The 56,774-nt window shown below is 65.5% G+C and carries 55 protein-coding genes and 1 tRNA gene (2 of these 56 running past the window's edge); 31 read left to right on the forward strand and 25 right to left on the reverse strand.

From position 1 onward, the window contains the following. The 5 genes from QX041_RS09925 to QX041_RS09945 form a co-directional block, all read right to left on the reverse strand. Window positions 1-403 carry the 5' portion of a glucose 1-dehydrogenase gene (locus QX041_RS09925; protein ID WP_315711418.1) on the reverse strand. The gene continues 359 nt to the left of window position 1, outside the view, so only the first 403 of its 762 coding nucleotides appear in the window; its start codon is at window positions 401-403; its stop codon lies beyond the left edge, outside the window. Next, the gene (locus QX041_RS09930; RefSeq protein WP_316165161.1) at window positions 400-2,133 is read right to left on the reverse strand and encodes an FAD-dependent oxidoreductase; all 1,734 of its coding nucleotides are present in this window, start codon (window positions 2,131-2,133) and stop codon (window positions 400-402) included. The genes QX041_RS09925 and QX041_RS09930 overlap by 4 nt, the downstream gene beginning before the upstream one ends. 10 nt (window positions 2,134-2,143) lie before the next feature. After that, a complete protein-coding gene (locus QX041_RS09935) occupies window positions 2,144-3,355 on the reverse strand; it encodes an ABC transporter substrate-binding protein (RefSeq protein ID WP_316165162.1) in 1,212 nt (403 codons plus the stop codon). Between the two features lie 254 nt (window positions 3,356-3,609). Then, entirely contained in the window at window positions 3,610-4,065 is a 456-nt protein-coding gene (locus tag QX041_RS34375; protein WP_409999253.1) for a hypothetical protein, read from the reverse strand. A gap of 612 nt (window positions 4,066-4,677) precedes the next feature. After that, complete coding sequence (locus tag QX041_RS09945; RefSeq protein WP_316165164.1) at window positions 4,678-5,508, reverse strand: alpha/beta hydrolase; 831 nt, start codon at window positions 5,506-5,508, stop codon at window positions 4,678-4,680. A 397-nt stretch (window positions 5,509-5,905) separates the two neighbouring features. Between QX041_RS09945 and parC the strand changes: the two genes are divergently transcribed. From parC to QX041_RS09970, 5 genes are all read left to right on the forward strand, one after another. Beyond that, complete coding sequence (gene parC / locus QX041_RS09950; protein ID WP_315752929.1) at window positions 5,906-8,158, forward strand: DNA topoisomerase IV subunit A; 2,253 nt, start codon at window positions 5,906-5,908, stop codon at window positions 8,156-8,158. An 83-nt stretch (window positions 8,159-8,241) separates the two neighbouring features. Further along, window positions 8,242-9,204 carry a cation diffusion facilitator family transporter gene (locus QX041_RS09955; RefSeq protein ID WP_315752928.1) on the forward strand — a complete coding sequence of 321 codons (963 nt, stop codon included), beginning with the start codon at window positions 8,242-8,244 and terminating at the stop codon, window positions 9,202-9,204. A 206-nt stretch (window positions 9,205-9,410) separates the two neighbouring features. Then, window positions 9,411-9,815 carry an arsenate reductase (glutaredoxin) gene (gene arsC, locus QX041_RS09960; RefSeq protein WP_315752927.1) on the forward strand — a complete coding sequence of 135 codons (405 nt, stop codon included), beginning with the start codon at window positions 9,411-9,413 and terminating at the stop codon, window positions 9,813-9,815. Window positions 9,816-9,852: 37 nt separating this feature from the next. Beyond that, complete coding sequence (locus QX041_RS09965; protein WP_315827212.1) at window positions 9,853-11,127, forward strand: adenylate/guanylate cyclase domain-containing protein; 1,275 nt, start codon at window positions 9,853-9,855, stop codon at window positions 11,125-11,127. A gap of 63 nt (window positions 11,128-11,190) precedes the next feature. Continuing rightward, window positions 11,191-11,625, forward strand: coding sequence for a universal stress protein (locus QX041_RS09970; RefSeq protein ID WP_315711427.1), 435 nt, complete (start codon window positions 11,191-11,193; stop codon window positions 11,623-11,625). Here the strand turns inward: QX041_RS09970 and QX041_RS09975 are convergent. Both QX041_RS09975 and QX041_RS09980 read right to left on the reverse strand, forming a co-directional pair. After that, on the reverse strand, window positions 11,622-12,848 hold the full coding sequence (locus QX041_RS09975; RefSeq protein ID WP_315711428.1) for an MFS transporter: 1,227 nt from the start codon (window positions 12,846-12,848) through the stop codon (window positions 11,622-11,624). The genes QX041_RS09970 and QX041_RS09975 overlap by 4 nt on opposite strands. 102 nt (window positions 12,849-12,950) lie before the next feature. Continuing rightward, window positions 12,951-13,742: a class I SAM-dependent methyltransferase gene (locus QX041_RS09980; protein WP_316165165.1), complete on the reverse strand. Its 792-nt coding sequence runs from the start codon at window positions 13,740-13,742 to the stop codon at window positions 12,951-12,953. A gap of 202 nt (window positions 13,743-13,944) precedes the next feature. Between QX041_RS09980 and QX041_RS09985 the strand changes: the two genes are divergently transcribed. Continuing rightward, the gene (locus QX041_RS09985) at window positions 13,945-15,324 is read left to right on the forward strand and encodes an Nramp family divalent metal transporter (RefSeq protein ID WP_316165166.1); all 1,380 of its coding nucleotides are present in this window, start codon (window positions 13,945-13,947) and stop codon (window positions 15,322-15,324) included. Between the two features lie 71 nt (window positions 15,325-15,395). Here QX041_RS09985 and QX041_RS09990 read toward each other — a convergent pair whose 3' ends face one another. The 3 genes from QX041_RS09990 to hemB all read right to left on the reverse strand — a co-directional run bounded on the left by QX041_RS09990 (window position 15,396) and on the right by hemB (window position 18,053). Beyond that, entirely contained in the window at window positions 15,396-16,172 is a 777-nt protein-coding gene (locus tag QX041_RS09990; RefSeq protein ID WP_316165167.1) for an arginyltransferase, read from the reverse strand. A gap of 91 nt (window positions 16,173-16,263) precedes the next feature. Next, window positions 16,264-16,797, reverse strand: a complete 534-nt coding sequence (locus QX041_RS09995) for an RDD family protein (RefSeq protein WP_315711433.1) — start codon at window positions 16,795-16,797, stop codon at window positions 16,264-16,266. Window positions 16,798-16,991: 194 nt separating this feature from the next. Further along, entirely contained in the window at window positions 16,992-18,053 is a 1,062-nt protein-coding gene (hemB, locus tag QX041_RS10000; protein WP_315752921.1) for a porphobilinogen synthase, read from the reverse strand. A 218-nt stretch (window positions 18,054-18,271) separates the two neighbouring features. Between hemB and QX041_RS10005 the strand changes: the two genes are divergently transcribed. The 13 genes from QX041_RS10005 (at window position 18,272) to QX041_RS10065 (ending at window position 29,276) form a co-directional block, all read left to right on the forward strand. Further along, window positions 18,272-18,739 (forward strand): DUF6163 family protein, encoded by a 468-nt coding sequence (locus tag QX041_RS10005; protein ID WP_315711435.1) that lies wholly within the window; start codon window positions 18,272-18,274, stop codon window positions 18,737-18,739. Window positions 18,740-19,099: 360 nt separating this feature from the next. Next, entirely contained in the window at window positions 19,100-19,612 is a 513-nt protein-coding gene (gene ldtR, locus QX041_RS10010) for a transcriptional regulator LdtR (RefSeq protein WP_008962376.1), read from the forward strand. A gap of 194 nt (window positions 19,613-19,806) precedes the next feature. Continuing rightward, entirely contained in the window at window positions 19,807-20,022 is a 216-nt protein-coding gene (locus QX041_RS10015) for a hypothetical protein (RefSeq protein ID WP_315711436.1), read from the forward strand. Window positions 20,023-20,048: 26 nt separating this feature from the next. Then, complete coding sequence (locus tag QX041_RS10020; RefSeq protein WP_315711437.1) at window positions 20,049-20,270, forward strand: hypothetical protein; 222 nt, start codon at window positions 20,049-20,051, stop codon at window positions 20,268-20,270. 110 nt (window positions 20,271-20,380) lie between these two features. After that, window positions 20,381-20,836 (forward strand): hypothetical protein, encoded by a 456-nt coding sequence (locus tag QX041_RS10025; protein WP_316165169.1) that lies wholly within the window; start codon window positions 20,381-20,383, stop codon window positions 20,834-20,836. A 192-nt stretch (window positions 20,837-21,028) separates the two neighbouring features. After that, window positions 21,029-22,333: a serine hydroxymethyltransferase gene (gene glyA / locus QX041_RS10030; RefSeq protein WP_316165170.1), complete on the forward strand. Its 1,305-nt coding sequence runs from the start codon at window positions 21,029-21,031 to the stop codon at window positions 22,331-22,333. Between the two features lie 14 nt (window positions 22,334-22,347). Next, the gene (gene nrdR / locus QX041_RS10035; protein WP_006612773.1) at window positions 22,348-22,833 is read left to right on the forward strand and encodes a transcriptional regulator NrdR; all 486 of its coding nucleotides are present in this window, start codon (window positions 22,348-22,350) and stop codon (window positions 22,831-22,833) included. Beyond that, window positions 22,830-23,981: a bifunctional diaminohydroxyphosphoribosylaminopyrimidine deaminase/5-amino-6-(5-phosphoribosylamino)uracil reductase RibD gene (gene ribD / locus QX041_RS10040; RefSeq protein WP_316165171.1), complete on the forward strand. Its 1,152-nt coding sequence runs from the start codon at window positions 22,830-22,832 to the stop codon at window positions 23,979-23,981. The genes nrdR and ribD overlap by 4 nt, the downstream gene beginning before the upstream one ends. After that, window positions 23,981-24,589 (forward strand): riboflavin synthase, encoded by a 609-nt coding sequence (locus QX041_RS10045; protein ID WP_316165172.1) that lies wholly within the window; start codon window positions 23,981-23,983, stop codon window positions 24,587-24,589. The genes ribD and QX041_RS10045 overlap by 1 nt, the downstream gene beginning before the upstream one ends. Window positions 24,590-24,771: 182 nt before the next feature. Beyond that, window positions 24,772-25,263, forward strand: a complete 492-nt coding sequence (gene ribH / locus QX041_RS10050) for a 6,7-dimethyl-8-ribityllumazine synthase (RefSeq protein WP_315752917.1) — start codon at window positions 24,772-24,774, stop codon at window positions 25,261-25,263. A 1-nt stretch (window position 25,264) separates the two neighbouring features. After that, on the forward strand, window positions 25,265-25,774 hold the full coding sequence (gene nusB / locus QX041_RS10055) for a transcription antitermination factor NusB (RefSeq protein WP_315752916.1): 510 nt from the start codon (window positions 25,265-25,267) through the stop codon (window positions 25,772-25,774). Window positions 25,775-25,961: 187 nt separating this feature from the next. Then, entirely contained in the window at window positions 25,962-26,954 is a 993-nt protein-coding gene (gene thiL / locus QX041_RS10060) for a thiamine-phosphate kinase (protein ID WP_316165173.1), read from the forward strand. Window positions 26,955-27,155: 201 nt separating this feature from the next. Further along, window positions 27,156-29,276: a sodium-translocating pyrophosphatase gene (locus QX041_RS10065; RefSeq protein WP_315711448.1), complete on the forward strand. Its 2,121-nt coding sequence runs from the start codon at window positions 27,156-27,158 to the stop codon at window positions 29,274-29,276. An 85-nt stretch (window positions 29,277-29,361) separates the two neighbouring features. On the opposite strand, the gene QX041_RS10070 is transcribed toward QX041_RS10065, so the two are convergent. The 3 genes from QX041_RS10070 to QX041_RS10080 all read right to left on the reverse strand — a co-directional run bounded on the left by QX041_RS10070 (window position 29,362) and on the right by QX041_RS10080 (window position 32,289). Further along, entirely contained in the window at window positions 29,362-30,444 is a 1,083-nt protein-coding gene (locus tag QX041_RS10070; RefSeq protein ID WP_316165175.1) for a DUF2336 domain-containing protein, read from the reverse strand. Between the two features lie 219 nt (window positions 30,445-30,663). After that, window positions 30,664-31,671, reverse strand: a complete 1,008-nt coding sequence (locus QX041_RS10075) for a tripartite tricarboxylate transporter substrate binding protein (RefSeq protein ID WP_315752914.1) — start codon at window positions 31,669-31,671, stop codon at window positions 30,664-30,666. Between the two features lie 156 nt (window positions 31,672-31,827). After that, a complete protein-coding gene (locus QX041_RS10080; RefSeq protein ID WP_315711452.1) occupies window positions 31,828-32,289 on the reverse strand; it encodes an outer membrane protein assembly factor BamE in 462 nt (153 codons plus the stop codon). Between the two features lie 129 nt (window positions 32,290-32,418). Between QX041_RS10080 and QX041_RS10085 the strand changes: the two genes are divergently transcribed. From QX041_RS10085 to QX041_RS10130, 10 genes are all read left to right on the forward strand, one after another. Then, the gene (locus tag QX041_RS10085; RefSeq protein WP_316165176.1) at window positions 32,419-32,955 is read left to right on the forward strand and encodes a ubiquinol-cytochrome C chaperone family protein; all 537 of its coding nucleotides are present in this window, start codon (window positions 32,419-32,421) and stop codon (window positions 32,953-32,955) included. Between the two features lie 4 nt (window positions 32,956-32,959). Next, window positions 32,960-33,586, forward strand: coding sequence for a DUF177 domain-containing protein (locus QX041_RS10090; protein WP_315827201.1), 627 nt, complete (start codon window positions 32,960-32,962; stop codon window positions 33,584-33,586). 319 nt (window positions 33,587-33,905) lie between these two features. Next, on the forward strand, window positions 33,906-34,967 hold the full coding sequence (gene plsX / locus QX041_RS10095; RefSeq protein WP_315752912.1) for a phosphate acyltransferase PlsX: 1,062 nt from the start codon (window positions 33,906-33,908) through the stop codon (window positions 34,965-34,967). Then, window positions 34,964-35,938 carry a beta-ketoacyl-ACP synthase III gene (locus QX041_RS10100; protein WP_315711459.1) on the forward strand — a complete coding sequence of 325 codons (975 nt, stop codon included), beginning with the start codon at window positions 34,964-34,966 and terminating at the stop codon, window positions 35,936-35,938. Before plsX ends, QX041_RS10100 begins: the two co-directional genes overlap by 4 nt. 132 nt (window positions 35,939-36,070) lie before the next feature. Then, the gene (locus QX041_RS10105) at window positions 36,071-36,427 is read left to right on the forward strand and encodes an integration host factor subunit alpha (RefSeq protein WP_315711462.1); all 357 of its coding nucleotides are present in this window, start codon (window positions 36,071-36,073) and stop codon (window positions 36,425-36,427) included. 136 nt (window positions 36,428-36,563) lie between these two features. Beyond that, window positions 36,564-37,127, forward strand: a complete 564-nt coding sequence (locus QX041_RS10110; RefSeq protein ID WP_315752911.1) for a MerR family transcriptional regulator — start codon at window positions 36,564-36,566, stop codon at window positions 37,125-37,127. A gap of 205 nt (window positions 37,128-37,332) precedes the next feature. Continuing rightward, window positions 37,333-37,410 (forward strand) — tRNA-Pro (locus QX041_RS10115). Between the two features lie 113 nt (window positions 37,411-37,523). Then, the gene (locus QX041_RS10120) at window positions 37,524-38,549 is read left to right on the forward strand and encodes a DUF2806 domain-containing protein (RefSeq protein ID WP_316165177.1); all 1,026 of its coding nucleotides are present in this window, start codon (window positions 37,524-37,526) and stop codon (window positions 38,547-38,549) included. A gap of 224 nt (window positions 38,550-38,773) precedes the next feature. Further along, window positions 38,774-39,649, forward strand: a complete 876-nt coding sequence (locus QX041_RS10125; RefSeq protein ID WP_315827200.1) for a class I SAM-dependent methyltransferase — start codon at window positions 38,774-38,776, stop codon at window positions 39,647-39,649. Window positions 39,650-39,750: 101 nt separating this feature from the next. Next, window positions 39,751-40,632 (forward strand): AraC family transcriptional regulator, encoded by an 882-nt coding sequence (locus tag QX041_RS10130; protein ID WP_315752910.1) that lies wholly within the window; start codon window positions 39,751-39,753, stop codon window positions 40,630-40,632. A gap of 528 nt (window positions 40,633-41,160) precedes the next feature. Here the strand turns inward: QX041_RS10130 and QX041_RS10135 are convergent. The 8 genes from QX041_RS10135 to QX041_RS10170 all read right to left on the reverse strand — a co-directional run bounded on the left by QX041_RS10135 (window position 41,161) and on the right by QX041_RS10170 (window position 50,474). Beyond that, on the reverse strand, window positions 41,161-42,720 hold the full coding sequence (locus tag QX041_RS10135) for an oleate hydratase (protein WP_316165179.1): 1,560 nt from the start codon (window positions 42,718-42,720) through the stop codon (window positions 41,161-41,163). A 129-nt stretch (window positions 42,721-42,849) separates the two neighbouring features. Then, on the reverse strand, window positions 42,850-44,394 hold the full coding sequence (locus QX041_RS10140; protein ID WP_316165180.1) for an oleate hydratase: 1,545 nt from the start codon (window positions 44,392-44,394) through the stop codon (window positions 42,850-42,852). A 153-nt stretch (window positions 44,395-44,547) separates the two neighbouring features. Next, on the reverse strand, window positions 44,548-46,023 hold the full coding sequence (locus QX041_RS10145) for an ABC transporter ATP-binding protein (protein WP_316165444.1): 1,476 nt from the start codon (window positions 46,021-46,023) through the stop codon (window positions 44,548-44,550). A gap of 50 nt (window positions 46,024-46,073) precedes the next feature. After that, window positions 46,074-46,757: an isochorismatase family cysteine hydrolase gene (locus tag QX041_RS10150; protein WP_315827197.1), complete on the reverse strand. Its 684-nt coding sequence runs from the start codon at window positions 46,755-46,757 to the stop codon at window positions 46,074-46,076. A 15-nt stretch (window positions 46,758-46,772) separates the two neighbouring features. After that, window positions 46,773-47,699, reverse strand: a complete 927-nt coding sequence (locus QX041_RS10155; protein WP_315827196.1) for an ABC transporter permease — start codon at window positions 47,697-47,699, stop codon at window positions 46,773-46,775. Between the two features lie 3 nt (window positions 47,700-47,702). Beyond that, window positions 47,703-48,812: an ABC transporter permease gene (locus tag QX041_RS10160; RefSeq protein WP_316165181.1), complete on the reverse strand. Its 1,110-nt coding sequence runs from the start codon at window positions 48,810-48,812 to the stop codon at window positions 47,703-47,705. After that, a complete protein-coding gene (locus tag QX041_RS10165) occupies window positions 48,809-49,918 on the reverse strand; it encodes a BMP family ABC transporter substrate-binding protein (protein WP_316165183.1) in 1,110 nt (369 codons plus the stop codon). The genes QX041_RS10160 and QX041_RS10165 overlap by 4 nt, the downstream gene beginning before the upstream one ends. A 400-nt stretch (window positions 49,919-50,318) precedes the next feature. After that, on the reverse strand, window positions 50,319-50,474 hold the full coding sequence (locus QX041_RS10170) for a hypothetical protein (RefSeq protein WP_315711478.1): 156 nt from the start codon (window positions 50,472-50,474) through the stop codon (window positions 50,319-50,321). 224 nt (window positions 50,475-50,698) lie between these two features. Here QX041_RS10170 and QX041_RS10175 point away from each other — a divergent pair, with 224 nt between their 5' ends. Continuing rightward, the gene (locus QX041_RS10175; RefSeq protein WP_316165184.1) at window positions 50,699-51,667 is read left to right on the forward strand and encodes an SDR family NAD(P)-dependent oxidoreductase; all 969 of its coding nucleotides are present in this window, start codon (window positions 50,699-50,701) and stop codon (window positions 51,665-51,667) included. A 170-nt stretch (window positions 51,668-51,837) separates the two neighbouring features. On the opposite strand, the gene QX041_RS10180 is transcribed toward QX041_RS10175, so the two are convergent. The 3 genes from QX041_RS10180 to QX041_RS10190 form a co-directional block, all read right to left on the reverse strand. Next, entirely contained in the window at window positions 51,838-52,314 is a 477-nt protein-coding gene (locus tag QX041_RS10180) for a GcrA family cell cycle regulator (protein WP_316165185.1), read from the reverse strand. An 86-nt stretch (window positions 52,315-52,400) separates the two neighbouring features. Then, window positions 52,401-52,598, reverse strand: coding sequence for a hypothetical protein (locus QX041_RS10185; RefSeq protein WP_006614936.1), 198 nt, complete (start codon window positions 52,596-52,598; stop codon window positions 52,401-52,403). Window positions 52,599-53,614: 1,016 nt separating this feature from the next. After that, on the reverse strand, window positions 53,615-54,556 hold the full coding sequence (locus QX041_RS10190; protein ID WP_315711483.1) for an acetamidase/formamidase family protein: 942 nt from the start codon (window positions 54,554-54,556) through the stop codon (window positions 53,615-53,617). A 130-nt stretch (window positions 54,557-54,686) separates the two neighbouring features. Here QX041_RS10190 and QX041_RS10195 point away from each other — a divergent pair, with 130 nt between their 5' ends. Further along, window positions 54,687-55,475, forward strand: a complete 789-nt coding sequence (locus QX041_RS10195) for a YdcF family protein (protein ID WP_315755032.1) — start codon at window positions 54,687-54,689, stop codon at window positions 55,473-55,475. Here the strand turns inward: QX041_RS10195 and QX041_RS10200 are convergent. After that, a protein-coding gene (locus QX041_RS10200; RefSeq protein WP_316165187.1) for a tetratricopeptide repeat protein crosses the window boundary here: on the reverse strand, window positions 55,472-56,774 show its 3' portion. 545 nt of this gene lie beyond the right edge of the window; only the last 1,303 of its 1,848 coding nucleotides appear in the window; its start codon lies off the right edge, out of view — the gene reads right to left on this strand; its stop codon occupies window positions 55,472-55,474. The genes QX041_RS10195 and QX041_RS10200 overlap by 4 nt on opposite strands.

Below are 56,774 nucleotides of genomic sequence, written 5' to 3' on the forward strand. Positions count from 1 at the left end.
CGCGCAAGGCGGCAAGGAAGGCGTAGGTGACGTTGAACACGCCGTTGAGATTGACGTCGAGCACGCGCTGCCAGTTCTGTGGCGCACGCGGCGAGTCGATGTTCTCGCGGATGATGATGCCGGCATTGTTGACGAGGATCGAGATGGCGCCGACCTCGGCGCGCAATTGCGCCGCCAATGCGGTGCATCCGGCGGCGTCGGTGACATCCAGCCGATGCGCCCACGCCTGGCGGCCGTGCTCGCGGATCTCGGCGGCGCAACGTTCGGCACCCTCCAAGTCGATGTCGGTGATGACGACATCGGCGCCGCGGCCGGCGAGGCCGAGCGCAATCGCGCGGCCATTGCCGTGCGCCGCCCCCGTGACCAGCGCAAGCTTGCCGGCCAACATCTGACTGTCGCTCATGCGGCGCTCCTTTGGCCAGCGCGTTCGGCGAGATGCCGGCCGGCAATGTAGCCGAAGGTCAGCGCCGGTCCCAGCGTGATCCCGGCGCCCGGATAGTTGCCGCCCATGATGCTCGCCATGTCGTTGCCGGCGGCATAGAGCCCCTCGATCGGCTGGCCCTGGGCGTCGAGCGCGCGGGCGTGCGCATCGGTGCGGATGCCGGCATAGGTGCCGAGATCGCCGATCACCATCTTGATGGCGTAGAACGGCCCGTCCTTGATCGGCGCCACACACGGGTTCGGCCCGTGCAGCGCATCGCCCTGGTAGCGATTGTAGGCGCGCGAGCCCTTGCCGAACGTGGGATCCTGGCCCAGCGCGGCATCGGCGTTGAACGCGGCGACGGTTGCTTCGAGCCCCCGCGGATCGATGCCCGTCGTGCTCGCGAGCTCGGCGAGCGTCGCGCCGCGCTTGAGATAGCCGGTGCTCAGATGATGCCCGAGCGGCATCGGGAACGGCGGCACGCAGCCGAGGCCGTAGCGGCGCAACGAGCGGTGATCGGTGATCAGCCAGGCCGCGATCTCGCGGCCGGGCTTGGCCGCCTTGACCATCGCCTGCACGAAGTCGTGGTAGGAATTGCCTTCATTGGCGAAGCGCACGCCGTCCGCGGTGACCGCGATCACGCCGGGCTTGGCGCGGTCGATGAAGTGCGGCATCACGCCCTTGCTGCCGTCCTTGCGCGTGGTGACGGAGACCGGCACCCAGGCCGCCGCGTGCGGCAGGCCGTCTTCGACCCGGCCGCCGACGGCCTCCGCGAGCCGCAGGCCGTCGCCGGTGTTGCCGACCGGTCCGGGCGACACATGCTCCTGTCCGGTCGGCGCATGCGGAAACATTGCCTTGCGCCTGTCGACATCATGCGGGAAGCCGCCGCAGGCCAGCACCACGCCGAGCCGCGCATTGACCCTGATGCGCTTGCCCTGCCGCGTCACCACGGCGCCGCGCACGGCCTCGCCGTCGCGGATCAGCTCGGCCACCGGCGACGACAGCCACAGGGGAATGCCGAGATCGAACGCCGATTTCGCCAGCCGCCCCGCCAGCGCATTGCCGTTGGTCAGCGTCATGCCGCGGCCATGGCGCAGCACGTCCAGCGCATGCTTCGACAGCCGCTTCGCGACATAGAACGCCGACGTCAGCGACTTGGTCGCGCGCATGAAGTGGATGATCTCCTTGCCGGAGCCGAGCATCATGCCGAACACGGTGAGCTCGGGCAGGGGCTGGCCGAGATCCTCGATGTGACGCCCAAGCTCGCGGCCGTCGAATGGCCGGGTCACCATCGAGCGGCCGCCCTGCGTGCCGCCCGGCGCCTCCGCGTGATAGTCAGGGAAGGTCAGCGGCATGTCGAACTTCAGCGCCGTCTTGCTGGTGAAGAAGTCGACGGCCTCCGGGCCCTTGGTCAGGAACGCGTCGACGCGCGCCGCATCGAAACTGTTGCCGGCCTCATGGCGCAGATAGGTGCGTGCCAGCTCGGGTGGCTCGTCGATGCCCCAGGCCTTCGCCAGCGATGTGCCGGGAATCCACAGCCAGCCGCCCGAGCGCGCCGTGGTGCCGCCGAAGCGCGGCTCCTTCTCGGTCACGATGACTTTCAGCCCGGCATGGGCGGCGGTGACCGCCGCCGACAGCCCGGCGCAGCCGGAGCCGACCACCAGCACGTCGCAATCATGGGTGTCGCCGGCCGGGTGATCTGCTCCGCTCATGCGCGCGCTCCTACTTCTTCAGCAGCGGGCACTTGGATTCGGAGACCGGCCTGAACGCATCCTCGCCCTTCACGGTCTTGACGATCTCCAGATAGTCCCACGGCTCCTTCGATTCCGACGGCTTCTTCACGCGGGCCAGATACATGTCGCGGATGACGCGGCCGTCCTCGCGCAGCTTGCCGCCGTGAACAAACGTATCCTCGATCGGCAGCTCGCGCATCTTCGCCATCACCGCCTTCGGATCGTCGGTACCGGCCGCCTTGATGGCCTTGAGATAGTGCAGCACGGAGCCATAAACGCCGGTCTGGATCATCGTCGGCATCACCTTGGCGCGGGCGAAGAACTTCTTCGACCAGGCGCGGGTGTTGTCGTCCATGTTCCAGTACGACGCCGTGGTCATGTAGGTGCCTTGCGCGGCCTCGAGCCCGATCGCATGCACGTCGGTGTCGAACATCAACAGGCCGACCAGCTTCTGGCCGCCCTTGACCAGGCCGAACTCGCCGGACTGCTTGATGGCGTTGTCGGTGTCCTGCCCGGCATTGGCGAAGGCGACGACGTCGGCCTTCGAGCTCTGCGCCTGCAAGGCGAAGGAGGAGAAGTCGGCGGTGTTGGTCGGATGCTTGACGCCGCCGAGGATGGTGCCGCCGAGCTCCTTGATGAAGCGCGTGGCGTCCTTCTCCAATTGCTGGCCGAAGGCGTAATCCGCGGTGATGAAGTACCAGGATTTGCCGCCCTGGCTGATCACGGCCGAGGTCGTCACTTTGGACAGCGCATAGGTGTCGTAGGTGAAGTGCACGGTGTTCGGGCTGCACAGCTCGTCGGTCAGCGAACTCGCGCCGGGCCCTGACAGCAGCGCGATCTTGTTGCGCTCGCGCACCATGTTGTGCACGGCAATCGCGATACCGGAGTTGGGGATGTCGACGACCGCGTCGACCTTGCCGTTGTCGAACCAGTCGCGCACGACCGTCGTTCCGACGTCGGTCTTCATCTGGTGATCGGCGCTGATGATCTCGATCGGCTTGCCGAGCACGGTGGGGCCGAACTCTTCGACCGCCATTTTCGCCGCCTCGACCGAGCCCGGGCCGCTGTTGTCGCGGCCCCAGCTCGAGAGATCGGTGAGCACGCCGATCCGCACGACGTCGTCAGAAACCTGGGCTGAAGCGCCTGTCGCGATGAATGACGTCGTTGCCAGGAACGCGCAGGCGAGCAGCTGCCGTCGCATGAAGATCCTCCCCGTTTTGCTCCGCTCTGTCGGCGGCGATGGGAGTTAGACATTGACGAATGGATTTGTCAATTGCGAACGGGTGGGACGTGGCGCAGGGGCCGGGGGATGGACGCGGAAGGCCGGCGGCGCGTCAGGCGCGACCCCACATCCTCATGGTGAGGAGCACCGCATGCGGCGCATCTCGAGCCAGGAGGTCCGGAAGTGAGCGCGTTGGGAATGCTCTACGACTGTAGGAAAGCCTGTGATCCGCTCTACATGCGCGGCATGATCTGCAGTTCGAGCAGCGCGAGCCGCTGCATCGCGGTGACGTCGCGCTCGCCGGCCTTGGCGGCCCGCAGCACGGCTTCCGCAAGCAGGTTCACGTTCGTCGAACTCACCGGCTCAGGCAGCGCGGCGACCGACGCGTTGAGGGCTTCGGTCATCAGCGCGATGACGTCAGGCGAAAAGGATGCATCGGAAAAATTCTTCATGCAAAGATGCCCGCCAGCAGGTCGTGCTTCGGTGGATATCGCGTACGCATTACGTTGATGGTGAGAGAACGCGCCTCGGGCGCCATCGGTTCCCGCGGTCGCGCCGAGCCTCAGCCGGTCCGGTTTCTGATATGCAGAATGGCGCGATCTCCCATGCGCCAATTGCCCGTCGAGCCAATCTGCCGCAGGGGGCTCGCCTTGTGTCGTCGGGCAAATCAGGACGATGTTTCCCGGCATCCCGCCTCCACAGGAGGGGCGCATCGCGATCGTCACGAGACGTAGGAAGCGGGGAGCGGTGGCCTGTCGGATCGCAGCGCGCATGTGCGCGCGGACGAACGAGTCCAGCAGGACGACGAAATCGCAGCGTCCCGGCGCCCCGATGCTGGCGCCAAGTCCGTGGGTGATGATCCCAGGGGCGCCGGTGGCTCACAAGCCGGACACCGGGGAGACTGCGTATAACTCGTAAGCCCATCGCACAGGGGGGGCCGGGTCGTCCGGCTGAACCTGTGGTACCTGCCGCCTGCATTTTTTGAGCAGGCGGGCCACGGGCCTCAGTCGAGGTCCGGCCTTCCCTGTGCCCTCTGTCCGAAGAGGGTAATCGATCTTGATAGCTCGGGCGCGGAGCGCGTCGCGAGAAGGCAGGACGACGTCTCCAACGCGGAAATTGAGATAGTGGATCAATGGTAGCCCCGAACTCGTCGTGCCCGGGCTTGTCCCGGGCATCCACGTCGTTCGGCGTGTGCGGTGCGGCGTGGATGGCCGGGACAAGCCCGGCCATGACGAGCAGGATTTGAGATCTATCGCTTCATCGGCATCGGAATGCTCATTCGGCGAATTGCAACGATCGAGCTACCCCTTGATGAAGGCCAGCAGGTCGGCATTGATCACGTCGGCATGTGTGGTCGCCATGCCGTGCGGAAAGCCCGGATAGGTCTTCAAGGTCCCATGCTTCAACAGCTTGATGCCGATGCGCGCGGAATCGTCGATCGGAACGATCTGGTCGTCCTCGCCATGCATCAGCAGCACCGGCACGTCGATCGCCTTGAGGTCCTCGGTGAAGTCGGTTTCGGAGAACGCCTTGATGCAATCGTAATGCGCCTTGGCGCCGCCCATCATGCCCTGGCGCCACCAGTTGCGGATCACGCCTTCGGAAACCTTGGCGCCATTGCGATTGAAGCCGTAGAACGGGCCGGTCGGAATATCGAGGAAGAATTGCGCGCGGTTGGCGGCGAGCGCCGCGCGGAAGCCGTCAAACACCTCGATCGGCAGCCCGCCGGGATTGCTCTCCGTCTTCAGCATGATCGGCGGCACCGCGCCGAGCAGGGCAGCCTTGGCGACGCGGCCCTTGCCCTGCTTCGCCACGTAGCGCGCGACCTCGCCGCCACCGGTCGAGTGGCCCACATGGACCGCGTCTCGCAGGTCGAGCTTGGCGGCGAGCGCGGCGACATCGGCCGCATAGGTGTCCATCTCATTGCCGGTCTCCGTCTGGCTGGAGCGACCGTGACCGCGCCGGTCATGCGCGATGACGCGAAAGCCCTTGTCGAGGAAGAACAGCATCTGCGCGTCCCAGTCGTCGGACGACAGCGGCCAGCCGTGGTGGAAGACGATCGGCTGGCCCGAGCCCCAATCCTTGTAGAAGATCTGCGTGCCGTCCGATGTCGTCACGAATCCTGAGCTCATGGAGTGTCTGCCTTTCTCACTGGATGGAATCTGCCGCGTTCAAGGCGCGGCGTGATGGCGCGCCTCGTCGCGTCGGTACGCAACGAAGGATGCCCGCTGCCACCTTAGCGACGGAGCGTGACGATCTCAGCAACACAGACTCGTGTGCGACAGCGTTGCACCTCAACGGGACCCGCGTTGGCTGCTCAATCCGTGAGCGGAGCCACATGCATCTGCGGCGCGTGATCTGCATGATTTGCGGGCTCCTTTGCGGTTCCGCGGCCGGACACCCGGCTTTTTCCTTCTGGAACCGGGCAGGGCCGTCATTGCGCCCCGGCGCGTCATCGCATAAAGCCTGTTCCCAAATCGTTCACGCCAGCTCAAGCTCCTGGGCTAACCCACTGAAAGCTAAACGCTAATGGGAAAATCACTGATTCCGCCGGAGCCGGCGGAGATTCACGAGGTCGCGCTGCGCGAGGCGCTGGAGGAGCGCTATCTCGCCTACGCGCTCTCGACCATCATGCACCGCGCGCTGCCGGACGCGCGCGACGGCCTCAAGCCGGTCCACCGGCGCATCCTTTACGGCATGCGGCTGCTGCGGCTCGATCCCGGTACCGCGTTCAAGAAGTCCGCCAAGATCGTCGGCGACGTGATGGGCTCGTTCCATCCGCATGGCGACCAGGCGATCTACGACGCGATGGTTCGCCTCGCGCAGGACTTTTCCTCGCGCTATCCGCTGGTCGACGGCCAGGGCAATTTCGGCAACATCGACGGCGACAATCCGGCGGCCTATCGCTACACCGAAGCGCGCATGACCGACGTCGCGCGTCTGCTGTTGGACGGCATCGACGAGGACGGCGTCGAGTTCCGGCCGAACTATGACGGCCAGTCGAAGGAGCCGGTGGTGCTGCCCGGCGGCTTCCCGAACCTGCTTGCTAACGGCGCGCAGGGCATCGCGGTGGGCATGGCCACCTCGATCCCGCCGCACAACGCCGCCGAGCTGTGCGACGCCGCGTTGCATCTGATCGAGAAGCCCGACGCCAAGTCGCGCGCGCTGTTGCGCTGGGTGAAGGGCCCGGACTTCCCGACCGGTGGCACCGTGATCGACTCCAAGGAATCGATCATCGAGGCCTACACCACCGGCCGCGGCTCGTTCCGTGTCCGCGCCAAGTGGAAGCAGGAGGAGGGCAACCGCGGCACCTGGATCGTCGTCATCACCGAGATTCCCTATCTCGTGCAGAAGTCGCGCCTGGTCGAGAAGATCGCAGAGCTGCTCAACGAGAAGAAGCTGCCGCTGGTCGGCGACGTCCGCGACGAATCCGCCGAGGACGTGCGGCTCGTGATCGAGCCGAAGTCGAAGAACGTCGATCCGGCGCTGATGATGGAATCGCTGTTCCGGCTCACCGATCTCGAGAGCAAGATTCCGCTGAACCTCAACGTGCTGATCAAGGGCAAGATCCCGAAGGTGGTGGGTCTCGCCGAGTGCCTGCGCGAATGGCTCGACCATCTGCGCGACGTGCTGCTGCGACGCTCGAACTACCGCAAGAAGCAGATCGAGAACCGGCTGGAGATTCTCGGCGGCTACCTGATCGCCTACCTCAACATCGACGAGGTGATCCGGATCATCCGCACCGAGGACGAGCCCAAGCCGGTCCTGATGAAGACGTTCAAGCTCACCGAGGTCCAGGCCGAGGCCATCCTCAACATGCGCCTGCGCTCTCTGCGCAAGCTCGAGGAGATGGAGATCCGCACCGAGGACAAGAACCTGCGCGGCGAGCTGAAGGGCATCAATGCGCTGCTCGGATCCGAGCAGCTGCAATGGGCCAAGGTCGGCGAGCAGGTCAAGACGGTGCGCGACATGTTCGGGCCGAAGACGCCGCTCGGCAAGCGCCGCACCAATTTCGCCGACGCGCCCGAGCACGATCTCGCCGCCATCGAGGAGGCCTTCATCGAGCGCGAGCCGGTTACGGTCGTCGTCTCCGACAAGGGCTGGGTGCGCACCTTGAAGGGCCACGTCGCCGACCTGTCGAACCTGCAGTTCAAGACCGACGATCAGCTCGGCCAGGCGTTCTTCGCCGAGAACACCTCGAAGGTGCTGTTGTTCGCCAGCAATGGCAAGTTCTACTCGCTCGACGTCGGCAAGCTGCCCGGTGGCCGCGGCCATGGCGAGCCGATCCGCATGTTCATCGACCTCGACCAGGACGCCTCGATCGTGTCGATGTTCGTCGCCAAGGGCGAGCGCAAGTTCCTCGTGGCGGCCTCCGACGGCCAGGGCTTCGTGGTCAAGGAAGAGGACTGCGTCAGCAACACCCGCAAGGGCAAGCAGGTGCTCAACGTGACCGCGCCAGCGGAAGCGCGCGCGATCACCACCGTCGCGGGCGATCAGGTCGCAGTCATCGGCACCAACCACAAGATGGTGGTGTTCGGGCTCGACCAGGTGCCGGAGATGGCGCGTGGCCGCGGCGTCCGGCTGCAGAAATACACCAGCGCGCAGCTGTCCGACGTCACCACGTTCGAGCAGAAGCAGGGGCTGGCCTGGAAGGATTCCGCCGGCCGCGATCAGGGCCTGAGCTGGAAGGAATTGGCCGACTACCGGGGCAACCGCGCCGACGCCGGCCGCATCGCGCAGGGCCTGCCGAAGTCGAACAAGTTCAACCGGCCGATCGAGTAGCGACGTAATAGTATCCGTCCGGCGGCCGTCTATATCAGACAGCGGGCGATCGCGAGGTGCGCGATCGCCCGGGGACACGTTGGATGGCGCACTCGCATTCTCATCATCACGTCCATGGCCATTCTCATGATCATGGTCCCCCACATGCCCACGGCCACGCCGGCCACAGCCATGCGCCGGCGAGCTTCGGCGCGGCCTTCGCGATCGGTGTGTCGCTCAACACCGGCTTCGTCATCGCCGAGCTCGTTTTCGGCTACGCCGCGCATTCGCTGGCCCTGATCTCGGACGCGGTCCACAATCTGTCCGACGTGATGTCGCTGCTCCTGGCCTGGGGCGCGCTGTGGTTGTCGGGCCGGCGGCCGACCGATCGCCATACCTACGGCTATCGCCGCGCCTCGATCCTGGCGGCGCTGATCAATGCCGGTCTGCTGCTGCTGGTCGTCGGCGGCATCGCCGTCGAGGCGTTCGACCGCCTGCGCAATCCGGGGGAGGTGGTCGGCACCACTGTGCTGTGGGTCGCCGCGCTCGGCATCGCCATCAACGGCGCCACCGCGCTGCTGTTCATGCGCGGCCGCGACACCGACCTCAACATCCGCGGCGCCTACCTGCACATGGCCGCCGACGCCGCGGTGTCGTTCGGCGTGGTCGTCGCGGCACTGGTCACGATCTGGACGGGGTGGCTGTGGGTCGACCCGGCGGTCAGCCTGGTCATCGCGCTCGTGGTGCTGTTGAGCGGCTGGGAGCTCGCCCGCGACAGCGTCAATCTGGCGCTCGACGCCGTGCCGCGCGACATCGCGCTTCCCGAGGTGCGCGATTATCTCGCCTCCCTCGACGGCGTCAGCGAGGTGCACGACCTCCATGTCTGGGCGATGAGCACCAACGAGACCGCGCTGACGGCGCATCTGGTCCGGGCAGGCGGAACGGATGATGCGTTCCTGCATCGCGTCTGCGCCGAGCTGTCACATCGCTTCAACATCCAGCATCCGACCCTGCAGATCGAGGCCGATGGCTGCGCCTGCAAGCTCGCTCCTGCCGACGTGGTGTAAGCCGCGATGGGTCAGCTCCTTCCTGCCAGTCTGCACATCGCGCCGGCGATTTCCCTCGACCGGCGGAGTTCCCATTCCGGCCGGCGGCGGCGCCGTGATAACAGTGACCATCTCCCGCATCGCGGCCGCACCATCAGGCACACGATGTCTGGGGTGAGACGCACGGCACGGAAATGTGCCTTTGGAATGCAACGACTGGACAGCCCATGCCCGTGACGATCTTTCACAATCCGGCCTGCGGCACGTCGCGCAACACGCTCGCGATGATCCGCGCCTCGGGTGAGGAGCCTGAGGTGATCGAATATCTGAAGACGCCGCCGAGCCGCGAACAGCTGATTGCGCTGATCAACGCGATGGGCGTCAGGGTGCGCGACGTGCTGCGTGAGAAGGGCACGCCCTATGCCGAGCTTGGTCTGGGCGATCTCAAATGGACCGACGACCAGCTGATCGAGGCGATGCTCGCGCATCCCATCCTGATCAACCGGCCGATCGTGGTGACCAGCAGGGGTGCGCGGCTCTGCCGCCCGTCCGAACTTGTGCTCGACCTGCTCGATCATCCCGTCTCCTCCTTCACCAAGGAGGACGGCGAGGTGGTGAGCCGGCCTGCCTGAAGCCTTCCGGATCGTGACGCGTTGGTGAGTTGAAACGATGGATACGGCGACCCGTCTCGAAGTGGCGAGCTGGCTCGTAGGTCAGAGCCTGACCGGAATGCCGGAGAACGAGATCCTGCGCGGCTTCTGCGAGCGCTGTCGCGCGGCCGGGCTTGAACTGTCGCGCAGCCTTGCGATCATCGATACGCTGCATCCGATTTTCGAGGGGCGTGGCTTCCGCTGGAACGATTTCGACACGAACGAAGCCGACAGCTTTGAATATGGCTCCAGCAATGAGGGAGAGGCGGCACAGAATTGGCGGCGCTCGGTCTTCCACCACATGCTGGAGAACGGCCATGACGAGTTCAGCATTGACTTCATGAATTGTGCGCATCTCGATTTTCCGATCATCGAGGAGCTTTCCGCACAGGGACATCGGCACTATCTCGCCTTCGTGCACCGGTTCGGGGAAGCCGGCACGCTCGGCCAGATGGACTGCTTCTATTCGAACTGGCTGACGCGGCGTGACGGCGGCTTCACCGACACGCAGGTCGGCGCATTGCGCGACCTGGTCCCGCTGCTCGCGCTGACGATCAAATCCGCGCAGCAGGTCGACATCGTGCGAACCCTTGGCCGCGTCTATCTCGGCCGCGATGCGTCGGAACAGGTGCTGCGCGGCCGGATTTCCCGCGGTGTCACCGAGCGCATCAATGCGGTGCTGTGGTTCTCCGACCTGCGCAGTTCGACCGCGATCAGTGAGAGCATATCGCCGGACGAGATCATCCCGCTGCTCAACGACTATGCGGAAGCCTCGATCGACGCGATCTACGAGTCCGGCGGCGACGTGCTGAAGCTGATCGGCGACGGCGTGCTGGCGATCTTCACCGGGGGCGACATGGCCTCGGCCCGTCGGGCTGCGCTGCGTGCCGAGCATCGCTTTCGGCTGAACATCCTGAAGCTGAACGCACGGCGCGCCGGCGAGGGACGGCCCGTCACCTCGGCCTATGTCGGCCTGCATGTCGGCGAGGTGTTCTACGGCAATATTGGCAGCGAGGACCGGCTCGACTTCACCGTGGTGGGACCGGCCGTCAACGAGGTCAGCCGCATCGCCTCGATGTGCCGCTCGGTCGATCGCGAACTGTTGGCGTCCGCCGAATTCTGCGAGGGGCTCGACGACGAAGGTCGCCGCTACCTGGTGTCGACCGGCCGCTACGCGCTGCGCGGCATCGGCCGCGCGCAGGATCTCTTCACGCTCGATCCGGAAATTGCCGGCAGCGCCTCGGCCACGCGGGACTACGAGAACTACTTGGCGGACGAGATGTCGCACCCTTGACCCACGTCAATGCCCAGCCGAAGCGAGTCTGCCCAGCATCCCTCTGCCGGGAGATGAAAGCTCATGTACAAACATATTCTGCTGCCGACCGATGGCTCCGATCTGTCCAAGGCCGCGATCAAGCACGGCATTGCGCTCGCCAAGGCGACCGGCGCAAAGGTCACGGCGCTGGTGGTGTCGACGCCGCTGCATTCGCTGGTCGTCGATCCTCACGCTGCGACCAAGGCGCTCGCGCAATACAAGTCGCTGGTGGCCGATCAGACCGCGAAATATCTCGATCATGTGAAGGACGATGCCGAGCGGGCCGGCGTCGCCTGCGCCACGCTCTGCGTCGAGCACGACAAGCCCTATGAGGCGATCGTCGAGACCGCCCGCAAGCAGCATTGCGATCTGGTGCTGATGGCCTCGCATGGGCTGCGCGGCGTCTCGGCGATCCTGGGCAGCGAGACCTTGAAGGTGCTGACGCATTCGACCGTGCCGATCCTGGTCTATCGCTAGGCGGGCTGCGGCTCCGGTTGCCGCGCGATCGCCACGACCGGCGAGGCGAGGATGACGAGCGCCTGCAGGCCGAAGATGGCGGCGACGAGGTAGAGACACGTGTCGGCGCCGTAGCGGCCGCCGACGACCGCGCCGAGCAGCGAGCCCAGCGGACGGGCGCCGTAGCTCAGGATGTTGATGGCCGACACCCGCCCGAGCAGGCCGGCCGGGGTCACCGACTGCCGCAGCGTCGTGGTCGAGATCACCCAGAGGATCGGCCCGGCGCCGAGCAGGAAGAAGCTGAGCCCGGCAAGGACAGGCGAGGGAACGAACGTGGTCAGTGCCATCACGAGCGCCGCGGCGAAGCCGGTGACGGGGCCGAGCCCGATGACGGTGCCGAACGGCAGAAGCCGCATGATGCGCGTCGCCAGCAGCGCGCCGCACACCATGCCGACGCCGAACATCGACAGCACCGAGCCGACGCCTCCTGCCGACAGGCCGAGCCGGTGGACTGCATAGGGCACGAACACCGCGAGCAGCAGGAAATGGGCCGTGTTGAAGATGAACTGGGTGGCGAACACCGGCCGCAGCAGCGGATGATGCAGCACGAAGGCGGCGCCTTCCCTGATGTCGGCCAGCGGATGGCGGCGCGGCACGGGCGCGCGGGCGGGCTCGGCGATGCCGGCCAGGCAGACGGCTGCGACCAGCGAGAGCGCAGCGGCGCAGCCGAAGGCGGGCGCGCCGCCGATCCAGCCGACCAGCACGCCGCCGAGCGCGGGCCCCGCGGCGAAGGCGACGGTACGGGCAAGCTCGATGCGCGCATTCGCAGGCGCCAACTGGGCGGGGGCGACCAGGCTCGGCACCAGGGCCGGCGCGGCGACGCTGAACACCACCGTGCCGCACACCGCTGCGAATCCAAGCGCGGCCAGCAACGGCAGCGTGAGCGCGCCGGCCGCGAAGGCGATGAGGATCGCGAGCAGCGCCAGCGCGCGAAGCATCTCTGCCAGCGCCATCAGCAGCCGTCGCGACATCCGGTCGGCGAGCAGCCCCGCAGGGATCGCGAACAGCACGAAGGGCGCGGTCAGCGCCGTCTGCAAGAGTCCAGTCTCGCCCTCGCCGACACCGAGCGCGAGCACCGCGACGATCGGCGCTGCGGCGAGCGCGATCTGCTCGGCCGATTGCGCGGTGAGGTTCGACCAGGCGAGGCGGTGGAAGGCGGCGGGCAGGGCGGGCGAGGGAGTCATGAAGAGGAACCTGATGTGATGATGTGGCCATCATCGCCGCTCAGCCTCCCTGCGCCCACCCGCTTCCTGATCTCCGGCATCGGCCGTCGTGCTGCGGACGGCCTACGCCGCGGTCGGTGCCTCGGCCAATCCCCATTCCGGCGGCAGCGTGCGGAACGCCAGATGCGTGCCGGCATTCAGCGGCGCCGTCTTGAAGCCGAACCGGTGCCAGGCCAGCGCCAGCGCATGCTGGGTGTAGATCGAGATGTGGCCGTTGCGCGGCGCGATGTACCACCAGGACATGCCCTGGCTTTCGAAGTCGTCCGGCTGGGTCAACGTCGAGTAGAATACCGCGCCCGGTTCGGCCACGCAGGCTGCCATGGCTCCGATCGTCGCCAGCGGATCGGGCACGTGCTCCAGCGTCTCGAAGCAGGTGACGAGATCGAACTTGCGATCGGGTTGGGTTGCGTGGTCGGCCACCATCGGATCATAGGTGACCGCTTCCGCGAAGCCTTGAGCGCGCAGGCCGGTGCAGAACAAGTCGTTGCCGCCGCCGAAGTCGAGCACCCGCATTCCGGCCTTGTGTGGCGCCCAGAAGCGGGCCACGGCCGCCGCATTGTCGGTTGGCCGCTTGATCCGATAGTCCGGATCCACGGCTTCGTAGCCGTCGTTGTAAATGTGGGTCTTGAACTGCTCGATGCTCCAGTCGTCGAAGGCGTCCGTGAACAGGAAGCCGCAATCCGCGCAGCGCCGGTAGTAGATTGGTACGCCGGCCAGCGGCGGGCGATGGGCATGGGCCGTCTGGCAGGGGCGGTTCATGTCGACCACGCCGTAGAGCGAGGCAGGACCGTCACAGATCTTGCAAGGCACGGGCGCGTTCGTGACCGGTCGGAGCCCGAGTTGGGTAGAGAGCATGGTGGATCCCGTCAGTGGGGAAGTGGCGCCCGTCGCCGATGGGCCGCCTCGAGGAGGCGGGCCGCGAATCGGCAGGGACGAGCTTTCGCAATGATGAAGCGGTATCGGAGGATTTCCAGCATCTCTATGCGGCACCGCCACATGGGCAAGTCGCACTTGCAAGTAAGTTGCATTAAATGTCGGTTTCGTCCAGGATAGCGCCATGGACGCAAAATCGTCAGACCTTTCGCAGCTGCACGCCATGGTTCCGCCGAGCGACCGCCTGAACGGAGGCTGGCGCGGTGAGCGCGGCGATCCGTCTCTCGGCGACATGTTCGCGACGGTACGAACCGCGACAAAAGGGTCGCTCTGGCGCAAGCTGCTGGCCTTTCTCGGACCCGGTTACCTCGTCGCCGTCGGCTATATGGACCCCGGCAATTGGGCAACGTCGCTGGCCGGCGGTGCCAAGTTCGGCTACGTCCTGCTCTCGGTCGCGCTGCTGTCCAACCTGATGGCGATCGTGCTGCAATCGCTGTGCACGCGGCTCGGCGTCGCCACCGGCCGCGACCTCGCCCAGGCCTGTCGCGACTCTACCCCGCGCTGGGTCTCGGTGCCGCTTTGGCTGTCGGCGGAGATCGCGATCACGGCCACCGACCTCGCGGAAGTGATCGGTACTGCGATCGGTCTCAGCCTGCTGTTCGGGCTGCCGCTGTCGATCGGCGTCTGCGTCACCGCACTCGATGTCTTCCTGATCCTGGCGCTGCAGGCGTTCGGCTTCCGCTGGATCGAGGCGTTCGTGGTCGCGCTGCTCGGCATCATCGCGCTGTGCTTCGCGATCCAGATCGCGATGGCGCAGCCGGACTGGGCCGAGGTGGTGAAGGGCTTCGTTCCCAGCGGACAGCTGATCGCCAATCCGGAGATGCTCTATCTGGCGCTCGGCATTCTCGGCGCCACCGTGATGCCGCACAATTTGTATCTCCACTCGGGCCTGGTCCAGACTCGCGGCTACGGCGACAGCCCAAAGGACAAGCGCGAGGCGATCACGCTCTCCACGATCGATTCCACCATCGCGCTGTGCCTGGCGCTGACCATCAATGCCTCGATCCTGATCCTGGCGGCGGCGACGTTCCACCGCACCGGACAACGCGACGTCGCCGAGCTTGACCAGGCGTATTCCTTCCTGGCGCCGCTGCTCGGGTCGACGCTGGCGCCGACGCTGTTTGCGATCGCGCTGTTGTGCTGCGGCCTGAATTCGACGATCACCGCGACACTGTCCGGCCAGATCGTGATGGAGGGCTTTCTTCACTGGCGGATCGCACCCTGGCTGCGCCGGCTGATCACCCGCATGATCGCAATCGTGCCGGCCGTGGTGGTGACGATCTGGGCCGGCGAGAAGGCGACCGGGCAGCTCCTGATCCTCAGTCAGGTCGTGCTCAGCCTGCAACTGCCGTTCGCCATCGTGCCGCTGGTGCTGCTCACCGCGAGCCGGGCCAAGATGGGGCAGTTCGTGGCGCCGCGCTGGCTGACGGCGATTGCGACCTTGATCGCGGTGGTGATCATCGCGCTCAATGCCAAGCTGGTGTGGGATCTGGCCACGGGATAGGGATGGCGCGCAGGGAGCAGCGAACCAGGGGATGTCGAAAGACCTCTACTCCCCCTCGCTATTGCCTCCCTCTAGTCCTGCGGCTCGGGCGCGATGTCGCCTTCGGCATCCACGCGCAGCCAGCCGGCAGCCGCGAGCCGTTGTTGCGGCAGATAGCGGCTCTTGTAGTCCATCTTCTTCGAACCCTCGATCCAATAGCCGAGATAGACGTAGGGCAGGCCCTGGCGCCGCGCCCGGGCGATGTGGTCGAGGATCATGAAGGTGCCGAGCGAGCGCGTGGTCTCCGACGGGTCGAAGAACGAGTACACCATCGACAGGCCATCGCTGAGCACGTCGGTCAGCGCGACCGCGACCAACTCACCGCCCCTGCCGTTCGGCCCGTTGCTCAGATTGCGGCGGCGGTACTCGATGATTCTCGTCTCGACATGGCTGTCCTCGACCATCATGGCGTAATCGAGCACCGTCATGTCGGCCATGCCGCCATGGCGATGGCGCTGATCGAGATAGCCGCGGAAGATCGAATATTGCTCGGAGGTCGGCACGGCGCTGCGCTGCTCGCCGACCAGATCGGAGTTGCGCGCGAGCACCTTCCGGAAGTTGCGCGAGGGGCGGAATTCGTTGGCGATCACGCGGACGGACACGCAAGCGCGGCACTGGTCGCAGGCCGGCCGGTAGGCGATCGACTGGCTGCGACGGAAGCCGCCATGGGTGAGAAGGTCGTTGAGATCGGTCGCCTTGTCGCCGACCAGATGCGTGAACACCTTGCGTTCCTGCCGGCCCGGCAGATACGGGCAGGGCGAGGGCGCGGTCAGGTAGAATTGCGGGGTGTCACGCGAATGCTGGGTCAAGGAACGTCGTGAGCCTCCGAGGCGATCATCAACAGAATTGCGCTCCGGAGGCGGCCGGTCAATCGCTTTTGCTGTGCCACCGGACGTCTCATCAGGTACGAGCCGGTTCAGTCAGTTGCGAGCGCACAGACGTGTTGATCACGACGGTGCCGAGCACGAAATCGTGCAGCAGCCGGCGGCGGCTGTTGAACAGTCCGACCAGCAGCACGAGCGGCGACAACACCGAGACCGAGATCCAGAAGCAGACGGCATGCACGGCACCGAGCACAAAGTAGCCCGGCGCGCCGTACCAGGTCCGCACCTCCAGATCCATCACCCGCATGCCGATCGTCGCCGAGCTCGGCCCGCCGATCGTTGCGCCGTAGTAGACGATGGCCCAGATCACGGAAGCCGGCGACACCAGCCAGAACAACGCCCAGCCGAGACCCAGCGTGACCACGCCGAATACGGCAATGAAGATCACCGCCAGGATCACCGGGACCGAGAGCACCAGGAGATCGATCAGGAATGCGATCATCCGCCGCGTCAGCACGCCGCGAAACAATTCCGGCTGCTGATAGGGATCGTAGGCGTGCGGCCGAGCACCGGGACCGTCATTGCTATCGCCTGAGCCCATATACGCCATGAATAAGCCCTCCGGATTGGCACCCAGCACATGGGAACCCGACTTGCGCTTGCAAGGGCCGTTCTTGCAGGAGGCGCGGCAAATTTCCGGCCATTTCGCGACTTCTGAGCCCTTTCCGCGACCCGGCGGTTCGCGCACGCGAAAGGATCGGCGTGCTCAAAGACCGGCGGGTCCCGAAAGATCCCAGCGCCTCCTCAACGCTGCTGCCGCAGCCGTTCGGCGGCTTGCGGGGCGAAATAGGTGAGCACACCGTCGGCGCCGGCGCGCTTGAAGGCCAGCAGGCTCTCCATCATCGCCCGATCGCCGTCGATCCAGCCATTGTTGGCGGCCGCCGCGATCATCGCGTATTCGCCCGACACCTGATAGGCGAAGGTCGGCATGCTGAACGTGTCCTTCACGCGCCTGACGACGTCGAGATAGGGCATGCCCGGCTTGACCATCACCATGTCGGCGCCCTCGGCGATGTCGAGCTCGACCTCGCGCAGGGCCTCGTCGCTATTGGCGCTGTCCATCTGGTAGGTGCGCTTGTCGCCGGTGAGCGTCTTGGCCGAGCCGATCGCGTCGCGGAACGGGCCGTAGAAGGCGGATGCATATTTGGCTGCATAGGCCATGATCTGCACGTCGAGGAAACCGGCTTGATCCAAAGCCTGGCGGATCGCGCCGACCCGGCCGTCCATCATGTCCGACGGCGCAATGATGTCGCAGCCGGCCTCGGCCTGGACCAGGGCCTGGCGCACCAGCACGGCGACGGTCTCGTCGTTGAGGATGCGGCCGTCCCGGATCAGGCCGTCATGACCGTGACTGGTGAAAGGGTCCAGCGCGACGTCGCAGAGCACGCCGATCTCCGGGAACTCCTTCTTGATCGCGCGCACCGCCTGGCAGACCAGGTTGTCCGGGTTGCAGGCCTCGGAGCCGTGCTCGTCGCGCAGTGACGGCTCGGTATAGGGGAACAGTGCGATGCAGGGGATGTCGAGCCTAACCGCGCGTTCGGCATCGCGGACGATCTCGTCGACGCTCAGCCGCTCCACGCCCGGCATCGAGGCGACGGTGCTGCGGGTCCGGTCGCCCTGCACCACGAACAGGGGCCAGATCAGATCGTCGGTAGTGAGCACGTTCTCGCGCACCAGCCGGCGCGCCCATTCGGCCTTGCGGTTGCGGCGGGGGCGGATGGTCAGCTCGAGCGCCGGTGTCGGTGCAGTGGCCGGGTTGCGCGCGGTGTCGCGCAGGTCGATCGGGCGGCCGAATTTGATCGCCATGGGGTGCTGGCTCCTTGAGCTGGCCGGCGAGCCGGATTTGATTTGTTGTAATTCCAACAATCTGTAGCACTTCGGCCGTCGCCCGTCACTTGACCTGACGCAAGCGGCCCGGTTGATTTCCTACCCGGTTGCTTTCACGGTGCCGGCCGGCCAAGAATCGCCATGCTCCTGGTCTTGAGAGGCCCCAATGACGACCATCCTGTTCTGCTCGAGCTGCCATGGCTGAGATTCCCTCGGCGCGAGATCTGGCACGTGACAACGCCGCCATGTCGATTGCCGCCATGTCCTCGGATCGGCGCGAGAGCGACGACAATGTCTGGACGCGGCGGCTCGTGCTGTTTTTGCGGGTCATGGCCATGCTCTCGATCGCCAAGGGCCTGTACCACTGGGCCCAGGTGACCGGCTTCATCGGCGGCGAGGACGACGCGTTCGAAAACCAGGCGATGGCCTGGCAGGCTGCGACGGTCTATTTCGCGGTCATCGAGCTCGTCGCCGCCGTGGGCCTGTGGCTCGCCACGCCGTGGGGCGCAGTGGTGTGGCTCACCACGGTGGTGTCGATGGCGGTGATCGAGCTGATGTTCCCGGGCATCTACGGCGGCAATCTGCTGGTGGTCGCGGGCGAGGCAATCATGCTCGCCGCCTACCTCGTGCTGGCCTGGATGGCGGCCCGGGAGCGGCCACCATAGGTCGTGCGAAAAATTCGTTGCACGCTGTAAATCTTTTCAGCGCCATGCAAGTAATGTTTCGAACACCTTAAGAGCGCCTGCCACAGCTGTTACAGAGACCTTAGCGGCGCTACCCAAGCGTGTTTTGTAATGCGACAGGTGGGTGAAACAGAGCGCGAACATCGCGCCTCGACCGTCAACGGACTATTGCAAAAGCCTCTGTAATTACTGAATTAAAAGAGGATTCACTCTCCGCGATTCATTCTCTCTTTATGCTCTTATTTAAGGCGATCTTCAAAGCACGCCCCTTAAGTTCGTTCTATCAGACGGGACAAAAGTTTCGTCGAATAAGTCGACAAAAACGACGACAGGGGAAGTGTCATGATGAAAGCCGTTGCGACGGCCGTGGAGACTGCTGCGCCGGGCCAGGGCGGCACCGTCCAGTCGCTCTATCTGGAAGCTCTGACGCTGGTGGAGCGGCTGCATCGCCGCCTGCTCGACGTCATCAAGGACGAGTTCGACCGCCGTGGTCGTTCCGACATCAATTCGGTCCAGGCGCTGCTGCTCTATAACATCGGCGACAAGGAGCTGACCGCGGGCGAGCTGCGCACGCGCGGCTACTATCTCGGCTCCAACGTCTCCTACAACCTGAAGAAGCTGGTCGAGCTCGGCTTCCTCGATCACCAGCGCTCGCGCGTCGATCGCCGCTCGGTCCGCATCCGCCTGACCCCGCAGGGCCAGGAGATCCGCCGCATCGTCGACTCGCTGTATCAGAAGCACGTCAAGACCGTGGAGCAGGTCGGCGGCATTTCCAGCGAGGAGTTCTCGACGCTGAACAAGTCGCTGCATCGTCTCGAGCGGTTCTGGACCGATCAGATCCTCTATCGCCTCTGAGCAGGCCTCATCGTCTCGGTTGAGCCGGCTCCGACCTCGAGAGCCAAGACCGGACAGTCGTTGATCGTCTGGAAGTCGTTCTTGCGCCGGCCCCTTCGGCCGGCGCTTTTTCGTGTTCGTTTGGCAAAATCCCCGGTCCGAATTGGAACCAATCAAGGCTCCTGGGCTTATGTCCTTGGACCGGAGGTCGGACCATGCTGCACGATGCCGGAATGCAAGTCATGAACGTGGCGATGGTCGGCGATGCTTATGCCATCGCCTCCAACTATCTGCGTCTCTCTGGCGAGATGCCGGAGGAGTTCACGCCGAACGAAAGACTTGTCGACATCATCGTTCAACTGATTCACCGCGGAGAATTCAACAAGCTCAAGCTCGCCAACAAGGCGATTTCGATGTTCAAGTCTGCCTGACGGCCTGACGTTCAAGAGGGGATGATATGGAAGCCGCCATCGATCGCATCATGCACACCTACGACCTGCTGGCGAACCGCACCGCTGCGGCGAGCGACGAGGCGCGCCGCAAGGTGAGCGCCTACATCCAGACGCTGTTCGAAGCCGGCGAGCGCGACCCGCATCGTCTCACCGTGTGCGGCCTGACCTATCTTCGCCAGCTCGACGGTCGCGTCGATCCGGTGAAGGCGGGCTACACCGGCCTCTGATGTCTTCGGCGCGAGATTGCTCGCGCGACGCTTGCCTCATGATACCGACAACCTGTATGAGACCGTCCGGTTTCATGCAGGTTGTTTGTTTTTGGGGGCACATGTTCGGGATGTCACGCGTCGTTTTCGTACCGCTGTTGATGATCGCGACCTGCTCGCAGAACGAGACTCCGGCGATCGATGCGGCAGCGCCGGTGGCTGCGGCCGCACCGGTGATGGTAGAGAACCCAACCAAGGTCGGCGAATGCGCAGAGCGCACGATCGCCGAAATCGGCGTGTCCTACGCGGACGGTCCCAATGACCGGCTCCCGAGCAAGCGACCCAAGCCCGGCAAGGATCGCGGCAGCTATGTCCGGTACACCAACAAGGATACCCAGGTCTCTCGAGAGTGGAACGCGGCGCTGGCGCATTCCAAGGTCGGCGATCGCGTCCGGATGTGCCTGGTCTCGTTTCCCAAGGATTGTCCGCCCGGCGACAATCGCGGCCGCGTCCATGAGACCACCAATCTGAGAACGAACGAGTCCTGGACCATGCAGGATGATCCCCATATGTGCGGCGGGGCCTAGCGTCCAGCGCAGGTCTTTTGTCTGCCGCTCGTCCACCATATCTGGCATAAACGCCCGAGGGCGACCCCAACGGCTGGCCTGTCCCTTGGCCTGCCGCCGCCCGTATGGTAAGGGCAGGGGTCTTTTCCGACCGCCTTCACTGAACCGACCGCCGGCCGCCTAAGGCCTTGCGGACGTGGAGATATTCCGCCGATGACCGCTTCCAGCGCCAAGCCCGCTTCGTCCGTCGATTCCTTCTTTTCCGCCACCTTGGCCGAGGCCGATCCCGAGATCGCCGCCGCCATCAAGGGTGAGCTCGGTCGGCAACGGCACGAAATCGAGCTGATCGCCTCGGAGAACATTGTCAGCCGGGCGGTCCTCGAGGCCCAGGGCTCGGTGATGACCAACAAGTACGCGGAAGGGTATCCGGGCGCGCGCTATTACGGCGGCTGCGAATGGGTCGACGTCGCCGAGAACCTCGCGATCGACCGCGCCAAGAAGCTGTTCGGCGCCAATTTCGCCAACGTCCAGCCGAACTCGGGCAGCCAGATGAACCAGGCCGTGTTCCTGGCGCTGCTGCAGCCCGGCGACACCTTCATGGGCCTCGACCTCGCCGCCGGCGGCCATCTGACCCACGGCTCGCCGGTCAACATGTCCGGCAAGTGGTTCAAGGCCGCGCATTACACGGTCCGCCGCGACGATCATCTGATCGACATGGATGCGGTCGCCAAGCAGGCCGAGGAGGTCAAGCCGAAGCTGATCATCGCCGGCGGCAGCGCCTATTCGCGCCCGTGGGATTTCAAGCGCTTCCGCGAGATCGCAGACCACGTCGGAGCCTACCTTCTGGTCGACATGGCGCATTTCGCGGGCCTCGTCGCCGGTGGCGTCCATGCCTCGCCGGTGCCGTACGCCCACGTCACCACCACCACCACGCACAAGTCGCTGCGCGGCCCGCGCGGCGGCCTGATCTTGTGGAACGACGAGCAGTTCACCAAGAAGTTCAACTCGGCGATCTTCCCGGGTCTGCAGGGCGGCCCGCTGATGCACGTGATCGCCGCCAAGGCGGTGGCGTTCGCCGAGGCGCTGCGGCCGGAGTTCAAGACTTACGCGAAGAACATCGTCGAGAACGCGAAGGCGCTGGCGGAATCGCTGCGCGCCCACGGCTTCGACATCGTCTCCGGCGGCACCGACAACCATTTGATGCTGGTCGACCTCCGGCCCAAGGGGCTGAAGGGCAACATCTCGGAGAAGGCCCTGGTCCGCGCCGGCATCACCTGCAACAAGAACGGCATCCCGTTCGATCCCGAGAAGCCGTTCGTCACGTCCGGCCTGCGCCTCGGCACGCCGGCGGCGACCACCCGCGGCTTCGGCGTCGCCGAATTCCAGCAGGTCGGCAGCCTGATCGCCGAGGTGTTGAACGCGATCGCGCAGGCGCCGGACGGCAGCGCGCCGCTGGTCGAAGCCGCGGTCAAGCAGAAGGTGAAGGCGCTGACCGACCGGTTTCCGATCTACCAGTAAGGCTTGAAGCCACAATGCGCTGCCCGAGCTGCAACAGCCTCGATACGCAGGTGAAGGACTCCCGCCCCACCGAGGATTCCTCGGTGATCCGGCGGCGGCGGGTCTGCGTCACCTGCAATTTCCGCTTCACGACCTTCGAGCGGGTGCAGCTGCGCGAACTGACCGTCATCAAGCGCAACGGCCGTCGCGTGCCGTTCGACCGCGACAAGCTGATGCGCTCGGTGCAGATCTCGCTGCGCAAGCGCTCGGTCGATCCGGAGCGGGTCGAGAAGATGGTCTCGGCGATCGTGCGCGAGCTCGAGAGTGGCGGCGAATCCGAGGTGTCCTCGGAGGCGATCGGCGAGATCGTGATGGAGCATCTGCGCGATCTCGACGACGTCGCCTATGTCCGCTTCGCCTCGGTCTACCGCAATTTCCGCGAGGCCAAGGATTTCGAGGCCGTGCTCGGCGAGCTCTCGGCCGAGGACGAAGCACCGCGCCTCGCGCCGGTCCGCAAATGATCTTCCGGGTTCTGGTCGATCAGGTCGGCGAGAAGCTGAAGGCGCAGAAGGACGCCGACCGCCGCTTCATGCAGCTGGCGCTGTCGCTCGGCCGTCGTGGGCTGGGGCGGACTTGGCCCAATCCCGCCGTCGGCGCTGTGGTGGTCAAGGACGGCGTGATCGTCGGCCGCGGCTGGACCCAGCCCGGTGGACGCCCTCATGGCGAGCCCGAGGCCTTGAAGCGCGCCGGCGAGGCCGCCAAGGGCGCCACCCTCTACGTGACGCTGGAGCCGTGCTCGCATTTCGGCAAGTCGCCGCCTTGCGTGGACGCGGTCATCGCCGCCGGAATCAACCGCGTCGTCTCGGCGATCGAGGACCCCAATCCCGAGGTCGCAGGGCAGGGGCATGCTAAGCTGCGCGCCGCGGGCATTCAGGTCGAGGTCGGCCTCTGCTCGGCGGACGCCAAGCGTGATCATGCCGGCCATTTCCGCCGCATCAGCGACGGACGGCCGCACGTGATCCTGAAGCTCGCGGTCTCCGCCGATGACAAGATCGCAGCCGCCGGCAACAAGCCGGTGGCCATTACCGGCGAGGCAGCACGGACGCGCGTGCATGTGCTGCGGGCCCAGAGCGACGCCCTCCTGGTCGGGGTGCGCACCGCGATCGCCGACGATCCGCTGCTGACCTGCCGGCTGCCGGGCATGGAATCCCGCTCGCCGGTCCGGATCGTGCTCGATCCGATGCTCCGGCTTCCGGCCGCGAGCCGATTGATGCAGTCCGCGCGCACGACGCCGCTCTGGCTCGTCGCGTCCGAGGTGGCCGAGCCGGCTACCGCGACCCGGCTGGGCGCCGCCGGTGCGCAGGTGATCCGTGTCCCGCCGCAGGCCGACCCGTCGGCGCTGGAGCCGCCGGCCGTGCTCAAGGCGCTGGCGGAACGCGGCGTCACGCGTCTGATGATCGAAGGCGGCAGCCGCGTCGCATCATCTTTCATGGCAAGCGGCCTGGTCGATGAGATCTGGCTCCTGCGCGGCCCCGGCGAGATCGGAGCTGACGGGATCGCTGCGCTGGACGCATTGCCGCTGACCGCAATCACGCAGTCGCCGGCCTATCGCGTTCGTGCTAGCGAGACGCTCGATCCCGATACCCTTACGATTTACGAGCGCGCCTAATGTTCACAGGCATCGTCACCGACATCGGCGAGATCGTCAGCCTGACGCCGCGGACCGAAGGAAAGCTGCATCGGCTGCGCATTGCCTGCCACTATGATCAGGCCGGCATCGCCGATGGCGCGTCGATCGCCAATAACGGCGTCTGCCTCACGGTCGTGCAGTCCGGCGTCACCGATGGAAAGACCTGGTTCGAGGTCGATGCCGCCGCGGAGACGCTGGCGCTGACCACCGCCAAGCACTGGCGCGTCGGCACGAAGCTGAACCTCGAGCGGGCGCTGAAGATCGGCGACGAGCTCGGCGGCCACATGGTCTCCGGCCATGTCGATGGCATTGCGACCATCGTCAGCCGAGAGAACCTGCCGGACATGGCGCGGTTCGTTTTCAGGACGACGCGGGATCTGGCGCGCTTCATCGCCACCAAGGGCTCAGTAACCCTCGACGGCGTCTCGCTCACGGTCAACACCGTCGACGAACTGGTCTTCTCGGTGCTGATCATTCCGCATACGCTGTCGGTCACCACGCTGTCGTCCTGGCAGGCCGGCAGCGAGGTCAATCTCGAGGTCGACCTGATGGCGCGCTATGCCGCGCGCCTCACGGAAATGAAGTAGCCTCGAAGGGGGCTTTCCGTCTTGGCTTTGCGGGCGCTCGCGCCTACAAGGCCAGCCCTCATGGCGAGGAGGCGCCGATGTGTCGTCTCGCAGCATGAGGCCGATTTCATCTCGCCCTTCGCGACGCGGCCGGATGGCCGCTCCATTGGGGCGAGGCACCTGAAGACAATGGAAACAGAACCATGGCAGACGCACGGCGCGCGCCGCTCAAAGACCAGACCGACATCTCCGGCGCCCGCGCGCTGATCGTCGAGGCCCGCTTCTACGATGACCTTCAGGACGCCCTGCTGGAGGGCGCCACCGCCGAGCTGAAGGCGGCGGGCGTGGGCTATGATGTTCTCACCGTCGCCGGCTCGTTGGAGATTCCGGCGACTATTGCCATTGCGCTCGATGCTGCCGCGAAGGCCGGCAAGCCCTATGACCTCGCGATCGCGCTCGGCTGCGTCATCCGTGGCGACACCATCCATTTCGAGATCGTGTCGCAGGAATCCTCGCGAGCCCTGATGGATCTGTCGGTGGCGCGCGGCCTGCCGCTCGGCAACGGCATCCTCACCGTCAATAATGAGGACCAGGCGTGGGCGCGCGCCCGCGTCTCCGAGATGAACAAGGGCGGCGATGCCGCCCGCGCCGCGCTCGCCGTGCTGCGCATCAAACGCCGTCTGGCGCGAGGCTGACATGGCCGAGAGCAGCAACAAGCCAATCAAGGGCCCGGTCCGTGCCGGCGACCGCAAGGCCAATCGCCGTGGCGCCGCCCGTCTCGCCGCCGTGCAGGCGCTCTACCAGATGGACATCGCAGGCGCCGGCATCAACGACGTCCTGGCCGAGTTCGAGAGCCACTGGCTCGGCAACGAGGTCGAGGGCGAGCAGTATCTGCCGGCCGAGGCTGCGTTCTTCCGCGACATCGTCTCCGGCGTGGTGCGCGACCAGACCAAGATCGATCCGGTGCTCGATACGGCGCTGGAGCGCGGCTGGCCGCTGCAGCGGATCGAGGCGATCCTGCGCGCGGTGCTGCGCGCCGGCGCCTATGAACTGGAGCGACGCAAGGACATTCCGGCGCGGGTCGTCGTGTCCGAATATGTCGACATCGCCCATGCCTTCGTCGAGCGCGACGAGACCGGCATGGTCAACGCGGTGCTGGAGCAACTCGCCCGGCAATACCGCGCCGACGAGATGGGGCCGAAGTAGCGATGGGCGGCGCCGGAGCACGATCGCTGCGAACCGGCGCGATGCCAGTCTCTTTCCTCGACTGTCATCACCCGCGACGGCGGGTGATCCCGTATTCCACAGACGTTCAAGGGATACGGAAGGGCCGCGGCGTACTGGATCGCCCGGTCGAGCCGGGCGATGACAGCAGAGTGTGGGGGACGAGCGCGTGACCCGCGAAGCCTCCGGCGAAGATTCCCTGATCGCCCGCTACTTCAAGCCGCTGGCGACCGACCCCGGCGCGTTCGGCCTCCTCGACGATGCCGCGATCATTCCGGCCAATGGTGACGACATCGTCGTCAAGACCGACGCCATCGTCGAAGGCGTCCATTATCTCGCCAACGATCCCCCCGACACCATCGCGCGCAAGGCGCTGCGGGTGAACCTGTCCGATCTCGCCGCCAAGGGTGCGGTGCCCGCCGGCTTCGTCCTGACGCTGGCGCTGCGCGAGAAGGACGACGCGTGGCTGTCGGAGTTCGCGCGTGGCCTCGGCGAGGACGCGGCGGCGTTCGGCTGTCCGCTGCTCGGCGGCGACACCGTGTCGACGCCCGGTCCCGTGATGATCTCGATCGCGGCTTGGGGGAGGGTGCCCAGGGGCCGGATGGTGCATCGCTTCGGCGCGCGTCCCGGCGACCGGGTGATGGTGACCGGGACCATCGGCGACGCCTTGCTCGGCCTGCGCATTCTGACGGGCACAGCCGACGCCACGGCGCTGGCCGACGATGCCGCCGCGCGGGATATGCTGATCGGCCGTTATCGCACGCCGCAGCCGCGCAATGCACTGGCCGCGGCCGTGAGAGACTGCGCGACCGCCTCGATGGATGTCTCTGATGGCCTCGCAGGCGACCTGACCAAGCTCTGCGCCGCCTCTTCCGTGAGCGCCGACATCGCGCTGTCCGACATTCCTCGATCGCCGGCAGCGGCGAAGCTGCTTGCTGTCGGGGCCGCGCAGCTTGAAGGCATGATCTCCGGCGGCGACGATTACGAGATCCTCTGCACTGTTCCCGCAGCGCAATGCGCAGCGTTCCGTGCTGCAGCCGAGACGGCGGGCGTTGCCGTCACCGACATCGGCGCCATCGTCGAAGGGGCGCAAGCCCCGCGCTTCCTGGACGGGCAGGGCCGTCCCGTCACACTGACGCGGTTGTCCTTCAGCCACTTCTGACACCTATTTGCACCGCACAATGCGACCAAAGAAGCGTCTGAATTTGGAGCGGTTCAGGCGTCGCGGCGTTGCGTCATCATGGCGATTTTGGCAAGCTTCATATGTTCGAGGCGGCTCCGCCCGGAGCGGCCTGACAGGGGGCGTGCGTCGCACCATCGCGGCGTGACGTAGTTAGAAAAAGCAAAGAGCCGAGGAAACTAAATGTCAGCTTTATGGGTGATCGTGCTCTGCGGAGCGCTGTCGATCGTCTATGCGATCTGGGCCACACAATCGGTGCTCAGCGCGGACGCCGGCAATGCGCGCATGCAGGAAATCGCGGCGGCGGTGCGTGAGGGCGCGCAGGCCTATCTTCGCCGCCAATATACGACGATCGGAATCGTCGGCGTGGTGATCTTCGTGCTCCTTGCGTATTTCCTCGGCATGCTCGTCGCGATCGGCTTTGCGATCGGCGCGATCCTCTCCGGCGCGGCCGGCTTCATCGGCATGAACGTGTCGGTGCGCGCCAACGTCCGCACGGCACAGGCGGCCATCACCTCGCTCGCCGGCGGCCTCGAGCTCGCCTTCAAGGCCGGCGCCATCACCGGTCTGCTCGTGGCCGGTCTCGCGCTGCTCGGCGTCACCATCTACTTCGGCATCCTCACCGGCTTCATGAAGCTCGCGCCCGACAGCCGCACCGTGATCGATGCGCTGGTCGCGCTCGGCTTCGGCGCCTCGCTGATCTCGATCTTCGCCCGTCTCGGCGGCGGCATCTTCACCAAGGGCGCCGACGTCGGCGGCGACCTCGTCGGCAAGGTCGAAGCCGGCATTCCCGAGGACGATCCGCGCAACCCCGCGACCATCGCCGACAACGTCGGCGACAACGTCGGTGACTGCGCCGGCATGGCCGCCGACCTGTTCGAGACCTACGCGGTGACCGCTGTCGCCACCATGGTCCTGGCGGCCATCTTCTTCGCCAAGTCGTCGCTGCTGACCAACATGATGACCCTGCCGCTCGCCATCGGCGGCATCTGCATCATCACCTCGATCGCCGGCACCTTCTTCGTCAAGCTCGGCGCCAGCCAGTCGATCATGGGCGCGCTGTACAAGGGCCTAATCGCGACCGGCGTGCTCTCGCTCGGCGGCGTCGCGCTGGCGATCGGGTGGCTGATCGGCTTCGGCAAGCTCGACGGCGTCGACTACACGGGCACGGCGCTGTTCATGTGCGGCGTCGTCGGTCTCGTCGTCACCGGCCTGATCATCTGGATCACCGAATACTACACCGGCACCGACTTCCGCCCGGTGAAGTCGATCGCGGCCGCCTCGGTCACCGGTCACGGCACCAATGTGATCCAGGGCCTCGCCATCTCGATGGAGTCGACTGCGCTGCCCGCGATCGTCATCATCGCCGGCATCCTGGTCACCTACAGCCTCGCCGGCCTGTTCGGCATCGCGATCGCGACCACGACGATGCTGGCGCTGGCCGGCATGATCGTCGCGCTCGACGCCTTCGGCCCGGTGACGGACAACGCCGGCGGCATTGCCGAAATGGCCGGCCTGCCCAAGGAGGTCCGCAAGTCGACCGACGCGCTCGACGCAGTCGGCAACACCACCAAGGCGGTCACCAAGGGCTACGCGATCGGCTCCGCCGGTCTCGGCGCCCTGGTGCTGTTCGCGGCCTATAACCAGGACCTGCAGTTCTTCATCGCGGATTCGGCGCACCATCCCTATTTCGCGGGGATCAAGCCGGACTTCTCGCTGAACAACCCGTATGTCGTGGTCGGCCTGCTGTTCGGCGGCCTGCTGCCGTATCTGTTCGGCGCGATGGGCATGACCGCGGTCGGCCGTGCCGCCGGCGCGATCGTCGAGGAGGTGCGCCGCCAGTTCCGCGAGAAGCCCGGCATCATGCAGGGCACCGACAAGCCGGATTACGGCAAGGCCGTCGACCTGCTGACCAAGGCGGCGATCAAGGAGATGATCATTCCCTCGCTGCTGCCGGTGCTGTCGCCGATCGTCGTCTACTTCCTGATCTATGCGATCGCGGGCGGTGGCGCGGCCGGCAAGTCGGCGGCGTTCTCGGCCGTCGGCGCCATGCTGCTCGGCGTCATCGTCACCGGCCTGTTCGTCGCGATCTCGATGACCTCCGGCGGCGGCGCCTGGGACAACGCCAAGAAGTACATCGAGGACGGCCATTTCGGCGGCAAGGGCTCCGATGCTCATAAGGCTGCGGTCACCGGCGACACCGTCGGCGATCCCTACAAGGACACCGCGGGCCCCGCGGTGAACCCGATGATCAAGATCACCAACATCGTGGCCCTGCTGCTGCTGGCGATCCTCGCGCATTGAGGCGCGCCGACGCGTCTTGACGAGCGAAGACCCCGCGGCGCGAGCCGCGGGGTCTTTTCATGAGGCTGTGTTGTTTGGTTGTTTGCTACTCGGCCGCGCGCTGCCGCGTCCGATAGCTCTGCAACGTGCTCTGCGCCATGCGCGGCTGCAGCTGCGAGAAGCTCGCCAGATGCTGGTCGAGCTGTGGGCGTGCGCTGCCGCTGGCGCTGGCCTGCATGAACAGCAGCGTCGTCGTCGTGACCCAGGACAAGTCGAGCGCCTTGGCGAGCACCAGGAGCTGGTCCGGCTGGTTGCGCACGAAGGCGCGCTCGACCACGTCGAGCGGCAGCTTGCACATCAATGACAGCGCCAGCGTGACCTTGTCGAAGCTGGCTTCCTTGGCGAAGCCGTGCAGTTGCGCCTCGTGGAGCTGGCCGGTCGCGTGCAGGAGCTCGACATAGTTCTTGGCGGTGACGAAATCGGCCGAGCGTGTCCGCGCGGCAGCCTGCAGATGGTCCGAAGCCCGCGCCACGGCGAGCTCGACGATCTCGGTCCGCGCCGCGTCGGCGCGGGCGAGCTGGCTGCGTACCGCGTCGGAGGCTTCGACGAACAGCCGGACCAGCACCTCGCGTGGGCTGTCGGGCCGGCTCCAGAGTTTCAAGGCGAGGCCGGGATCGTCGGCCGCCTTCGTCACCAGGCCGGAGAAGCCGTGATCGGAGAAGCGCGCGCCGCCATTGTTGGCGGTGTTCGAGACGACGGCCTGATTGCCGCGATCGACCAGAACGTCGGTGACGGATTGGGTGAGGATCTTGCGGTCGGAGATCGCGAGCAGATGCTCCTGGCCCCGGGTCTGCGCGGTCGCAACCAGGATCTCGTCGTCGAGCCGGTCGCTCCGGCGCAGCACGGGGCCTGCCACCGCAATCGTCTCGTCGCTGGCGAGCAGCCGGAGCAGCCGCGGCGGTGCATCAGGCAGGACCGCGAGCCGGCTGCCGAGCTGCGCCCGCGCCGCAATGGCGACGTTGTCGAGCAGCTTGGACAGCACGTGGTCGAACAGATCGACATGTTCTTCGGTGAACTTGCCCGAGCCCACCACGAACAGGTCGGTGACGCGCTCCAGGATCTCGGCGCGCCGGGAGACGTAGCGGCTGGCGAGAATGTCTTCGAGCTGATGGAGGACGCTGTTGGGCAAGGCACGGCTCACGCGATGGACGACGCCGACGCCTGCCCCTCGGACGATGATCGGACCGCATCCACGCGAGGTTGTCGGCCCGGCATCCGCCGACGGTATCTCGCAACCAGATCAAAGACACGCGGCCGCCATCTATCGCATCATCCCGCTTAAGGTGCCGTTACACCACGCCCCCCCATTCCAATGCTCCGCCGAGACGCGGCGCCGCCGGGCCCAGGGCTATTTCACGTCCATCTGCAGGCCTTCCTTCTGGATGATCGACGCGAATTTGGCTGTCTCGGCTTGGACGAAGTCGCCGAACTGCTGCGGCGTGCCGTAATCGGCCCGCGCGCCCATCGCGGCGATATTCTTGCGGATGTCCTCGCGCTCCAGCATCGCCTTGACCTGCAGGTTGAGCGCGCTGACGATCTCGGGCGGGCAGGCCTTGGGCAGGAATACGCCGAACCAGGACGAGACGTCGAACTTGGCCAGCTCCGGCGCGCTTTCGCGCATCGTCGGCAGGTCAGGCGCATTGGCGCTGCGTTCCGGCGTGGTGACGCACAGGCCAGTCAGCTTGCCCTCCTGCACCTGCGGCAGCGATGGAAACAGATTATCGAACAGAATCTGAATGTCGCCGGCGAGGGCGGCCTGCAGCGCCGGGCCGGCGCCGCGGAACGGAATGTGCGTCATCTTCAGCCCGGTGAGCTGCAGGAACCAGGCGCCGGTCAGATGCGGGCTCTGGCCGACGCCGGACGAGGCGTAGTTCAGCTTGTCGGGATTGGCCTTCAGAAAAGCGATCAGCTCCGGGATCGACTTGAGGCCGGTCGAGGGATGCGCCGAGACGATGTTGGGGATGCGGATCATGTTGGAGACCGCCTGCAACTGATCCGGCTTGTAGGCGAGGTTGCGGAAGATCGAATAGGCGATCGCGTTGGGACCGGGGTTGCCGATCAGGACCGTATGGCCGTCGCCCTTGGTGTTGCGCGCGACCTCGGCGGCGCCGATCGTGCCGCCGCCGCCGGAGCGATTCTCGACCACCGCCGATTGTCCCCACGCCGTCTGCAGATGCGCGGCCAGCAAGCGTCCCATCACATCGGTGCTGCCGCCGGGCGCGGCGGGCACGATCAGCTTGACCGTCTCGGTCGGACGCCAGTCGGCGAGACTCGCGCGCGGCAGGATGGCGGCTGTGGACAGCGCGGCGGCTCCGGACAGCAGCTTGCGGCGCGACAGCGCGATACGAAGAGCCAATGATTCCTCCCTGCCTGTGTTTTGCGGCAGGGTAGGGAAGATTGCGGCGCCAGAGCAAGCAGGCGAATGGCGCACGAGCTGCGCCAATCAGCGCAGTTCACCGGCTTTGTGCCGTCACCCGGAAACATATTCCGGACCGCGGCGATCGGGCCCGGATCAGTTGAAGCTGAGCAGCTTGAACAGCGGCGTCAGGTAGCTGAGCTCCTGGCCGGAGGTCGGCGTCGTGCGGCTGACGAAGTCGAAGATCTTGCCGTCCTTCATGCCGTAATTGGCGAGGCGGCGGACCTGGCGGTTCTTGTCGAAATAGATCGCAATGACGCGCTGATCGACCACCTTCTGGTTCATGAAGGCAACCGGGCGCTCGGCTCGCTGGGAGATGTAGTAGAATACCTCGCCGTCGAGTGTCGCCACCGTCGAGGGCGTGCCCATCACGATCAGCACCTGGTCCTGGCTGGCGCCGATCGGGATCTGCTCCAGCGCGCCCGGCGGCATGATGTAGCCCTTCTGGAACTGCTCGCCGGTGCAGGCGCCGAGCGCCAGGCAGGTCAGCGCGATCGCACCAAGGGTGCGCAGACGGGAGCTCAAGCCACGGGAGAGCAGGCGGGCAGTCGTTCGCATTGTCTGGGTCATCTTCTTCAGATCGGATCCCGTCCCCTTGCGTCGGGCAGGGCGTTGACGTACCGGGCAAACTTGCGGATTGCAACATGCCCCTGAACAGGGTCAGGGAAACTCGACCGCGGAACCGTCATGCTCTGGCCATTCAACCATCTCAGGAAATCCCGACCGTCCCCGCGCGGGACCATCGAGCCGATCTATGGCACGATCGTGGCACAAACCCGAGACCCGTTGTTTTATAGACACTTGAATGTCCCTGACACGGTCTACGGGCGGTTCGATCTGCTGATTCTGCACCTCTGGCTGGTGCTGCGGCGGCTGCGCGGGGTGGGATCGGACCTGTCGCAGGCGCTGTTCGACCGGTTCTGCGACGACATGGACGACAATCTGCGCGAGATGGGGGTGGGGGATCTCACCGTGCCCAAGCGGATGCAGAAGTTCGGCGAGGCGTTCTATGGCCGCACCGCCGCCTATGACCTTGCCTGGTCCGAGAGCGAGGCCCGGCTGGCGGACGCATTGCAGAAGAATATCTTGAACGGGGAGCATCCGGACAGCGCGGCCGGACTTGCCGCCTATGCGGCGCGGGTGGCCGCGCACCTCGCCGCTCTCGACGACAACAGGCTGCTCGGCGCCGGCTGGAGCTTCCCGCGGCCGGTTCAGCAGGACTAGCGACATGACCAGAGACAGAGACACCTCGCGCGAAACGGCGCGAGACCCTTCCAAGGACCCCTGGCGGGCACCGCCGGTGATCGTGGCGCAGATTCCGGATGCCGGCCTGCATCGCGAGATCGAGGCCGACGAGGCCACGCGCAACGCGCTCGCCGCGATTGCCGATCTGCGCGAGGTCATCTCGGCCCATGCCTCGTTCGACGTCGTCCAGAAGCGGGACGGCAAGGTGCATGTCGAGGGCCGTGTGCAGGCCCGGATCGGTCAGACCTGCGTCGTCACGCTGGATCCGATCGAGATCGAGATCGACGAGCCGATCGACCAGATGTTCGCCCCGCCGGAGCAGATTCCGGAGCTTGCCGATCTGGTCGAGGACGATCCCAACAGCGAGGTGGAGACGGCCGATCCGCCGGAGCCGATCATCGGCGGGCAGATCGATCTCGGCCGGCTCGCCGCCGACGCGCTGCTCCTGGGGATCGATCCCTATCCGCGCAAGCCGGGCGCCGTGTTCGAGCAGCCGGTGGCTGCGGCCGCCGAGCCGGAGGACCATCCCTTCGCGGCGCTGAAGGCGCTGAAATCGGCAGATGCCGCCGGGCCGGGCGCGGTCAAAGCGAAGAAAACGGGTGAGGATTGACGCGCCGTTGGGCAGGCCGGAAACGATCGATCCTGTCACAAAGCCTCTCGAAATCCTCTCAAGCTGCTGATTTCGATGGCAAAGGCGGGTCCCTGCCGGCCCCGGCCCGGCGCGGCGGTTGCAAAATGCATCGCTCCCGGGAGGTTGTTTCGACACGGAGAGACGCTATTGTCGCGCCCGGGTCGGGGTGCGACGAAAAGGCCCGGACGGCCTTTGGCCCGTCCATCGGCCGCGCAATGCCTCTGAACGACCGCCAAACACGGCCAACCAACTCAAGGCCAAGACGAGACAAAGCTCGAGATCAGGTTTCCGGGACGTCATGCCTCAAAAGGTTCGAATCGCGCTGGACGCCATGGGCGGGGATTTCGGCGCGGCCGTCGTCATCCCCGGTGCCGCGATCGCGCTGAGCCGCCATCCGGATGCAGAGTTTCTGCTGTTCGGCGACAGTGCCAAGATCGTTCCCGAGCTCGACCGGCATCCGCGGCTGAAGGCGGTCTCGCGCGTCATTCACACCGATGTCGCCGTCAGCATGGAGGACAAGCCGAGCCAGGCGCTCCGGCGCGGCCGCAAGACCTCGTCGATGTGGCTCGCGCTCGAGGCGGTGAAGAAGGGAGAGGCCGACGTCGCCGTGTCCGCCGGCAACACCGGCGCGCTGGTGGCGATGGCGCGCTTCTGCCTGCGCACGCTGGACGGGATCGACCGGCCGGCTCTGGCCGCGATCTGGCCGACCGCGCGCGGCGAATCGGTGGTGCTCGACCTCGGGGCAACGATCGGCGGCGATGCCCACCACCTGGTCGCGCTGGCCGTGATGGGCGGCGCGCTGGCGAGCGTGCTGTTCAACAAGCCGAGGCCGACCGTCGGCCTTCTCAACATCGGTGTCGAGGAGATCAAGGGCCATGAGGAGATCCGCGAGGCGGCCGAGCAGCTGCGCGCGATGAACCTGCCGCAGCTCGACTATATCGGCTTCGTCGAGGGCGACGGCATCGGGAAGGGTGCCGCCGACGTGGTCGTGACCGAAGGCTTCAGTGGCAACATCGCCTTGAAGACGGCCGAGGGCACCGTCCGCCAGGTCACGGATTTCCTGCGCGGCGCGATCCAGGCGAGCTGGCTTGCCCGGATCGGCTATCTGTTGGCCCGCGGCGCCTTCGCCGCTTTGCGGGCCCGGCTCGACCCGCGCAAATCCAACGGCAGCGTGGTGCTCGGCCTCAAGGGCATGGTGGTCAAGAGCCACGGCGGAACCGATGCCGAGGGCTTTGCCTCGGCGGTCAGGGTTGGCTATGAGATGGCCCGCTACGATCTCCTGACCAAGATCAATCAAACACTCAATCCCGACGGCGGCGCGCCAGCGTCCGAACCCGTCGCCCAGGAGGCTGTCTCGTGACAATTCGTTCGGTCGTGCTCGGCTGTGGCTCGTACCTCCCGCAGCGGGTCGTGACCAATGCCGAGCTGGCAAGCCGCATCGAGACCTCGGACGAGTGGATCGTGCAGCGCACCGGCATCCGTGAGCGCCACGTCGCAGCCGACGGCGAGTTCACCTCGCATCTGGCGATCAACGCGGCTCGTGCCGCGTTGGCCGCGGCCGACGTCGATCCGCAGTCGATCGATCTGATCGTCTTGGGCACCTCGACCCCGGACAACACCTTTCCGGCGACTGCAGTGGCCGTGCAGAACGGCCTCGGCATCCATCATGGCGCGGCGTTCGACCTGCAGGCGGTGTGCTCGGGCTTCGTCTATGCGCTCGCGACCGCGGACAATTTCCTGCGCAGCCGCTCGTTCAAGCGCGCGCTGGTGATCGGCGCCGAGACCTTCTCGCGCATCCTCGACTGGAACGACCGCACCACCTGCGTGCTGTTCGGCGACGGCGCCGGAGCGCTGATCCTGGACGCTCAGGAGCAGGGCGGCACGGCAGCCGATCGCGGCGTATTGACCACGCATCTGCGCTCCGACGGCCGTCACAAGGCCAAGCTCTATGTCGACGGCGGTCCGTCCTCGACCCAGACCGTCGGGCATCTGAGGATGGAAGGCCGCGAGGTGTTCAAGCACGCCGTCGGCATGATCACCGACGTGATCGTCGACGCCTTCGATGCCACCGGCCTGTCGGCCGAGACCATCGACTGGTTCGTGCCGCACCAGGCCAACAAGCGAATCATCGACGCTTCGGCGCACAAGCTGCACATCGCGCCGGAGAAGGTGGTATTGACGGTCGATCGGCATGGAAATACCTCCGCTGCCTCGATCCCGCTGGCGCTCGACGTGGCCGTCAAGGACGGCCGCATCAAGAAGGGCGACGTGGTCTTGCTGGAGGCGATGGGCGGCGGCTTTACCTGGGGCTCGGCTTTGGTGCGCTGGTGAGCCTGCCGCGCGGCGGGATTACGCCTGAGATTGGCACTACGGCCTGTACTTCTATTCACGCTGCTGTTGACCACCGACGCTTAACCTCTTAATTTCCGGAGCGAATTATTCGCCGTGAGTTTGGGGCAGGCGATGGCGGGAACCGGAAAAACAGTCACACGCGTCGATCTCTGCGAGGCAGTCTACCAGAAGGTGGGGCTGTCGCGGACGGAGTCGTCTGCGTTCGTCGAGCTGGTCTTGAAGGAGATCACCGACTGCCTCGAGCGCGGCGAGACGGTCAAGCTATCGTCCTTCGGGTCGTTCATGGTGCGCAAGAAGGGACAGCGCATCGGACGAAACCCCAAGACCGGCACGGAAGTGCCGATCTCGCCGCGGCGGGTCATGGTGTTCAAGCCGTCCGCGATCCTGAAGCAGCGCATCAACGGCCAGCAGGGCAGCGGCAAGATGAACGGCGAGGCCAGCGCCGAGTTCGGCGCCGAGCCGGATTAGGGCCGAGGCCGTCGCCCCGCCGCATGTCGGCAGGGGCCGTGTCGAACGCGTATCGTTCGTCCCGCGTACAGTTCGTCCAGTCTTTTCAGCGTAGTCTCCCACTTTCTTGTCAGCACGGTCGAAGGGGAACGGGCATTTGGACAAGGCGCCGGATGCGTTTCGGACGATCAGCGAGGTCGCGCAGGAGCTCGACATTCCGCAGCACGTGCTGCGGTTTTGGGAGACCCGGTTCGCCCAGATCAAGCCGATGAAGCGGAGCGGCGGCCGGCGCTATTACCGGCCCGACGACGTCGACCTGCTCAAGGGCATCCGGCGTCTGCTCTATGGCGAAGGCTACACCATCAAGGGTGTGCAGCGCATCCTGAAGGAGCACGGCGTCAAATCGGTCCAGGGACTGGCCGACAGCTCGGCCGCGGTCTCGTTTGGCGCGATGGAGGAGACGCTCGGCCAGGCGATGATGGAAGAGGAGCCGATCGGCGAGGCCGAGGTCGAATCGGAGGACGAGGAGGAGGAGGCTTCCGACGAGGAGGGCATCGACTTCCGCTTCGTCGACACCGAGGACGACATTCTCGACACCTTTCGCGTCGGCCCACCGACCCGCGCCGGCATGAAGCCGGAGGAGCGGGAGAAGCTCCAGGGCGTGCTCAAGGAGCTGGTCGACTGCCGCGCGCTGCTCGACCGGGCGATGAGGGAAGTCTGAGGGCGGGGCTGGTCGTCAGAATGCGCCAGCATGGCGGCAGGTGTCCGTTGCATTGAGCCACGCCGAGCGCCGCGAGTCGGCTGTGCACTCTCCACCGTTCTGGAAGGGGGCGGAGGGCCACGATCTCCGCTCCATCCGATCACACTATGAAACCCTCCCGCCGCGCCTTGCATCCCGCCCCGATCACGGCTAGAGGAACGGCCATCGGAGCGTGGCGCAGCCCGGTTAGCGCACTAGTCTGGGGGACTAGGGGTCGTGGGTTCGAATCCCGCCGCTCCGACCATTTTTTAGATCGTCGTAGCCGGTTGCCGGTTATCCTCTGGATCGGTGGCAAGCTTCTCAGTGCAGGGTTTGCTCCGGCTGCCAAGCCGACACCAATTTTAAAAAAGGTCCGAGATGAATGAAGACCATCTGGACAAAGAAACCTCTGTTTCTGTGGATCTTACCCCCATAGGGGTAAAGGCAAAAGCAAGGAGTCGATTCGTCGCTGCTTTTGATCGCTTATGCGGAAATGCCGTCGAGTTGCTGAACATTCCGATGGAGAGACGTATTAGTCGGGATCGGGCAACGATCGACGGCGAAAAAAAGGTCATAAGCGCAATTGTGGATTATGGGCTGAGGCGCCTGAAGCGAGATCCTCAATTTGCTGAGCGCGTCGCAGAAAAGCACCTTGAGCAAATATTCGGTCGTCAGATCAACAAAGATGGTGTGATGGCCTGCGCCATCGAAGATCTACGACACACTCAGATGACCGAGGACGAGGCAGAAAGTGGTCCCGAGAAGCTAGATCCGCAATTCCTAGGTCGGTTGGAACGTTATGCCGAGGATGCGTCGACGGAGGAGCTTCGGGAACGATGGGGGCGAGTTCTTTCGGCCGAAATCCGAAGCCCAGGTACTTTCTCGCCAAAGGTACTCCGAATAGTTGATGAGTTAGATGTAGAAGCGGCTCATCTCTTTGAGGAGGTTTGTAAGTCGCGGCTGGCGAACGTTCTGCCTAGGAGCTTGGTAGGCGATTTGCCATTTGATCATGTTACTCTGCTGAGCTCCGCCGGACTTATGGTTGAACCCGGACTGGGCCAGATCCGGTCCTTCAATTCTGTTACGGGCAGCGACGGCAAAAGCCGTTGGGTGCTCGGTCTCGGTGAGTATGCTCTCGCCTTCTTGGCCGACAGTAACATTGATATGAAATCCCTGTTTCTCGGAGCCGAAGCAAAGAATCCGCTGCTGTTCGATGAGAATGGTGTTCCAGCGATACCGGTATACGTACTAACGAATGCTGGAAATGCCGTGGCACAAATTCTGCCAAACAATCGACGCATCGCTTTTCAGGAGCTCGCAAAAAAGCTACGCGAACATAGCCCAAATATTGAATTTGACATGCTTGAAGTCGAATCCAATAAATTCAGGTTCTTCGAGATCTGAGTTTCGGTACAGCGGTGCCCCCATAGTGCCGTTGCCCCGGCGGAAGTCGTGGCCTATCGGCGGAATAGGAATGAGCAAACCTTGGCGCGGTGAGCTTACGTTTGCGCTGCGACGAACGCTTTTCAATTCGCTGGCCACCCCCTAAACTCCCCGAACTGGGCGCCGCTGGACACTGTTCGAGCCGGCTCGTTTCATTTGTGAACTTTGTTGCCGAGACTTCCCTCATGGACGCCGCCGTCGCCGACATCTCCTTTGGGCATTTCGAGAACGCCGAGCAGATCGCCTTCTGGAACGGTACGGGCGGCGGGCGCTGGGTCGCGCGCCGCGCCGAGATCGATGCGCTGCTGGCGCCGGTGCAGGAGGCGCTGCTGGAGCGCGCGGCAATTCAGGCGGACGAACGGGTGCTCGACATCGGCTGCGGTTGCGGGGCGACCTTGATCGCGGCGGCCGAGAAGGTCGGCCCCGGCGGCAGCGTGCTCGGCCTCGACGTGTCCGCAGCCATGCTGACCGCGGCCCACGAGCTCGCCCCTGCCGATGCGCCGGTGAGCTTCGTGCAAGGCGACGCCATGGTGCACCACTTCAAGGCCGCGAGCGCCGATCTCGTGATCTCGCGCCTCGGCGTCATGTACTTCGCCAATCCGGTGCGCGCCGTGCTCAACATCCGCAATGCGTTGCATTCGGAGGGGCGCGTCGCGTTCGCCTGCTGGGGCGAGCTGCGCGACAACCCGTGGGCGCTGGAGCCGCTGCAGGCGGCCTATGACCACGTGCCGAAGCTGCCGGGCTTGCCGCCGCACGCGCCGGACGATTTCGCGTTCGGTGCTCCCGAGTGGATGGAGACGGTGACGACCGATGCCGGGCTGCGGCGCATCCGGCTCGAGCGTCACGACATCGCGCTCGACTTCGGCGCGGGCGCCGGCCTCGATAGCGCGGTGCAGACGGCGCTCGCGATCGGGCCCGCCGGCCGTGCCGTGGCCGGGCAGCCGTCCGAGGCGGTGGAGGCCGCGACGGCCGCCGTGAGGAAGGCGTTGGCGCGCTACGCCAAGGGCCCGGGCGTCATGGTGCCCGCTTCGTTCTGGACCGTGACGGCCGTCGATCCGTGAAAGTCGGTCTTGATCACTGCGTCCCGTGACAAAGTCGCAAGATCGGTCGAGCGCGTCATGTCCGCCTGCGCTTAGCTGCAGCCGCCACGGAGCAGGGAACGATGAAGGCGGCGCTGCGAAACTACCATGCGCGGATGCAGCGGGTGCTGGATCATATCGACCGGCATCTGGAGGATGATCTCGATCTGGACGCGCTGAGCAGCATCGCGGCCTACTCGAAATATCATTTCCACCGGCAGTTCACGGCGACCTTCGGTCTGTCCGTGAATCGCTACATCCAGCTCGCCCGCATGAAGCGGGCGTCCTATCAGCTGGCCTACAGCGATGCCCAAAGCGTCACCGAGGTCGCGATGGAGGCCGGCTACGACGCGCCGGACGCCTTTGCCCGCGCCTTTCGGCAACGGTTCGGGCAATCGCCGTCATCGTTCCGGAAATCTCCCGACTGGGAGCCGTGGCTTGCGGCCTTCGGGCCTCTCGACGACGCAAGGAGCAAGCTGATGCGGACGACCTATACCCCTGACGACGTGACGATTCGCGAGGTGCCGACCACGCCGGTGGCGATCATGGAGCATCGCGGCGACCCGGCCACGCTCGGCGCCACGATCCAGCGCTTCATCGCCTGGCGCAAGGCCGCCGGCCTACATCCCCGAGCCAATCCAACCTTCACGGTCTGGCGCTCCGAGCGTCGCCCGGCCTCGCCTGCCGACTACAGCGTGGACCTTTGTGTCGGGACCGACCAGCCGGTCGAAACGCAGGACGCGACAATCAGGGCCGGCGTGATCCCCGGCGGACGCTGCGCGGTGCTGCGTGTCGTCGGCAACACCCACAATCTGGAGCCGGCCGCGCTGTTCCTCTATCGCGACTGGCTTCCGGCCAGCGGCGAGGAGGCGCGTGACTTCCCGATCTATTGCCAGCGGTTGAACTTCTTCCCAGAGGTTCCCGAGCACGAAATGGCTGCGGACCTGTTCCTGCCGCTGAAATAGCGCCTGACGGCCGGATCCATCCTAAAAACTTGCAGCCAGGATCCTTCTCAACCTTCGAGCCCCGCAGAAGGCGGCTCTGAAGGGGAGAGCGGCCTACGTTGGAGCGGTTCCGGTTCCATTCGGGAACCGCGATCGGCCATGTCCGTTAACGATCGAGCAGCTCAATTGAGGCCCCACACCCTGACATTGAACCTTTGCGCGCACGCGCGCACCAAACCTGTGTTCGGCTCGTTGTGGAGCCGGTTCCAGGAAATTTCAGACTGACATCGGGGTTCACCCCGATGTGCCGTTCATTGTCGTTGAAGGAGGCGCGTATGGTCCTCAGGACTTTGAAAGTTTCGCTGTCCGTTTTCGCCGCTGCAACCTCGGTGGTATCGCTGTTTGCCGTCAGCTGGGTCGGTCTCGCACTGCTCGGCTACTGACAATTCACGCAACAAGGATCGAGGCGCATCTGTGCCTCGCGAGACGGAAAGCGCGCCCGGATCGAGACTGATCCGGGCGCGCTCGTTCTTGCCGATGCGAGAGGCGTTATGCGAAGGCCTTCTCCATCGTCTCGATCAGCACGCGGAACGACTTGTCGTGGCGCGTGATCAGCGGGATCGCCCGGGTGATGCCGAGCAGCTGATAGACCGCCATCTGCGCCGCGCGCACCGAGTATTCCACCGTGAACACGACGTCGTCGGGGATCTCGACGAACTGGCTGACGAAGGCGAGGTTCTTCGAGTTCGCCGGCACCGGCAGCGGCCGGTCCGCCTTGTTGCGCGGCATGAACATGCTGGTGATGTAGGGCAGGCGGCAGGGCACGCAGGTCGCCTGGTCGAACACCGAGAGATCGAAGTTGAGGTGGCCGCAGAGCTCCTTGAGAATGTCGGCGCCGCCGCAATCGGCCATCGCCTTCGGCACAAAATTGCCGATGCGATCGGGATGCAGCGCATAGCCCCAGAACACCTGCACGTCGGCAGGCTGATCGACGAAATGCGGCTGGTGATACAGCACGACCGACATCAGCCAGTTGGATTCGGTGAAGGTGACGAGCCCGCCGGTGCCGGCGGCGTTGCCGCTGAACGCCTCCATCGCGTCGAAGAAGCGCGGATTGCGGCAGGTGACGGTGAACGATTCCCAGCAGGATTCCGGTATCGATGAGTTGAACGCGGCGGGATTGCCAAACTCGGGGCGGCCCTTCGCGATCTTCTCCCACAGCGTCCAGCCCTGGCTGTCCTGCTTGGTGAGCCGCGGCGGCGGTGCATCCTGGGTGCCCAGACTGGTCGCGTCCGTCATCGAGCCGTTCTGCAGGAAGACGAGATCGTCGCTCGACAGCGCAATCGTCTCCGGCTGGCCGCTGCGATCCAGCATCAGGCGCTTGACGACGTGCTTGCCGGCTTCCGTCGCGATCTCCATGTCGGTGACGTCGACGCCGCCGGCGAAATTCACGCCATGGCCCTCCAGCCATTTGACGAGCGGCACGACGATCGCGTCGTACTGATTGAACACGGTGCGCTTGACGCCAGCCAGCGTCTCGATGCGCGGAAACTCGTTCATGAAGCGATGCAGATAGCGCTTGAACTCGACCGCGCTGTGCCAGGGCTGGAACGCGAACGTCGTCTGCCACATGAACCAGAAGTTCGTGGTGAAGAACGGCGGCGACAGCCAGTCGGTGATGCGGGAGTTGCCGAGCTTCTCCTCGGAGGCCTCGGTCAGCCGCACCAATTCGAGCCGGTCCTGCATGGTGAAGCCCATGGTGGAGACGTCGACCTTGTGCCGGTTGCGGTCGACGAGGCGCGCCTGCGAATGCGCGACATGGACCTTGTTGAAGGCGATCGTCTCGTCGCGCACGGTGCGGTTGGGATCGCCGGCATCCGGGATGGTGGAGAGCAGGTCCCACGTGCACTCGTAGTGATCGGTCGTCAGCATGCGGCCGCCGCGCAGCGAATAGGAGCCGTCGGGCAGCCGCGCACCATCGAGGCTGCCGCCGTAGGGCAGGTGCTTTTCGAAGATCGTGATGTCGCGGCCCTCGACGCCGCCGTCACGGATCAGGAATGCCGCGCCGGCCAATGCGCCGATGCCGCTGCCGATGAAATACGCCTTCATGATGGTTCACCCGGGATCGTGTGCTACGATCCGGGGCTTAGCCGCTGTGTTCCCTCATGGAACTGATCCAGGTCAAGCGCTGCGACGCGCGGTGATCACGATCTCGCGTGGTCCGTCAGGCGAATGATTTCACCACCGACTGCAGCAGACCTTCAGCGATCTGTCGTAGGGTGTCACCGGCGGAATGGCCCGGTCGATCTTCAAGAGCTGATAGACCGCATGCATGGCCGCGCGCACCGAATATTCGATCGTGAAGACGGCGTCCTCAGGCAGCTCGACATATTGGCCGATGAAGGCGAGATTCTGCGAGGTGAGCGGCACCGGTAGCGGCCGGTCGCCATAGCTGCGCGGCATGAACATGCTCATGATGTAGGGCATCCAGCACGGCACGCAGGTCGCCTCGTCGAACACGGCGAGCGGGAAGCGCAGATGCCCGCACAGCTCCTTCAGGATTTCGGCGCCGCTGCACTCGGACATCGGCTTCCCCACGAAATTGCCGACGCGATCGGGATAGAGCCCATAGCCCCAGAAGATCCTGATGTTGTCGGGTTGGTCCGGAAAGTATGACTGGGTGTAGAGCACGATCGACATCCGCCAGTTCGAATCCTTGAACGTGACGAGCCCGCCGGTGCCGGCGACATTGCCGGTGAAAGTCTGCATCGCATCGAAGAAGCGCGCATTGCGGCAGGTCACCGTGAACGACTCGAAGCTCGATTCCGGAACCGATGAATTGAACGCGGCCGGATTGCCGAACTCGGGGCGGCCCTGTGCGAGCTTCTCCCACAGGGTCCAGCCGTGGCTGTCGTCCTTGGTGAGCTGTTGCGGCGGAGCCCCGTGGCTGCCGAGGCTGGTCGCATCCGTCATGGAGCCGGCCGTGTAGAACACCAGATCGTCGTCGGCGAGATCGATCGTGCGGCTCGCGCCGTCCTGCGTCAGAGCAAGCCTGACGGCGCGGTGCTTGCCGCTGATGGTGACGAGCTCGATATCGGTGACATCCGTGCCACCGACGAAGTTGACGCCGTGGCCTTCGAGCCAGCGGACCAGCGGCTTGACGATCGAGTCGTTCTGATTGTGCACCGTCCGCTTGACGCCGCCAAGCGTATCCATCATCGGGAATTCGTTCATGAAGCGGCGCAGATAGCGCCTGAACTCGACCGCGCTGTGCCAGGTCTGGAAGGCAAACGTCGTCTGCCACATGTACCAGAAATTGGTGGTGAAGAAAGGCGGCGACAGCCAGTCCGAGATCAAGGAATTGCCGAGCTTCTCCTCGGAGGCCTCGGTGAGCCTGGTCATCTCGATGCGGTCCTGCATCGAGAAGCCCATGGTGGAGACGTCGACCTTGTGCCGGTTGCCGTCGACCAGCCGCGCCTGCGCGTGGGTGACGTGGAGCTTGTTGAACGCCACGGTCTCCTGGAGGATGGTCTCCTGAGCGTTGGTTTCGCAGGGAATGGTCGACAGCAGGTCCCAAGTGCATTCGTATTGCTCGGTCGTCAGCATGCGCCCGCCGCGCATCGAGTAGGAGCCGTCCGGAAGACGCGTGCCGTCGAGGCTGCCGCCATAGGGCAGGCGCTTCTCGAAGACGGTGATGTCCGATCCGGAGATGCCGCCGTCGCGGATCATGAATGCTGCGCCTGAGAGCGAACCGATGCCGCCGCCGATGAAATAGGCCTTCATGAGACCGACCTGCAATCTAAGGGTTTGAAACACAATAACGAAAATGCGGGCAGGCGCGGCGTATCACAGGCCGATCAAAGCCCGCCGGGAGCCATGTTACCCCGGCGCGATGAATTAGTCGTCAACACGTTGAAGTCGTTTCGCGGGGCCGGCTCAATGCCCCGCCATGTGGCGGCCGATCTCGGTGAGATCGGCACCGCTCGCCCGGGTCTCGTAGACCAGCTGGCCGTGGAACATCACCACGAGGCGGTCCGACAGTTCGAGCAGCTCGTCGAGGTCCTCGCTGACCAGGAGCACGGCTGCGCCGCGGTTGCGGGCGGCCATGATCTCGGCATGGATCTGCGCCACCGCCGCGAAGTCGAGGCCGAAGCAGGGATTGGCGGCGATCAGCACCTCGACGTCGTGGCCGAGCTCGCGCGCCAGCACGGCGCGCTGCACGTTGCCGCCTGAGAGTGCCGAGATCGGCGTGTCCGGCGTGCGGGTCTTGATCTTGTAGCGGTTGATCTTGGCGGTCGCGTCCTTTCGGAAGGCGGACTTGTTCAGCCAACAGCCGCCGCGCGCGAACGGAACGCGGTCGAAATCGCGGAGCGCGATGTTGTCTGCGACGCTCATGCCGCCGACGCAGGCGTTCCTCAGTGGCTCCTCGGGGAGCAGCGACATCTTGTGCCGGCGCATCTCGTCGCGCGTGGCGGAATAGGCTGCGCCGGAAACTCTGACAGCGCCGCTCTCGGCCTCGCGCTGGCCGGCGAGCACCTCGACCAGCTGGCGCTGGCCGTTGCCGGAGACGCCGGCGATGCCGACGATCTCGCCGGCGCGTACGGTCAGCGACAGGTCATGCACTGCCAGGCCTCCGGCGTCGTCGCGGGCGACCAGCTTGTCGATCGCGAGCCTGATCGCACCGGCCGCGCCGGTGCGCGCCGGCTGTACGGTGAGCTGCTCGGCGCCGATCATCATCCGCGCCATGTCGTCGGGGGTGAGCTCGCCGACCTTGCCGCGGCCGGCGAGCTTGCCGCGCCGGAGGATCGTGACCTCGTCGGCGAACGCCATGACCTCGCGGAATTTGTGGGTGATCATCAAAATGGTCAGCTCGCCGGCCTCGACCATCTTGCGCAGCATGCCCAGGACTTCATCCGCCTCGCCCGGCGTCAGCACCGAGGTCGGCTCGTCCAGTATCAGGAAGCGCCGCTTCAGATAGAGCTGCTTGAGGATCTCGCATTTCTGCCGCTCGCCGGCGGAGATGTCCGACACTTTGGCGTCGAGCGGCACGCGGAACGGCATGCGCGCCAGGAAGGCCTCCAGCTCCTTCTTCTCCTTTGCCCAGTTGACCACCGCCGGTACGTCGTCACGCGCCAGCACCAGGTTCTCGGCCACCGTCATCGCCGGTACCAGCGTGAAGTGCTGGTAGACCATGCCGAGGCCGAGCGCATGCGCATCCCTGGGGTTGTCGATTGCGCGCTCGCGCTCGGCGATCAGCACATCGCCCTCGGTCGGCCGATAGTAGCCCATGATGCATTTGACCAAGGTCGACTTGCCGGCGCCGTTCTCGCCGAGCAGCGCGTGGAACGAGCCGGGCCTGACCTTCAGCTCGACATTGTCGAGCGCGGTGAACGCGCCGAAGCGCATCGTCATCGCGATGGCCTCGACGCCGAACGCGCCCGCAGGCGTCGGATCGTCGCCGATCACGACAGCGCCTCGATCAGCGCGGAGGAGGTCGCGACCGCGCCGAACACGCCGCCCTGCATCTTGATCATCTTCAGTGCGTGATCGTGATTGCCCTTGTCGGTGGCGCCGCAGCAGTCCGACAGCAGCACGCATTCGAAGCCGCGGTCATTGGCTTCGCGCATCGTGGTGTGGACGCACACGTCGGTGGTGATGCCGGTCAGCACGATGTTCTGGATGCCCTTGAGGCGCAGGATCAGCTCGAGGTCGGTGGCGCAGAACGAGCCCTTGCCGGGCTTGTCGATGACGATCTCGCCCGGAGCCGGCGCGAGTTCGGGAATGATCTCCCAGCCCGGCTCGCCGCGCACCAGGATGCGGCCGCACGGCCCGGGATCGCCGATCCCGGCGCCGATCTGCTGCGAGCGCCAGCGCTTGTTGGCGGGCAGGTCGGAGAGATCGGTGCGGTGGCCCTCGCGGGTGTGGATGATCAGGAAGCCCTGCGCGCGCATCACCGTCAGCAGCGTCTTGATCGGCTCGATGGGGGCGCGGGTCAAGGAGAGGTCATAGCCCATCTTGTCGACATAGCCGCCGACGCCGCAGAAGTCGGTCTGCATGTCGATCACGATCAGTGCCGTGTTCTCTGGACGGAGATCGCCGTTGTAGGGCCAGGCATAGGGCTCGGAGCGGATGGTGCGCGTGGTCATGATGGACCTCCGAAATCAGCGGGTGATGGACAATTCAGCCGGCGCGCCGCTCAGGGTGCGTTTCGGCGAGCAGGTGATGATCATGATCAGCAGCGTCAGGATATACGGCGCGGCATTGAACAGATGATAGCCGGAGGTGACGCCGACGGATTGCAGCGCCGGTCCGAGCGCGGCAGCACCGCCGAACGCCAGCGAGGCCCACAGGCACAGCATCGGGTCCCAGCGTGCGAAGATCACCAGCGCGACCGCGGTGATGCCTTGTCCCGACGACAAGCCCTCGTTCCAGCTGCCGGGATAGAACAGCGACAGGAACGAGCCGCCGATGCCGGCGAGGAAGCCGCCGGCCATGGTGGCGCGCAGTCGGATCATCAGCACCGAATGGCCCATCGCCCGCGCCGCATCGGCGCTCTCGCCGGCAGTGCGGATCAGGAGGCCCCAGCGCGTGGTCTTGAATGCCCACAGCAGCAACGGCGCGAGCACGACGCCGAGCAGGAAGAGGACGTTGATGCGCAAGGCCGCGCGCACCTGCGGCACGTCGCTCCACCAGCCGAAATCGATCGCCAGCAGCCGCGCGGCGGTGGGCTCGATCAGCGGCTTGCCAAGGAAGAAGGCGAGGCCGGTGCCGAACAGCATCAGCGAGATTCCTACCGCGACGTCGTTAACGCGCGGCAGCGAGCAGATGCCGGCGTGGAGCGCGCCGAGCAGCGCGCCGGTGAGGCCAGCGGCGAGCACGCCTGCCCACGGCGATCCCGTGAGATAGGAGATGCCATAGGCGCTCATTGCGCCCATCACCAGCGTGCCCTCGAGGCCGAGATTGATGCGGCCCGAACGCTCGGTGATGCATTCCCCGAGGCTCACGAACAGGAACGGCGTGGAGACGCGGATGGCGCCGCCGAGCACCGCGAGCGGCACGGTCCAGAGCCCGATATTGCCGTCAGCCATGGATCAGGACTTTCCCTTGAGGAAACCGATGCGGCCGTAGAGCGCGTCGCTCGCCAGCACCGAGATGAAGATGATGCCCTGCAGCACCAGCACCGAGGCGTCGGGCAGGCCGAGCCGGCGCTGCAGCAGTCCGCCCGACGCATTGATGCCGCCGAGCAGGATCGCGACCGGAATGATGGCGAGCGGATTCTGCCGCGCCAGGAACGCCACCAGGATGCCGGTGAAACCGTAGCCGACCGCGAGATTGGCGTTGGTGCGGCCCTGCACGGCGGCGACCTCGACCATGCCGGCAAAGCCGGCGCAGGCGCCGGCGAGAAAGCAGACGGTGAGGATCAATTTGCCGACCGACAGACCGACGATCTTGGCGGCGCGGATGTTGCCGCCGGCGACGCGCGCGGCGAAGCCGAAGGTGGTGTGGTAGATCAGCACATAGGCCGCGATGGCGGCAATCAGGCCGAACACCAGGCCCCAATGCACGTCGGTGCCGGGAATGCTGCCGATCATGTTGGCGGCGCCGATCTCGCGCGTCGACGGCTTGTTGAGGCTGGCCGGATCGCGCATCGCGCCTTCGACGAGATGGTTGAGGATCGCGAGCGCGATATAGACCAGCAGCAGGCTCGAGATCGTCTCGTTGACACCGCGATACTGCCGCAAGGCCCCGGACAGCAGGATCCACAACCCGCCGCCGGTCATGCCGGCGATCACCATCGCGATCTGCACCATCAGCGGCGGCATCCCCTGCAGCGCCAGTGCCGCCGAGGTTGCCGAGAGCGCGCCGATCAGGAGCGCGCCTTCGCCGCCGATGATCACCATGCCCAATTGCGCGGGCAGGGCGGTGCACAGCGCTGTCAGAATCAAGGGAGCTGCCCGCGTCAGCGTGTTCTGCCAGGAGAACCAGGTGCCGAACGCGCCGTAATACATGTACCAATAGAGATCGAGCGGGTTCTTGCCGAACAGCGCGACGAAGATGCCGAACACGATGAGCGCGGCGACCAGCGCCGCGCCCGGGATGAGAATGTATTCAATGCTCGCGCCATAACGTTGCAGGAAACCTGCGTCGGCGGCCGGCGCGATGGCGGCCACATCAACCGGATCGGCCGCCTCTGATGTCACGACGTGGCTCCGATCACGCCCTCGACCAGGTAGTCCATCTTCTCGAGCTCAGGATCCTTCTGGCCGCGCTCGGTGCCGGCGGTGATCACGGTGTTGCCCTTGTTGTCTTTGATCGGGCCCTTGAAGATGGTGTAGCCCTCACCGAGGAACTTGCTCTTGATTTCGTCGGCATGCTTGCGCGCCTGCTCGGACACCGCCTCGCCATACGCCGAGATCTTGACCACTTCTTCCTTGAGGCCGCCGCGATAGAAGTTCGGAATGCTCTCGCCAGCCTGGAGCATCTTGACGAACTTCGGATACAGCGCTTCCCAATTCCATTCTGCGCCCGTGAGATACGCTTTCGGTGCCAAAGGCGACTGGTTGACGTGATAGCCGGTGACGAAGGCGCCGCGGCGCGCGGCATTCTCCACCATCGTCTTGGGACCATCGACATGGCAGGTCAGCACGTCAACGCCCTGGTCGATCAGGCTGTTGGTGGCCTCGGCCTCCTTGACCGGCATCGACCAGTCGCCGGTGAAGATCACCTGCGTGGTGGCCTTGGGATTGGCGAGCTTGGCGCCGAGCGTGAAGGCGTTGATGTTGCGCAGGACCTGCGGGATCGGCTTGGCGGCGACGAAGCCGAGCTTGCCGCTCTTGCTCGTATAGCCGGCGACGATACCGGCAATGTACTGCGCCTCGTCGATATAGCCGAAATAGGAGCCGGCGTTCTTCGGGTCCTTCTCGCTCCACAGGCCGCCGCAGTGCTCGAAGCGCAGCTTCGGATACTTCGCGGCCATCTTGATCATGTGCGGATTGTAGTAGCCGAACGAGGTCGGGAAGAGCAGGGTGGCGCCGTCGAGATTGATCATCGACTCGATCGTCTTCTCGACCGCGTCGGTCTCCGGCACCTTCTCCTCTTCGATCACCTTCAGCCCGGGCAGCTTCTTCAGCGCCGCCGCGCCTTGCGCATGCGCCTGATTGTAGCCGTAATCGTCGCGCGAGCCGACATAGATGAAGCCGATCGTCGTCTCCGCTGCGAAGGCCGGCCGCAGGCCCGCGGCTGCGCCGAGCGTCAGCGCCGCGCCACCCTGCAACAGATGCCGTCGTGAAATCCTGCCAAAGTCCATTGGTGAGCTCCCTCGGCGGGTCGGTCCGCCCGCGCTGTCATCTCGGCTTCACCGCCACGGCGGAGCCTTGAAGGGAGTGATCGCAAGCTTTGTGCCAGCGGCGCGTGGGAAGGCAGGCGCACCAAGCTGTTGAAATGGCGCGATTTTGCAGATGATCGCAGCTTGGGCAGACGAATTTCCTGCCCGATATCAGCCTAAAATTTAGTCAACTGACTTTAATTGTATGCAACGAGTTCGACCGGATGGGACCTGTACCGCTGCCTGCGACGCGGCGGCGGCCTCCAGCTCAAAGCGGTGCAGAACGAACGTCGCGGCGAGGAGGAGAGGCGGCGCAATCGTCCTGCGCAGGCCGATCGCCGGTGGCGAGCCTTTTCATATCTGCTGCAGACCGTCTCGGGTCTCAGATCCCGAGCAGCCAGACCGCGACGATGGTGCCGATCACTGCGAGCCCGCTGATCGTCCAGCCCGTCACATAGGCGCCGTCGTCAGATCCCGCGGGATCGACCATCGTGTCGCGCCAGCCTTCGTCCTGCCAGTGCCCCTGTTGGTACGCCATGCGAACCTCCTCGAGCCTGCCTCCCCGTGGAATAAGTCGGACGCCCCTCGAGAAGGTTCAACCCCAAGCTGAAATCTTCGTTGCATGCGCTGCAACGCAAATCCCCGACATCCCCTCTGGTCAGGCCGGCGAAACGTCCTAAGCTCGGAACGCGTTCCGCGAAGAGAACGAGCAGGTCGCCGGGACGGCATGGCCGTCCCGCAGCAGGGAAGGAAGACCATCCAATGAAGGATTTCGCCGGCAGGATCGCCGTGATCACCGGGGGCGGCATGGGCATGGGCCGCGAGCTCGCGCGCCAGCTCGTTGCCGAAGGCTGCAACGTCGCCATGTGCGACGTCTCGGCCGAGGCGATGGCCGAAACCAAGCGGCTGTGCGAGGCCGAGAAGCTGCCGCAGGGCCTGCGTGTCACCACCCATGTCGCCGACGTCTCGATCGAAGCGCAGCTGCAGCGCTTTCGCGATGAGCTCGCCGAGCAGCAGGCCACGGACAGGATCCACCTGCTGTTCAACAATGCCGGCATCGGCGGCGGCGGCAGCCTGTTCACCAACTCCCGGGAGCAGTGGGAGCGCACCTTCAACATCTGCTGGGGCGGCGTCTATCTCGGCGTCCGCACCTTCCTGCCGATGCTGCTGAAGGCAGACGAGGCCCATATCGTCAACACCTCGAGCGTCAACGGCTTCTGGGCCTCGGTCGGGATGGGCGTCTCGCACACCGCCTACAGCGCCGCAAAGTTCGCGGTGAAGGGATTTACCGAAGCGCTGATCAACGACCTCCGCCTCAACGCCCCGCACATCAAATGCTCGGTGGTGATGCCCGGCCACATCGGCACCTCGATCGTGTCGAACTCGCGCAAGGTGCAGAGCGGCACCGAGTCCGACGAGCTGAGCGAGACCGAGATCGGGCTTGCGCGCCAGCGCATGAAGGGCATGGGCATCGACGTCGCCGCCATGAGCGATGCCGACATCCAGGCTGCCGCCCGCGAGCGCGCCCGCAGCTTCCTCGAGGACGCGCCGACCACGGCGGCACAGGCGGCCAAGATCATCCTCGACGGCGTCAAGGCGGAGCAATGGCGCATCCTCGTCGGCGAGGACGCCAAGCTGCTGGACCTGCGTGTGCGCCAATCACCGGAGCAGGCCTACGAGCCGGAATTCTTCCAGCGCTTCGCGCAGGAGGCTGGGTGGAAGCTGGGGTAGGGCGGGTCCATTGGTGTAGTTGGGACGGGATCTCTCGCCCCGAGACGGTGAGCTCCCCTCCCCGCAAGGGGGAGGGGAGACGAGGCCGCCGCGCCGTCCCCGCAAAATGCGGAGACTAGGCAAAGCGTGAAAGCCATTAGGCCCGTAGGATCTTTGCTACGCCGCCCTCATTACCTCGACGACGCCACCCGGTACGCCATCCGCGTGTGGCTCGGGCAATACGGCAGCCCCTCGATCGGCTTCGATCCGCAGAAGCAGAAATCATCCGCGCCGGGCGTCGAGATCGGCCAGCGGCAGCGTTCCTTGGAGAGCTCGAACAGCGAGCAGCCATTCACGACGGTGCCGACCGGTTCCTCGACGATCGCAGGCGGCGGGTCGTTCTGGACCGCGCGCAGGATGCGGCGGCGCAGCTTCGGCACGGGACGGCGTGCGCCATCGCGTGTCGTCTCGCCGCGCACCACGCGCCTGGTGTCGCCGCCATTGTCGCGCGTCAGCGCCAGGCGGGAGATCTTGCCGATCACGGCGTTGCGGCTGACGCCGAGCTCGGCGGCGATCTCTCGGCAGGTCAGCCCGGCCTCAAAGTGCTGCTTCAGGGCCTGGAGCCGTTCCTCGGTCCAGGTGGGGAGTGTCTGTCGTTCGGCGGGCATTGTTGTCGCTTCCAAGTTTGATCCGTCCTGGATCGTCCTGGCCGACGGCTGCACCGAAACTGTTGTCCGCGTTGCGTGTCCCTAGCTTACGCCCGTCCGTTGTCGCGAATCGACAGCAGCCCATCCTTGATGGCGAGCCGGATGCCTTCTTCAATCAACGTTCTGCAGACACCCGGAACGCTGGTGCCGTGGGTTCCCTGTTTCACGAGCTTTTCGAGATAGCCGATGGTTGCCAGGGCTAGGGTTACGGGGATGCGGTCAGTTTCGGCTTTTTCCGTCGCCATGCCTAAAAGCTAGTCCGTAACCGGTGTACAGAAAAGTAACTTTTTAGACTCTATTAGGAATCCAATAGGTTGTACAGCGGCTTGGGGATAACTGGTTAAGATATTGAATTTTATCGAAATATGACGAATCGGCGAGGTCGCGACGGTGACTCTCCGCCCGCTCGGCGAGTCCGGGGCCGGAATGGTACGGGGAAGCACGGGCCGGGAAGATTCGCGTGAGCCGCGGTGCCCGATGGTCGCTTCAACCACCGCCGTGCCGCGGCGCCTGCTTCGGGATCCCCTTGGTGAATTTTCAGCAGAGCAGGTAGACGGGTCATCACGGTCACGGCGAGAAAAGTTCGTCATTCCAGAAATAACGCTTTCGCTTTTCCGGAAATTGTGCTTTAGTGCCGCCATCCCGCCTCGGCCGGAGGGGCGTTGCGCGCGATCGTCACGACCCGCGAGGCGGGGAGCGATGGCCGTGATGGAGCCGCAGCGTATCCTCTCGGGTGCGCGGACGAACGGCTCGGCGCGGACGTGAAGTCGCAGCGTGCTGACACCCCGACGCTGGTGTTACGTTCGCGACGGCGCCGACGCGCCGCGCGGATCATGGTGGCCAACAAGCCCGGCGCACCAGGCAGACTGCGTATAAGCGTGAAGACCATCGCGCAGGGAAGGCCGGGCGTTCTCGGCTGCACCTGTGGTACCTGCCGCCTGCATTTTTTCTCGCAGGCGGGCCGCAGGCGCCAGCCGGCGCCTGGCCTTCCCTGCGCCCTCCGACATTTCAGAGGGTGAGATCTGCAGCATGACCCGGGCAGGATCTGCCGCGGCAGCGCGACGTCACGCGTCGTTCGATGCGCTCCCTCGCGCGGCATCAATGGCGTCGTCCCCGCGAAGGCGGGGACCCATAACCCCAGGGAGCAGTTGGCTTGCGCAAGTCCAACCACCTCGCGTCACGACTTGGTTCGGTGGTTATGGGTCCCTGCGTTCGCAGGGACGACAGCAGTGTGTTTGGCCCGACGCTCAGCCCTGTCTTCTCACCCGTGCACCACCGCCTTCGCGATCATGCAATGAATGCCCTTGGAGCCGTTGACGGTCTGGGTCACCCGCAGATCGGCGGCGAGGCTGCACAGCGTGTAGGCGTCCTCGCGCGACAGATTGCGCTTCTCGCCGAGCAGCACGATCATGTCGCGCAGCGCCTTCACCGCGCACTGGTCGAGGTCGGGGTCCATCGCCATCGTCATGTAGTGGGTGGCCGTCTCGGCGCGCGGATAGTCGAAGTTGAGATCCTTGCGCACGGTGAGACGGAAACGCCCCTGCAGCGCGGTCTCGATCGCGGTGACGCAGACCTCGCCGTCGCCCTGCACGCCGTGGCCGTCGCCGCAGGAGAACAGCGCGCCGGGCACGAACACCGGCAGATACAGCTTGGCGCCGGCGCCGAGCTCCTTGTTGTCGAGATTGCCGCCCATCGCCCGCGGGATCAGCGATGTGATGCGGCCCCAGGCCGGCGGCGGCGCCACGCCCATCACGCCGAAGAACGGCGCCAGCGGCAGCTCCAGGCCCCACGGCAGCTTGCCGACCATCCGGTCCTTGTCGAGCGGGATGTTCATCAGCCGGCTCTCGTGGAAATCGTCGGGCAGGGTGCCCGCCAGCGGCCGGATGAAATTGTAGCCCCAGTCCTGCCGCAGCTGGACGTCGAGGATGTCGACCTCGAGCACGTCGCCGACCTCCGCGCCCTTGACCGCGATCGGGCCGGTCAGGATGTGGCCGGGCACCATGCGCTCGCTGCGGGCGTGGACGTCGAACAATTCCGGCGGCACGTGGAATTTGCTGGTGTCGGGCACCACGTCGGGCCCGCCGCTGATCGAATCGATCGTGACCTCGTCACCGCTGTCGATCGTGAGCACCGGCTTCAGCCGGGATTCGAAGAAGCCCCAATGGCAGGTCTCGGGGCTCGCGTGCAGATGGTGATGGGCCATGGTCCTCTCATTCGTACCGGTTCGGGACCGAGCATAGCGCATCCGCTGGCCGCCGCAGAGAGATGGCGACGCATGGCCGCTGTCGTGTATGAGGGCGGCCGTGGCACCTCACTCCGCGCCGGAGCTCGCAATGTTCTTTGTGCTGTCGAAGACGCTCGGCCTGCTGGCACTGCCGACCAATTTCATGATCGCGCTGGGCCTCGCAGGCGCCATCCTGATGCTGACCCGGTTTGCCGTGCTGGGGCGCAGGCTGGTCGTCTCGGCCATGCTGCTGCTGGCGATCGTCGGCCTGACGCCGCTCGGCAGCCTGATGCTCTATCCGCTGGAGAGCCGGTTTCCGAAATGGGACCCGGCGAACGGCGCGCCCGACGGCATCATCGTGCTCGGTGGTCCCGTCGATTCCGACCTGTCGGTCATGTACGGCATGCCGGTGACGGTGGCGGGCGCCGACCGGGTGATCCAGGCCGCCGCGCTGGCGCGGCGCTATCCGAATGCGCGCATCCTGTTCACCGGCGGCAGCGCCAACCTGATCGCGACAGAGGCCAAGGAGGCCGATGTCGGCGCCGAGATCCTGCTCAGCCTCGGCGTGCCGAAGGAGCGGCTGCTGCTGGAGCGGCAGTCGCGCAACACCTACGAGAATGCGATCTTCTCCAAGGCGATGATCTCCCCGAAGCCGGGCGAGCGCTGGCTGCTGGTGACCTCGGCCTATCACATGCCGCGTTCGGTCGGGCTGTTCCGCAAGGCCGGCTTTCCGGTCGAGCCCTATCCGGTGGACTGGCGCGTCGGCCGCGTGCTCGACTTCGACGGCATCTCGCTGCTCGGCCTGCGGCGCGCCGACATCGCCGTGCGCGAATGGGTCGGGCTCGTGGCCTACCGCCTGCGCGGCCGCATCGACGATCTGTTTCCGGGACCGGCCTAGGCAATCGTCTTGCTGAAGCCCGCCGCTTTCGCCGCCAGCTCGCCGCGCACGCGCGCGACGACCGGCTCGTAGCGGCAGCTCGAATCCTGCCGGAACAGCCGCGCGCTCGGATACCACGGGCTGTCGTCGCGATCCCTGAGCCAGCGCCAGTCGGCGAGGTGGGGCAGCATGATCCAGGTCGGCCGTCCGAGCGTGGCGGCGAGATGCGCGACGCTGGTGCAGACCGTGACGACGACATCGAGACAGGAAATCAAGGCCGCCGTCTCGACGAAGTCGGTCAGCTCGCCGGTGAGGTCGCGGATGCCGCCCTGCTGCGCCAGCAGCGCTCTGTCCGTGGCCCGCAGCTCCTTTTGCAGGCTGACGAAATCCGCGTCGAGATCGAGCAGCGGCAGCAAGGTCGACAGCGGCATCGAACGGTTGCGATCGTTGCCCTGATGCGGATTGCCGGACCAGACGAGGCCGACCCGCAGCCGGTCATGCGCTCCGAGCCGCCGCTCCCAGGCCGCGATGCGCTCGGCCGGCAGTGGCGGGAGATAGCTTGGCGGTGGAATGGTATCGAGCGTGGTGCCGAAGGCCAGCGGCAGGCTCATCACCGGGCAGTGCATATCGAAGACCGGCCGCTGCAGGTCCGGCGCGTAGGCGAGGCATTGCGTCACACCGTCGATGCCGGCCATCAGCGGCCGCAGCGCCTCGCGCACCACCAAGATCACCTTGGCGCCGCGCGCGGCGACCATCGGCACGTAGCGGGCGAACTGGATGGTGTCGCCGAAACCCTCGTCCTCCTCGATCAGGAGGGTCCTGCCGGAAATGTCCTCTTTGCCCAGCCATTTCGGTTCGACAAAGCGCGGATAGTCGATCGAGAAATCCGGCATGGCCCAGCGCGCCTCGCGCCGGGCCCAGCCGGAGACGAAGTCGCCGCACTGCAGCTCGATATGCGCGAGCTGCCACGCCGCCTTGGGATGATCGGGGACGAGCGCGAGAATCTGCCGGTAGACGGCAGCAGCATCCTCGAAACGCAGGAGCTGCATCAGCGCAAAACCCTTGTTGAGCAGCACCTCGACGAAGTTCGGGCGCAGGCTCAGCGCCTCGTCGAACCACGGCAGCGCCTCCGCGTTGCGGCCGAGGCAGACGAACGCATCGCCGAGATTGTTGCTGGCCATCGCCTCGGTTGGCGCCAGCGCGTGCGCGCGTTCACAATCGGCCAGATACGCGTCGTAGTGTTTGAGCTCGCGGAGGCACCGGGCGCGCATCTGCAGCGACTGCAGGTCATTCGGCTGCTGCGTCAGGCAGATCGTGAAG

This window comes from Bradyrhizobium sp. SZCCHNRI2009 (assembly GCF_032485115.1).
In the GTDB taxonomy this organism is placed as follows: Bacteria; Pseudomonadota; Alphaproteobacteria; order Rhizobiales; family Xanthobacteraceae; genus Bradyrhizobium.

Coding starts and splice junctions, on each gene's coding strand:
- QX041_RS09930 (WP_316165161.1), bottom strand. CDS start 2,133: ATGAGCGGAGCAGATCACCCGGCCGGCGACACCCATGATTGCGACGTG.
- QX041_RS09935 (WP_316165162.1), bottom strand. CDS start 3,355: ATGCGACGGCAGCTGCTCGCCTGCGCGTTCCTGGCAACGACGTCATTC.
- QX041_RS34375 (WP_409999253.1), bottom strand. CDS start 4,065: ATGCCGGGAAACATCGTCCTGATTTGCCCGACGACACAAGGCGAGCCC.
- QX041_RS09945 (WP_316165164.1), bottom strand. CDS start 5,508: ATGAGCTCAGGATTCGTGACGACATCGGACGGCACGCAGATCTTCTAC.
- parC (WP_315752929.1), top strand. CDS start 5,906: ATGGGAAAATCACTGATTCCGCCGGAGCCGGCGGAGATTCACGAGGTC.
- QX041_RS09955 (WP_315752928.1), top strand. CDS start 8,242: ATGGCGCACTCGCATTCTCATCATCACGTCCATGGCCATTCTCATGAT.
- arsC (WP_315752927.1), top strand. CDS start 9,411: ATGCCCGTGACGATCTTTCACAATCCGGCCTGCGGCACGTCGCGCAAC.
- QX041_RS09965 (WP_315827212.1), top strand. CDS start 9,853: ATGGATACGGCGACCCGTCTCGAAGTGGCGAGCTGGCTCGTAGGTCAG.
- QX041_RS09970 (WP_315711427.1), top strand. CDS start 11,191: ATGTACAAACATATTCTGCTGCCGACCGATGGCTCCGATCTGTCCAAG.
- QX041_RS09975 (WP_315711428.1), bottom strand. CDS start 12,848: ATGACTCCCTCGCCCGCCCTGCCCGCCGCCTTCCACCGCCTCGCCTGG.
- QX041_RS09980 (WP_316165165.1), bottom strand. CDS start 13,742: ATGCTCTCTACCCAACTCGGGCTCCGACCGGTCACGAACGCGCCCGTG.
- QX041_RS09985 (WP_316165166.1), top strand. CDS start 13,945: ATGGACGCAAAATCGTCAGACCTTTCGCAGCTGCACGCCATGGTTCCG.
- QX041_RS09995 (WP_315711433.1), bottom strand. CDS start 16,797: ATGGCGTATATGGGCTCAGGCGATAGCAATGACGGTCCCGGTGCTCGG.
- hemB (WP_315752921.1), bottom strand. CDS start 18,053: ATGGCGATCAAATTCGGCCGCCCGATCGACCTGCGCGACACCGCGCGC.
- QX041_RS10005 (WP_315711435.1), top strand. CDS start 18,272: ATGGCTGAGATTCCCTCGGCGCGAGATCTGGCACGTGACAACGCCGCC.
- ldtR (WP_008962376.1), top strand. CDS start 19,100: ATGATGAAAGCCGTTGCGACGGCCGTGGAGACTGCTGCGCCGGGCCAG.
- QX041_RS10015 (WP_315711436.1), top strand. CDS start 19,807: ATGCTGCACGATGCCGGAATGCAAGTCATGAACGTGGCGATGGTCGGC.
- QX041_RS10020 (WP_315711437.1), top strand. CDS start 20,049: ATGGAAGCCGCCATCGATCGCATCATGCACACCTACGACCTGCTGGCG.
- QX041_RS10025 (WP_316165169.1), top strand. CDS start 20,381: ATGTCACGCGTCGTTTTCGTACCGCTGTTGATGATCGCGACCTGCTCG.
- glyA (WP_316165170.1), top strand. CDS start 21,029: ATGACCGCTTCCAGCGCCAAGCCCGCTTCGTCCGTCGATTCCTTCTTT.
- nrdR (WP_006612773.1), top strand. CDS start 22,348: ATGCGCTGCCCGAGCTGCAACAGCCTCGATACGCAGGTGAAGGACTCC.
- ribD (WP_316165171.1), top strand. CDS start 22,830: ATGATCTTCCGGGTTCTGGTCGATCAGGTCGGCGAGAAGCTGAAGGCG.
- QX041_RS10045 (WP_316165172.1), top strand. CDS start 23,981: ATGTTCACAGGCATCGTCACCGACATCGGCGAGATCGTCAGCCTGACG.
- ribH (WP_315752917.1), top strand. CDS start 24,772: ATGGCAGACGCACGGCGCGCGCCGCTCAAAGACCAGACCGACATCTCC.
- nusB (WP_315752916.1), top strand. CDS start 25,265: ATGGCCGAGAGCAGCAACAAGCCAATCAAGGGCCCGGTCCGTGCCGGC.
- QX041_RS10065 (WP_315711448.1), top strand. CDS start 27,156: ATGTCAGCTTTATGGGTGATCGTGCTCTGCGGAGCGCTGTCGATCGTC.
- QX041_RS10080 (WP_315711452.1), bottom strand. CDS start 32,289: ATGCGAACGACTGCCCGCCTGCTCTCCCGTGGCTTGAGCTCCCGTCTG.
- QX041_RS10085 (WP_316165176.1), top strand. CDS start 32,419: ATGCTCTGGCCATTCAACCATCTCAGGAAATCCCGACCGTCCCCGCGC.
- QX041_RS10090 (WP_315827201.1), top strand. CDS start 32,960: ATGACCAGAGACAGAGACACCTCGCGCGAAACGGCGCGAGACCCTTCC.
- plsX (WP_315752912.1), top strand. CDS start 33,906: ATGCCTCAAAAGGTTCGAATCGCGCTGGACGCCATGGGCGGGGATTTC.
- QX041_RS10105 (WP_315711462.1), top strand. CDS start 36,071: ATGGCGGGAACCGGAAAAACAGTCACACGCGTCGATCTCTGCGAGGCA.
- QX041_RS10120 (WP_316165177.1), top strand. CDS start 37,524: ATGAATGAAGACCATCTGGACAAAGAAACCTCTGTTTCTGTGGATCTT.
- QX041_RS10125 (WP_315827200.1), top strand. CDS start 38,774: ATGGACGCCGCCGTCGCCGACATCTCCTTTGGGCATTTCGAGAACGCC.
- QX041_RS10130 (WP_315752910.1), top strand. CDS start 39,751: ATGAAGGCGGCGCTGCGAAACTACCATGCGCGGATGCAGCGGGTGCTG.
- QX041_RS10135 (WP_316165179.1), bottom strand. CDS start 42,720: ATGAAGGCGTATTTCATCGGCAGCGGCATCGGCGCATTGGCCGGCGCG.
- QX041_RS10140 (WP_316165180.1), bottom strand. CDS start 44,394: ATGAAGGCCTATTTCATCGGCGGCGGCATCGGTTCGCTCTCAGGCGCA.
- QX041_RS10145 (WP_316165444.1), bottom strand. CDS start 46,023: ATGACGATGCGCTTCGGCGCGTTCACCGCGCTCGACAATGTCGAGCTG.
- QX041_RS10150 (WP_315827197.1), bottom strand. CDS start 46,757: ATGACCACGCGCACCATCCGCTCCGAGCCCTATGCCTGGCCCTACAAC.
- QX041_RS10155 (WP_315827196.1), bottom strand. CDS start 47,699: ATGGCTGACGGCAATATCGGGCTCTGGACCGTGCCGCTCGCGGTGCTC.
- QX041_RS10165 (WP_316165183.1), bottom strand. CDS start 49,918: ATGGACTTTGGCAGGATTTCACGACGGCATCTGTTGCAGGGTGGCGCG.
- QX041_RS10170 (WP_315711478.1), bottom strand. CDS start 50,474: ATGGCGTACCAACAGGGGCACTGGCAGGACGAAGGCTGGCGCGACACG.
- QX041_RS10175 (WP_316165184.1), top strand. CDS start 50,699: ATGAAGGATTTCGCCGGCAGGATCGCCGTGATCACCGGGGGCGGCATG.
- QX041_RS10180 (WP_316165185.1), bottom strand. CDS start 52,314: ATGCCCGCCGAACGACAGACACTCCCCACCTGGACCGAGGAACGGCTC.
- QX041_RS10185 (WP_006614936.1), bottom strand. CDS start 52,598: ATGGCGACGGAAAAAGCCGAAACTGACCGCATCCCCGTAACCCTAGCC.
- QX041_RS10190 (WP_315711483.1), bottom strand. CDS start 54,556: ATGGCCCATCACCATCTGCACGCGAGCCCCGAGACCTGCCATTGGGGC.
- QX041_RS10195 (WP_315755032.1), top strand. CDS start 54,687: ATGTTCTTTGTGCTGTCGAAGACGCTCGGCCTGCTGGCACTGCCGACC.